The following is a 57,671-nucleotide window of genomic DNA, read 5'->3' on the forward strand; positions in this document are numbered from 1 at the left end:
GGTCCGTAAAACACACAATTTTAGTCAAAATGATACAGAAAAGCACTGTCATCTTACAATAAAGTTTTTTCCGTTTGTGTATGCATTGATTCCTGTCTAAAAATCCTACCATCCATTGTTTTTAGCTCCCTATCAATTATCGGTTCAAAGTTCATCTGATCGAGAATATCTCGTTTAAGATCTACTCCGGGTGCAATTTCCTTTAATACTAGCCCTTTGGGAGTCAAACAAAATACGGCACGCTCCGTTACATACAGAACTTCTTTAGTATTTTTTATTGCATTATTACCGCTAAACGTGATTTGGTTAACATGGTATGTGAATTTTTTAATTGTTCCTTCACGATTAATGCTTATTTGACCATTTTCCATAGAAATTTCTAACCCGCCACCAGTAAAAGTAGTACAGAAAACCACTTTTTTCGCTGGTTGAGTAATGTCGATAAATCCACCACATCCTACGAACTTATTGCCAAATTGACTTACATTAACATTTCCACATTGGTCTATTTCGGCTGCTCCCATATAAGTGATATCCACTCCTGCTCCGTGGTAGAAATCAAAGAGATATTCATGGTCAATAATTGCTTCGGCATTTCGAGCAATGCCAAACGCATTGCCACCTACCGGAACCCCGCCGATGATACCAGATTCTAAAGTCAAAATGATATTCGAACGTACCTGTTCCTCGTGGGCAATCGATCCGATCACATCACCTGGAATACCAATTCCAATATTGACAACACTTCGAGTGTTTAATTCCATAAGTGCCCTTCTCCCGATGACCTTGCGAGCGCTTAACGGTAGTGTCTCCAAGCTGTTTGAAGGCGTCCTCAAATCTCCACTGAAAACAGGGTTATAAACGGAATTCGGCAACTGGCGATGTTCTGTTTCAACATTCTCGGCTATTACTGCACCATCGACTAGATAACCCGGCACCACAACATCTTTAGGATGAAGACTTTCTCTTTTAGCACGATATTTGACCTGGGCCAAAACCTGTCCTCCAAAAGCTTTTGCCGCCTGGGCAGCGGAGAGGAGTTCAAGCTTCACCGGCTCTTCCTCGGTAGTGATATTTCCGTTTTCATCAATTGTTGTTCCACGGATGAAAACGTAATCAAAGGGGATAGATTGATAAAACAAAAAGTCTTCACCATCTACTTTCATGATTTTGACCAAGTCTTCTTGTAATTTTGTTCTTTCATTAAATTTCCCTCCGTTAATTCGAGGATCGATAAACGTTCCCAAACCGATTGGAGAAATTTGGCCCGGTAATTTATTGGCCATGGTCCGTAATAGATGAGTCAATTGGCCTTGAGGAAAACAATAGCAATCAACTTTATTATTTTTAATCAATTTCTGAAGCTTAGGAGCCATCCCCCAATGTCCACCAATAACTCGGGTAATTAATCCATCTTCTGCAATGTATTCAATTCCGTTATACCTGTCAGATTGACCAGCTGTATGAAAAATAGTTAAATTACGTGGATGGCCTGTTTCTAGGAAACGATCTCTTATTCCTTGCAGGATTTTATCACATTGACCCATTCCTCCAAACCCCACTAATGCAATTGTGCTCCCATCCGCTATTTGATTGACTAGTTCTCCCGTTCTGAAATTTATATCCATAACCAAATCTCCCTCCATGGATAATATAGACCCAAACAGAAATGATTCTTTTTAAGATTCGATTAGGTTAATCCGTTCTTTTTCAAAAAATCTCTTTATATTCAATAAACTATCCTTAAACAATTCAGTTGGCATTGGTTTTAATTCGGGAGAAATATGTGGCTTAAAATCCATTTGAGATATAATATCCTTTTCTACATCTATGCCAGGAGCATATTCAATCAATTCTAATCCTTTAAAGCTTAACTGGAAAACGGCACGTTCCGTTACAAAATAAACCGGTTGTTCACGATTCCGAGCATATTCTCCACTAAAAGTGATTTGTCCAACGTGATTGATAAATTTCTTTTTAGTTCCTTCTTTTGTAATTTTTAACTCACCGTCATTGACATCCACTTCTAATCCCTTGGCAGTAAATGTACCCAAAAAGACAACCTTCTTGGCCGGTTGAGTAATATCAATAAATCCCCCACACCCAACAGCCTTAGTTCCAAACTTACTCACGTTAACGTTGCCATACTGATCAACTTCCGCAGCACCCATATAGGTGATATCTACACCCACACCATTGTAATAATCAAATTGATATGCATGTTCTATTATCGCATCTGCATTTTTTGTTATGCCAAAATCCATTCCACCTTCCGGAATACCACCAATCGCCCCTGATTCTACCGTTAGAAGGACATCATCTAATATGCCTTCTTCACTAGCCACAGGTCCAATGGTATCTCCCGGAATTCCTGTTCCTAAATTTACAGTTGCATCCGGATAAAGTTCCATCACCCCACGTCTTCCTATCACTTTCCGCAATGTCAGTGGTATTGGATTCAATGTACTAGCTGCTTCTTTAACACTTCCGGAATAAACCGGGTTAAAAAAGAAACTAGATGTTTGCCTATGGTCCGTTAATGGGTCTTCCGTTTGTACGACTGCATCTACATAGATGCCTGGTACTTCTACATTGCGCGAATTTAGCGTTCCTTTACGTGCAATATTTTTCACCTGTACGATTACTTTACCACCATAACGTTTAACTGCTTGAGCAACTGATAGCGCTTCAAGTTTAATAGCCTCATCTTCCATTGTGATATTACCGTATTCATCTGCCGTTGTTCCCCTGATAATTGCTATATCAATCGGAATCGAATGATAAAACATGTATTCTTCGCCTAGTATATTTACAATTTGCATTAAACTTCCAGATTGATAGGCTAATTCGTTCATTATTCCACCTTCAACTCGTGGATCTATAAATGTATTCAATCCCACCCTTGAAAAGCTTCCAGGTTTACCTGAGGCCATAGCTCTGAACAAATGTGCGAGTTGACCCTGCGGAATACAATGCGCTTCCACAGCGTTATTATTAATCAACTCTCCCCATTTGGGCGCCAATCCCCAGTGTGATCCAATGATACGCTTAACCAAGCCTTTATGAGCTAAATGTTGAATCCCACTCTCGCGATCGCTTTGGCCTGCAGAATGCATAAGGGTAATATCTTTAGGTAAACCCGTTTCTAAATACCTACGCTCTATCTCCTTTAAGATCGTTTCAGAAGCACCCATTAAAGTAAATCCAACCGTACATAACGTGGTTTCATTCGAGATCATATTTACGGCGGACTTAGTGGACAAAAGTTTATTTTTCATAAAACTTGTTCCTTTTCCCTATGATCGTAAAATCCTTTTCCTGTCTTATTACCTAATGTTCCCGCCTCTACCATCTTGACTAATAGCGGACATGGGCGATATTTAGAATCTTTAAACCCGTCATAAAGACCTTCCATTGTGGCCAATAAGGTCTCTAACCCAACGAAATCGGCGAGCTTTAGTGGTCCCATGGGGTGATTGGCTCCAATTTTCATTGCCGAATCAACATCTTCCGGTTTTACTCCTTCCATCACTAAATAAATTGCCTCATTGATCATGGGCACTAGCAGCCGATTCACAATAAATCCTGGAAAGTCTTTACATAATACAGCTTTTTTGCCAATTTTTTGTCCAAAAGTCTTTAGTGACTCAAATGTATTTTGTGAGGTGAGTAATCCTGGAATGACTTCTAATAAGCCCATTTTAGGTACTGGATAAAAAAAATGCGTACCGATTACCTTTTCCGGTCGACGTGTAACGGAAGCTAATGCCGAAATTGATAACGCGGAGGTATTAGAAGCCAAAAAAGCATCAGCATTGATTATCTCGTCTAGCTGACGAAAGATTTTTTTCTTTATCTCCATATTTTCTGGAACGGCCTCAATAACCAAATCAACGTCCTTAGCCTTTATCAATTCCTCATTAGTGATAATTCTTTCCATCGTATCTTCGATATGGTGCAATTCACAATAACCCTTTTCTACTTTTCGATTTAGCAAGTTTCGGATGGTTTTTATCCCTTTATCAAGTTGACCAGAAGACACATCTATCCATTTGACTGGATAACCCGCTTCCGCCACTGATTGTGTAATACCGGTTCCCATCAAACCTGCTCCAATAATGGCTACTTGTTGAATTTCCATCTTAAAACCCTCCATAGTAAATAAAATGTGCGGATAAATATAAGAGGACTTTCCAGATTCTTATATTTATCCGTTTATAATTCTGATTATGTTAAAGAATGAACCCTCCGCCCACATTTATGACTTCACCAGTTACATAAGAGGCTTGATCAGATGCAAGAAAAGCGATATAGTTGGCCACGTCTTCAGGCTTTCCTGCTCTACCCATTGGTATTTTTGACACCATTTTATCCCAGACCTTGTCTGGAATCCCCCTTGTCATATCAGTTTCAATAAATCCCGGACATATTGCATTACAAGTCACGTTGAACTTAGCTAGCTCCCGAGATGTTGTTTTACTCAACCCAACAACACCTGCTTTAGCAGCAGCATAATTACCCTGACCAATGTTCCCTTGCCAACTGGCTGACGAGATATTTATAATTCGGCCTGACTCTCTATCCTTCATATGATTAGCAGCAGGTTGAAGGCAATTAAATACTCCTGTAAGATTTACTTCTATCACACTATCCCATTGTTCAGGAGACATTTTATGAATCATAGCGTCTCGATTTATCCCTGCATTGTTAACTAAAATATCTAATTTCCCTTGAGTCTCAATGGAATTTTGAATCAGGTTTTTGGCTTCATCACGGTTTGCAACGTTAGCAACAAAACTATCTACTGAATATTCCTTTTCTTTTAATTCTGACACTGCTATTTCCAAACGCTCTGAATTTATATCGCTAAGAATAACATGGGCATTTAATGACGCAAGCTTTTCGGCAATACCATTTCCTAACCCTTGTGCAGATCCTGTTACAACAGCTACTTTATCCTCTAATGAAATCATACCTTCCCCTCCCATTTATAGATTATTTAATATTCTCAAAAATTGTAGCAATTCCTTGACCGCCGCCGATACACATGGTAACAATTGCTCTTGTCAATCCTCTGCGTTTCATATCATATAATGACTTGACCGTTAGTATTGTCCCAGTTCCTCCTAGTGGGTGTCCCAAAGCAATTGCCCCACCATTCGGATTGACCTTTTCTTCATCTATTCCAAGGTCTCTTATCACCGCAACAGCCTGAGCGGCGAACGCCTCATTCAATTCGACTAAATCTATATCATCCAGCGCCAGGTTAGATTTATGCAAAACTTTTGTTACCGCAGGGGCAGGGGCAAAACCCATAATTTCTGGCTCTAATCCTGCAACAGCTTGTTCCCGAACGTATGCAATTGGCTTCAACCCTAATTCCTCAGCCTTCTCTTGAGTCATAACGACTACAGCTGCAGCTCCTTGATTAATGCCTGCAGCATTTCCGGCTGTAACTGATCCACCATCCATAAATGCTGGCTTTAATTTACTTAACTTTTCTAAGCTAGTATGACGCGGATGCTCATCTTCATCGAAGAGAGTTATTTCCCCACGTTTTCCTTTCACTTCAACTGGCACGATCTCATCTTTAAAATAATCATTTTCGATCGCATCAATAGCTCTCTTCTGACTTCGCAGTGCAAAGCGATCCTGATCTTCACGATTAATTTCAAAACGTTCAGCTACCTTTTCAGCAGTTACACCCATGGCATAATTCCCGAATGGATCTGTTAAGGCAGTCGTTAACCCATCCTCCAATTGACTATGACCAAATTTGTATCCATACCTCGCCTTACGTACATAATATGGGAGTAAGTCCATGTTTTCCGTTCCCGCTGCTACTACAACCTCAGCATCTTCACTTTTAATGGATTGAACAGCAGAATTAATCGCCTGGAGTCCGGAACCGCATAACCGGTTTAAAGACAGTGCAGTTGTCGTGGAAGGAAGTCCGGCACGAAGCGCACACATCCGTGCAATGTAGGCATTTTCCGCAACTTGACCAACATTTCCTACAATCACTTCCTCAACCAGTTCAGGACTAACATTTGCTCTGTTTAAAGCTTCACGAATGGTGGTTGCACCAAGATCAGCTGCATGAACATCTTTTATCATTCCACCCATTGTTCCAATTGGAGTCCTCGCACCATCAACAATGACAATATCTTTCATGTAATTCTCCTTTTCTAAACGTTTAGATTTTTTTACAAAAAAATTCATTATTAATGTCAAACGGAAGCACCGCTAGACTTTCGAATAACAAGCTCCGGTTCCAATAGAAACCGTTGATTTTCCATACTTTCATCTTTGAGTAAACTCATTAACATGCTGGCTGCTTCTTTTCCCATTTCCTTGTTCTGCATATTAACAGAACTAAGATCAATTAAATCGCTAAACATGTTGTTATCAATACTAATCAGGGCAATTTCTTCGGGAATCCGAAGTCCTTTTTCCTGCAATGCTAAATAAACACCAAACGCCATTAGGTCGGATGAACAAAAAATAATTTCGGGAAGCGAACCATAATGAATCATTTTTTTAGCTTCTTCATATCCTCTTTGCTTTGAATAACTATCTGCCGATTTAGTCCATTTCTGTTCGACATTTAACCGGTTTTTGTCCATACCTTCATGAAAACCCATTAAGCGATCTCTAAAAGTGGAAAATTCTTGTGGTCCACTTAAAAAGGCGATTTCGGAATACCCCATCTGCTTTATGTGATCAACAACCTTGATAGCAGCTAATCTGTTGTTTGCCCCAATAAAGCATTCATGATCATATAATTCATCTGGCCTCCGATTAAGGAACACATAAGGAATGCCAAAAATGTTTAATTTGTTATAATAATGCTTTCTTTCTTTCAAAGAAGTTGCAATAACAACCCCATCAACTCTTTTTTCTAACAAGTTATTAATGTATTTCTCTTCTCTTTCTGAGCTATTTTCGGTATTACACAAAAATACTTCATAATTATTTTCCCATGCGACCTCTTCAAGTCCAGAAACAATTTCTGGATAATAAGGGTTTGTAATATCCCTTACAATTACCCCGATGGATGAGGTCTTAGCATTTTTTAGACTTCTTGCAATAGCATTCGGACGGTAACCCAAATCATTTATCGCCTCCAAGATCTTCTCTCGCGATTTCGGACTTACAACCGGAGAATTATTAATTACCGCGGAAACTGTAGCTACTGAAAATCCTGATTTTTTTGCAACATCGTTCATTGTTACCATATTATTCTCACCTTGTTTTTTTAACATTGTATCATTTCAGTATACTATATAAGAATCACCCTTTCACTAATGATGTTTTTTAATTATTCTAGAAACAAGTTAGGAAGAAATGTTACTATCTCAGGTATAAAAACCACCAAAATAAGTACTGAAATTACACAGCCAATATAGGGTGGCAAAAACGGAAGTAACTCCTTCATTTTTGCTCTGCCGATCCCCATTGTGATATTCAAAATAGGTCCAACAGGGGGTGTAACACCAGCAAATATCAGAGTAGCTACAATAACAAAGCCAAAATGAATAGGATCAAAACCAAACTGGGAAACAATTGGTCCTAAAAGCGGAGCGATGATTATCGTTGCCGCCAGGGTTTCGATAAACATTCCAATGAACAAAATGAAAGCAATAAGAAGCAATAAAATCAAGTATGGACTCTCAGTTAAACTTGCCAAAGTGTTAACTACCAATAATGGTATTTGGGTGTACGCAATTACCCAGCCCAAAATGGAAGCTCCCGCAACAATAAGGAGTACCATTGAGGTATTAGCAGCAGCGTCAGCGAAAATTTTCGGGATATCCCGTAAAGTAAATTCCTTGTAAATTAATAAGCCAACTACTAATGCATATACAACAGCGATAACCCCTGCTTCAGTCGCTGTGAAAATCCCGGTTACAATTCCACCAAGAATCAACAATGGCATCATCAAAGCCCAAAATGCTTCCTTCAACGACTTTATCACTACGTTAAAACGAGGCCTTCCTTCTTCCTTCAAATTATATTTTTTTCCGTACAAATAAGTAACCGTCATTAATCCAAGTCCCATTAACAGCCCTGGTATGATCCCGGCTAAAAAAAGTCGGCTGATAGAAACCTCCGTTATAACGGCATATAAAATCATAGTAAGGCTTGGAGGAATTATTGTTCCTAATGAGCCAGCACAAGCCTGAAGTGTTGCAGCCAACCCCGCCGGATACCTTTTTGTCTTCATTGCAGGAATCATGATGCTCCCCACAGCAGCAGTATCCGCAGCCGCAGATCCGGATATTCCTGCAATTATCACACTTGCACCCACACCAGACATACCTAACCCTCCACGAATATACCCTACAATGGAATATGCCAAATTAACCAGCCTTCTAGATATTCCACCAGTTTCCATCAACTGTCCAGCTAGCATGAAAAGCGGTATCGCTAATAGTGTAAAAGAATTGACACCGGTAAACATGCGTTGCACTACGAGAGACAATGATACGTCTGAATACGTAAATATACCTAGCAATGCTGCAGACCCCATAGAAAAGGCTATGGGAACGCCAATAACCAACATTAAAAGAAATACCCATGTAACTGTTACTATCATAAATTTTCAACCCTTTTTTCAGTTGGTTTAGTATGAGTACCGTTTTCATTTTTTCTGTTACCCATTAGTTGAATGTAGGTTTCCATTTGGGCAATAAGCATCCCTAGAGACCCAACAGGTATAGCTAAATAAATCCATCCCATTGGTATACGCAGAACTGAAGAATATTGATCCATACCAGATAAAACCATTTCAGTTCCAAGGATGATAACAACTCCGAGAAATGCAATTGATACGATATTACTCACAGTAAATATGAGCTTCCAAAATTGATCAGGTAAGTAGTCTAGGACAAGGTCGACATCTATATTCAATCCCCGCTTAATGGTGATATATCCGCCTAAGTAAATAAGCCAAATAAACAAAAATCTAGATATTTCTCCAGTCCAGGGAACGGCTACTCCTGTTGTTCGACCAACAACTTTTAAAAATACGATACAAACCAAAAGGATGAAAGTCATCACCGTCAAACCATGAATCAATTTTTGTAACAATTTCATATCCTTTATTTCTCCTTAGCTGCATCTTGAATTAATTTATACATTTTTTGCAGATCGTTTTCTTTAATATACTTTTTAACAGCAGGTTTGGCTGCTTTCTTAAAAGGTTCGATATTAATATCCAAGAATTCAACACCATGTTCTTTTAGGGCTTTGCGACTTTTTTTATCAAAATTTATTGAGTTTTTATTAAACCAATCCATGGTTTCGTTAATTGATTGTTTAATAATTTTTTGCACTTTATCTGGCAGATTGTTGTAAAAATTCTTACTAATATTTATCGTTTCGAATGTCAAATTGTGCCGAGTATCAACAAAATAATCTGCAACTTCCCATGCATTGATGCTTTTTAAGAATTCTGGGTTACTTTCCATTCCATCTACGGTACCCGTTTCCATCGCCGAGAATGCTTCACCTGTGGACAAACTTGCGGGTTGAACACCAAAACTCTTAAAGGTATTTACAATTATGGGCGACGGTAAAGTTCTAATTTTTGATCCCGAAAAATCTTGAAACGACTGTACTTTTTCGTTAAGAACAGTACTTCTATAAGAGAGTGGTTCAATACCCAACGTTATAAAATCGGTTTGTTCCGATATACCTTTTTTAAGGTTATCACCTAACGCTCCGCTCACTGCTGCCTTGGCGTGTTCTATACTTTTAAAAACATATGGAAGATCCAAAATTCCTATCTTTGGATAAAAGTTTGCTACAACCCCAGCATCCCCAAGACTCATATCCACCGTGCCCTGCTGTAAACCATCCAAAAGTGCTTTTTGGTCTCCAAGTTGTCCATTGGAATAGACTTTAACTTCCACTTTGCCATCTGATTTTTTCTCTACTAATTTCTCAAATCTTGAAACTTGTTTGCCAAGACTAAAAGAATCTTTCAGATGATATGCAAACCTAATAGTTATTTTTTCCTCACCGGATTGACTTACAGATGAGCTTGAACTCCCACAACCTGATGTAAACGTTAACAAAGAAAAAATCAAAAAACCTAAAAGTAACCCTTTAATTTTACTCATTGATTACATCCCCTTTCAGTCAAAGCATTTTTAAGAATGTGCCAACAGACTTCCTGCTCCCCTTTCTAATTTGGTTTTAATGAATCTAAACGTTTAGATTTCTTGATAAAGATTATATAATCGATAATGGAGTAAATCAACCCCTTTTTTCTAAAAATTTTAATTAAAATAAATTTTGTAACTTCATTTTTAACAGGAAATAATGATCCTTCGGTATTTGACACTTTATTTTAGCAGTTACACGGGTACTAAAAAAGACCGGCCAAACTTTAATGAGATGTTGAAATACCTTTGAGAAGGTGACACCGTTGTTGTTTATAAGTAAGAGCAAGCCTTTTTTTCTTTTGACCTATGTATTCCTCATATTGCTCTTCAAGATTTATTAATGCCTTCTCCCAGACTTCCTAATACGTTTGATGTTGGAATTCCCCTTCTTCCTCCAACATTCTCCTTCTAACTTGTTTTGTATCCATCAATACCCTCCAAATGAATGTTTATTTTATGATATGATGTATTCGGTTTCATTAAAAATGAATGTTTTATATCATTATTTATGATGGGAAAGAATGACGTGATGGATAGCCACGATTTAGATTTTCCGCACAATCGCAGAAGAAGGAAGTATTACAAAAGCTGCGAGCTCATTGAGCTATGTTCAATCGAACATAACGGGAAGATTAAAGAAGTTGGAATCAGAATTAAAAACTAAATTGTACACCTTACCTTTCCTCGTTCAAAAAATACTCCCTGACTTCCAACCAGTTATTCAATCTTGTATAACCAGTTTCATTAATATTGTGTATAGAAGTAAATATTATTCCCTCACCAACAAACCGCTTAAAGTGTCGGACATTATCATCAATCAGATAATCTGCTTTTATAACACTTTTATCCCCACAAAGAATACAAAGTTCATATCGTCCAAGAAATCAAAGTGCTCCTTTAACCATTCATACTTAGCATTAAAGGAAGTTGGAAACTCCATTGCCGCTGTAGTAATGAAAATTTCATAGTGTTCGCTTAATCCCTTTATCACTTTTTGGCTGTCTTCCATTACATCTAAGTCACGAAAGAAAGTCGGCTCGGTGATATAGCTATGAATCTCTTCAGCTAGATCTGGACGTTATTCTCTTAGCATTATTCCTTTTAATTCTTCCACTTTAATATCTTCATTAAATTTCTGATTGTATAGTGATAGATGCTTCGGTAAAAAGTCTCAGCCAACACTTCATCCATGTCGATTGCAATTCGCTTCAAACAAATCTCCCCCTTACCAGTCTAATCCCCCATCCATAATTTTCTTTAAAACATGCATCGGACTCGACTGGTCATCTATAATATAATCTTAATAAATCAAATTTTATACGTACGTAAAATAGTATTAGCGTTTATAATTGAACTAGATGTCTCGTTAATCATATCTTAAATAAATTAATAAATTAAAAATCTATCAAAAATACTGAGCATAGAATTAATACTTTTTGTCATCTGATTCGACAAGAGGTACGGTATTAATCCTGCCAATTATTTAATTTGCTATTCGCAAACCAACGGTTTATACTAAAAAAAGAATTTTTTACGTACGTAAAAAAATAGGCAGGTGTATATTATGGATACAGCTTTTAGCTATAACTTTCCCGCGTTAAGAGGAAAACAAGCAGAAAAAGAATATTTTGTCGTTATGTGTCCTTTACGTTTGATCCCTAAGATCTTTTTATTTGATGAGGAAGAACTCCCTCCAAAGCATAGGGCACAACGGATTCTTAACAAAAATCGAATACCTGAAATGACAAATTACATAATTGATAATCAAAAAGACTATGTTTTTTCATCATTAACAGCTTCTATTGACGGAGAGATAGAGTTTCAACCGTTTAGTAAGGAGCAATCTTGGAATGATCTTGGGAGGTTACTTGTGTCCTTAGATGCAAAATTTCTTATTAATGATGGACAGCATCGTCGCGCCGCCATTGAAGAAGCTTTGAAAATCTCCCCTGAACTGGGGGGTGAAACCATATCAGTAGTCTTCTTTCAAGATGAAGGTCTTAAGAATTCACAGCAAATTTTCTCGGATCTCAATAGACATGCGGTGAATACCACCTCCTCTATCGGAATTCTCTATGACCATCGTGATTGTTTAGCTCTATTAACTAAGGAAGTTGTGTCTGAAAATGAGCTGTTAGCAAGATATACAGATATGGAACGCGTGTCTTTATCAAAGAATTCTCCTAAATTAATGGCGCTTAACCATATTTTTAATACCAACCTTAAACTGCTTGGAAAATCCAAGGGTGATGTCGTTAATACGGATGATGAAAAATTTGTGAAAAGCTTTTGGAATACCTTATGTGATACCATAGTTGAATGGAAGATGGTATTAAATAAAGAACTAGCTCCCAAAGAACTTCGTATGAACTATATTGTTGGTCACGGAGTCTTTTTGGAAGCCGTTGGAATGATAGGAAAAGCGGCATACGAGCAGGAACCATCTCAATGGGAAAAGTACATCGATAACTTAGCGAACATCGATTGGGACCGTTCAAATACTAAAGACTGGGAAGGTCGTGCATTTAGTACGAATGGACGGATACAGAAGAATAACCTAACTATTCAATTAACAGCTAATCTCATTAAACAAAAATTGGGTCTTCCATTAACTGAAGCAGACAAAAAGGCCGAAAATAAATTAAAAGTTGGTGATAACAATGATTAATGGTGTTATAAGTGACATGTTAAACAAAGAACAACCTTTAGTTGATGAAGCTAAAGAACAAATAAAAGAAGTCTACAGAGAAGATGATCGCCCATGGGTGGTTGGCTACAGTGGTGGCAAAGACTCAACAGTAGTTTGTCAAATTGTATTTGAAGCATTAAGTGAACTTCCTAAAGAGCAGCTTCATAAGAAGGTATATATTATTTCTTCCGATACTCTTGTTGAAACACCACTTATCATACAATCAATTAATACAACTTTACATAGAATTCAGTCAGAAGCATTAAGACGTGATTTGCCAATTGAAACTCATAAAGTTAAGCCAGAACCAACCCAATCCTTTTGGGCTAATATCATTGGAAAAGGCTACCCTTCCCCCAATCAACAATTCAGATGGTGTACGGATCGAATGAAAATCGATCCGGCTAATCGCTTTGTTACTGATAAGGTATCAAAATTTGGAGAAGTCATTATGATATTAGGCGTACGTGATAATGAAAGTGCCACTCGTGCGAATGTCATGAAATCCCATACTGTTGAAGGTAAAAGATTAATGAAACACTCTTCTTTACCTAATGCATACGTCTTTGCACCGATCCGTAAATTCGAGTTAAATGATGTCTGGGACTATTTGCTGAACGATGAATCACCTTGGGGTGACGATAACCATGAATTGAATAAACTCTATCAAGACTCTAACAGTGGTGAATGTCCCCTTGTCGTAGACAAAACGGTTAAGGAGAGCGCCGGGTCTTGTGGTAATAGTCGTTTTGGTTGTTGGGTATGTACGGTAGTTAATGAAGATAAAGCTTTAAACGGTTTTATCGAAAGTGGCGAAGACTGGATGCGTCCTCTTCTGGAATTCAGAAATTGGTTAACTAATATTCGCGATATGAGAGATAAACGAGCAAAATATCGAATGAATGGTCAAATCTATCATAATGAAGTTCGAGTTGAGCAAATAGAAGATAAAAAGTTTGTTATTCTTCCTAAAAAAGGTGGAAGACCGCGCCAAGTACTTCCATTTCATACCTTTGACGTTGTTGAAGAAGATGACTTAAGTCGCTATTTGAAGGATAACGGAGTTGACTTAAGTGCTTCGATTGACCACAAAATATTAATTATGAAAAACAATGGTAAGTATGCTCAACTTGGTCTTGGACCTTTTACTATGGATACACGGAAAGAAATACTAAAACAACTCTTAATTACACAGAGAGATTTAGAACACCCAGATGACTCTAATTTTGAACTTATAAAAGAGGAAGAGTTACGAATTATCCGCCGCTACTGGTTGGAGAACGGTGATTGGGAAGATAGCCTACCTAAGCTATACAAAGAAGTCATGGGATATGACCTTGATTGGGAATACGATGATCAACCATTATTTGATCAAGAGCAGCTTACCGATCTTGAGATTTTGTGTAAACAAAAAGACATCGATATTAAGTTGCTTAAAAAGTTAGTTGGTATAGAGAAAGACTATGCAGGTTATAAAGTCAAACGCGGGTTAAATGAAGAATTAGAAAAAGCTCTCACCCAAGATTACTTACACGTATAGTGAAGGGTTTGTGAATTATGTTATTAAAACAAATGACGTTAGAAAACTTTGGAGCCTATCGTGGAACAAAAAAGATTGATTTAAAAATTAATTCCTCTCAACGAAATACCATACTTATAGGGGGTGAGAACGGTTCAGGAAAAACAACACTCTTAAATGGCATCAAAATTGGTTTATTTGGTTCGTATGCTTATGGTTTTAAAACTGAAAGTAGCCTTTATTTAAATAAGATTGAAAGCTTCCTTAATACACAGGCCATAAAAAACGAAGAAAACCATTTTAGAGTAGTGTTGGAATTTAGTGAGGTAGAAAATTATAAGAAGACGGAGTATATTTTCTACAGATCATGGTATTTAAAAAATAGCAAAATAAAAGAAGAACTTGATATATATAAGGATAACCGTTTCCTTAATCAATCAGAAAAAGAAATCTATCAATCAAAATTACGGGAGTCCATGCCTCCACAGCTTTTTGACCTTTGTCTTTTTGATGGTGAGGAAATTTCAAGAATTATAAGTGATAATTTATTATCAACTTACCTAAAAAAACTTTCAAAGGTGATTTTTAACCTTAATCTATTTGAAAGTCTTGAAAATGACCTAGAGAGTTTGATTAAGAATAAACGAAAAGACGGGGCCTTATCTGAGCAAAACAAGCAAATTGTTGAATTGAAATATCTAATTGATAATCATCAAAACGAGATTCATGATCTTGAAAACAGTCTTAGCGAACAACAGAGCGAACTTAGTCATTGTCAAGATAAATTACAAGAACTACAAAAAGATTTTGAAATGCATGGTGGCCTATATAAAGAGCAGCGTGACCAACTTGTTGAGGAAGTTAACAAGATCGAAAATGAACGAAAAGCGGTAAATACCGAGGTAAAAGAATATGTTGCCACAGTCTTTCCATTTTATATGAATAAAGACTTGTTAGATAGTACAGTACAACAAATGGAAGCGGAAAATACCCAACAAATTTTTGACCAGATGTCTAACCATTTAAATGAAGAGAAGTTGAATAAAGTTCTCAATGAATTGCCTGTTTCTAGCAACGAAGGTCTTGCTCTACAGTTAAAAGACACCCTGCTTAAACATATTAGACCCGAACTTGAACAGTCCTTACATCATGCTTCTTTTGCTCAAAGAAGTCAGGTGAGTCAAATGGTTGAATCAGTTAACAGACAAGAAGCTTCTCATTATGCCGATCTCTTAAAACAAAATCAGAAACAACTAAAAAGAGCTCAGGAGATTAGAAAGAAGATTAATATCCATGATAAAACCAATGATTTTACACAGATGATTCAACAGATAGAGCAGCTTAAGATGCAAATCTCAACTTTAGAACAAAAGATTGATGATACACAGAACCGCATTTATGAACAATCAGCTGACAAAGACCTGGTAGAACAACAACTAGAAGAAAAACAAAAAGAAAGACATCAATCCCATAAACAACTAAACGCCTTTGCATTATCACAAGATATTGTTGAACTTAGTCAGGAATTCCGTAAAGTTCAGCAACAGAAGAAACTGCAAGAAGTTGAATCTGAAGCTATTCGCATGCTTAAACAGTTGATGCGAAAAAGTAATTACATTACATCTATAAAAATTGAACCTGTGGATTTTGACATAACACTATATGATATAAATCAAGAATTAATAAAAATGGGTAACCTTTCGGCTGGTGAAAAAGAGATTTTATTACTTTCTTTGATTTGGGCAATGTTCAAATCTTCTGGACGTCGCGTCCCATTTATTTTCGACACATTGCTAGGACGCTTAGATCAAACACATAAATCAAGCGTGTTATCCGAATTAATCCCGTCTTGCGGTGAACAGGTACTTATTCTTTCAACTGATACTGAAATTGATCAAGAACATTATAAGACTTTGAAGCCCTATCTAGCCCATGAATATACTCTTAATTTTGATTCTGTTAGTCAAGAAGTCAATATTGAATCTGAATATTTTATGGAAAAAAGTGGGGTGAGTATGTGAACTTCCGTCTAAAAACATCCAAACATACAGGCGAAAGACTGAAAACATTGCATTCATCGACCAACCTGACGCCAAATATTTTGGCCCGTTTGGCAGTCTCCTTTTCATTACGTCTGGAAAATGTACCAGAAGATGAATCAGAGTCTTCAGGACTAGAATTTAATCGAAATACACTTACTGGTGAGCACGATTACCTATATAAAGCTTTGATCACTCAGCACGCTAACCGTGAAGTCACAGATGAAGAATATTTTCCTTCTTTTTTTAAAGCACATCTTGAAAGAGGTATTACTATTTTAGATAATGAGTATCGGCATGCGGGCAATGCAGACCGATTCTTTCAAAACTTATTAAACTCATAAAAAAGGAGTATGGTGATGGTTTTATACCTTGATAACAGTGCAACAACTCAAGTACTGCCAGAAGTGAAAGATGCCATGCTCCCTTACCTTTTTGAGGAGTTTGGTAATCCATCGAGTAAATTCTATTCTTTAGCTGAAAACGCTAAAAATGTCGTCAAGGAATCCAGAGATGCCGTAGCTCAACTGTTAGGTTGCACCTCTAAGGAAGTCATTTTCACAAGTGGTGCAACCGAAAGCAATAATATGATCATCAAAGGCGTTGCCGATTACTATAGTGAAGAACGTGGTAACCATATCGTTACGACAAAGACGGAACACCCTGCTGTACTAGAGACATGTAAGTATTTAGAGAATAAGGGATTTAGAGTAACTTATTTAGATGTTGACCAATATGGACGTATAAATATAAAGGATATTGAAGACATCATAAAAAATGATCCACCTTTATTAATTTCAATTATTTGGGGTAACAATGAAGTTGGTTCTTTAAATCCAATTACAGAAATCGCGACACTTTGTGAAGAGAATGATATCTTCTTTCATACCGACGCTACACAAGTTATAGGAAAAGTTGATTTTAATCTTGATGATTTAAGGGGGGTCCGTTTTTTATCGTGTTCATCTCATAAGGTACATGGTCCAAAAGGCATCGGGACAGCTGTAATCCGGCGTGATGAGCTAGATATCCCAACGAAAATTACCCCGCTTCTCCACGGTGGTTCCCAGGAGGATGGATACCGCAGTGGAACACTTGCTGTTCATAACATTGTTGGCTTCGGTAAAGCAGCTAAACTTACCAATGATAATTTACCAAATAATATAGAAAGACTTGGTGAACTTGAAAATGAATTAACCAACATTCTTAATAAAAAGTTCGGCCACAACATCGTTTTTAATCATGACTACAAGGATAAAATACCCGGAATTTTAAGTGTCAACTTTAAAGGAGTTAATAACGAACTCCTTATGAAAAACTTAGCCCCGTATGTTGCAGTCTCAACAGGTTCTGCCTGTAGTTCCGGAAAACCTAGTCACGTTCTAGAAGCTATGGGCTACAGTATAGATGAAATTAGATCAACTATAAGACTCTCTTTATCCCCAACAACTACAAAAGAAGAATTAAAAGTGTTTAACCAATTATAGGACAGCCCAGTACCAAAAGGTACTGGGCTTTTAAAATGATAACATATCAGCAATTTGATCAATTTCTCGTTCTTGGTCAGGCTTATGATTTTGCATTTCCATAATAAAATCAAAGTAATTTTGGGCAGAGAACTTCTTATGTTCCATAATTTTATCATAGACAATTTGTAAACCACCCGCCGCATATTCTTCAAAGATACCTATCTTTTGATCAAAAGTTTCATCATCACCCATTAATATACTTGGATTTTGAGTATCTCCAAGAGCGATAGCGTTTATTACCGTTTCATCTGTGTCAAGATTAAATACACTCCATGCTATGCCTTCCAAAGATTCTTCAAAGGAAATTCTGGTATTATTTAAATATCCAATAATTCCTGCCAACATAAAAATATCTTTGTAAGAGTTAAATATACCAAATTCGTTCTTATCTGTAAGGGCTTTATATGTTTCTTCCTGATTTTTGGGTCTTCTAATTCTTCGGCGTGCCAAGTTATTTAACCTCCTTTACTTCAGTAAATTCATAAGGGCGTTCTTTATTATAACGTGGATCATTATAAGCCAATTGATATTCTTTACCGATAAGGTCACCCATTTGGTCGGCAACTTCTCGTTGCCACTGAGAAGTTGAAACAATGACAATGACTTGATCAGCTAGATGATAAATACCTTTGGCAACACGTTCCTGATGGTCTGAATCTAAAGCACCAAACGGCGAATCCATAACAAGTGGATATATACCACCCTCATCAAATGCTGATTTATTTTCCTTATTGTAAGTTTCACGAGCTATATCAACAATAGCTCCAATAAATGATAAACTTGTAATTTGACGCTCGCCCTGTGACATGGCTACGGAATTGTCGTTTTCATTAACAACATTCAGCTCATACGTATCAGATAACTTAACCTGATAATCCTTTCTTAAGAATTGTGAATATACCTTCGCTATACGTTCCTGCAATTGCTCTTTCACATTGCTTTCGCGTATACTAAGAATATCTTTCATTGCACTCATAACATCTTCGCAAGTTTTCATCCGAACCTGAGCAACTTTCGACTTACTAGCAATGGCATTAAGCTTCTTTTGTTCTTGTCTATTTTCAAGTATCTTGTTTTCAATTTCTGTGACCTTTCCTTCAATTGCACCTATTTTACGATCTATGTCTCGCTTTTGGTCACGTAAATTTTTCCTTTTGTTTTCAAGGTCAACAATTTCTTCAGAATTCTTGTCAGTTAATTGGGCACTAATCTCTTCAATTTCATCGTTTAATTTCTTAAGCTCATTTTGCTTTTGAAGTTCCGTTTGTTTTAGATTTTGCAGTTCTTTAAATAAATTTCGACGACGTTCATGTATCACCGTGGAATACTGTTTAAATTCATCAATGCTATTCTCCACTTGGTTAGTGGTTGTTAGCGACTTAAGTTTCTTTAGATGCTCAATATGCGATGAACCCTCTTCAAGTGTGTCACCACAAATACATTGATTATTTTCTATTAGTTTGTCAATAAAGTTTGCCTTAATTCCACTTACTCTATTGTTATTATCCGAATTATTTAAGGCTGAATGAGCAGATTCTAGAAGCGGTACAGTAAAGGCAAGATGACCTAACTTACTTATCTGGTTATTTAAATCTTTTTTAATCTGTTGAAGTTCTCCGGATATATTATCTTTTTCATCTCTTTTTTGTTCTCTTTGTTCTTGAAGATGTTTCGCTTCCTCAATTTGAGTTAGGCGCTCTTCGACTTTCCTTATTTGTTGATCAATCGTTTCGAGATTCTTTTCTTGCCAGCTTTTCTTTTTATGTTCTTCTTGTTTTTCATTTTCTAATTTTTCATGCTCTGCCATAATTTGTTTGGTTTCCGGATCACCATATTCTTGCATCTCACTTCTAAATCTTTTTCGGGCTTCATCAGTGTGAGTTATTGAACGCTCTAAAATTTCTAATCCCATCATATTTTTAATGGCTTTTTTTATATCTTCAGACCCGTCATCTTTTGATAAATTATCAATCCGTTCCCCGTCAAAAAAGAAGTAAGAACGTAAATCTTTAGGCAAAATTTGATTTATTTCAAATGAAGGATTTTCTATGGTTTCAGATTGCCCTTCTTCTGTTTGATACTCTAAAGAAACATTTGGTTCGTAATAATGGACATTACTTTCTTCATCGATTTTTTTAACAACTATACACCGTTTTAAAGTATATTTTTTATTATTATTCTGGAATTTCAATGTTACAGATGCTTCAATTTCTTCACCAGGGTCTTTTGCCTCGATCGAATGATCATTACAAATTTTCTCTGAGTTAGGTAAATTAAGGTCACCGTATAAACACCAAAGAAAAGCGTGCAACAGTGCCGTTTTACCCGAACCATTTTCTCCGTGTATAACAGTTACATTGCGTGTTGTCGATTGAGAGAAATTGATCGTTTGTTTTTGATAATATTGGCGGAAATTTTGCAATGTTATAGATTCAAGTAGCATTATTCACCCACCCTCTCTTTTACAATATCAACAATCTGACTTATAATATTTGTCCCCTGTAAGGTTTCGCGGTGAAGTAAAGATTTTTCTGCTTCGAGAACCTCTCTTAAAATTTGCGTATTCTCTTTGGGCATCTCTTTTAAGATCGCATGAACTTCTTCCTTTTCATCACTCATGCTTCATTCCTCCTAAAAGTCAAGTAAATTATAGGCTTCTTTTATCTCATCTAATTCTTTATGGGCTAATGGACCATTGATAGCCAGATTGGCAAACTCCGTAAACCGTGTAAGTTCTCTTTTTACCAAGTTACGTTCAATATTAAAGACGGTCGGTTCTAAATCATTTATCTCTTTTAAGTGTCTCGGCAAAACAATAAAATCATGAATATAGGAGAATTCTTTACTTTTATGTTTTCTTAACACACGACCACGACGCTGAATGAATTCACGTGGATTAGTACTACTCGAAATAATATAAGCATTCTGTGTAGCTGGGACGTCCACACCTTCATCTAAGCATTTGATTGCCACCAATGCTTGCAGATCACCATCAGCGAATCTTTCTAAGAGCTTCTTCCGATCTTCATTGTTTTCATTGGCTGTAAAACTATGAACCTTCATATCTAAATCATATCCAAGTAATTTAATCACTCGTTCAATTTGCTTATCACCGTCAACTCTACTGTCACCACAATAAACAATATTATATTTAGATTGTGTTTGATTTTTCATTAACTCATTGAGTTTTACAATCTTATTCCTAGCACCGCTGAGAATCCTTGCTCGCTTGATTAACAATTGTTCTTTTGTCTTTGATTCCTCATCCGATAATTTACCGTTATCACTTACCATAAACTTAACAAGTTTTCTTGTTATAGAGTAGTATTCCTCGCTTTCATCTTCATCGAGATAAACAATATGGGGATAGTAAAAGTACTCCGTGAGAAAACGTCCAATTGCTTTTTTAAGACCAAATTCATAGACGACTTCTCCTCCAAAGTAACCAATTAACTCTTGGGTTCCTTGGTCATCATACCAACGATTCGGCGTCGCGGACAATGCTAAACGATAGGGAATGGCGTCCAATAATTTCTCACGTCTTTTTTTCGCTCCTAAATGGTGGGCCTCATCAGCCACAAACACAACATCCTGATTTAATTTTTTTAACACGTATTGCATTCGTTGAAGAGAAAACGTGTCATTGGTTGTAATTACACAAAAATGGTCTGTGATTCCCGCGTTAAACGATGAAATATGATTTCCAAGTTCCTCATCCCAACTTTCCCCTCCATAAGCAACAATAGGTGACATATTAAATTCTTTAATTTCATCGACCCATTGATTAACTAGGTGGGTATATGGACAAACAATGATAACACCCAATCTTTTGGTATACTCATATAATTTTGATATAGCTGTAAGTGCTGTGATTGTTTTCCCTGTTCCTGTAGCCATTTCTAACATACCTTGGCATTTATTACGAAACCAGCTACGGATAGCCTCCTGTTGATATTCCCGAACATTGATATATTCAGGAATATGTGGATAATGTTCTCGCCCATAATCCTCTTTTTTTTCATTAACTTCTTGTTTATCTGTAGATGGATTGTTGGATTTATAAGAGTTTTTCTTATATGTTAATAACTTTTCCTCTACTGCAGTGGGAAAGTCAATCACATCTAGAAACCCGTTAGCGTCTTCCCACAAGTTATTAAATGCTTCCTCTTTTCCAGCTACTCTTTGTTCATCTCTAGGATCCCATGAGCAGAACACATCAATTGATTCAAAGTTATTGACAAAACCGCCTTCAGTTTCATTTGAAGATCCAGAAAAGGCTATTTTATTCCCTTCATAATCTTCCATTATACCCAATTTCTCATGGTAAAGACCTAAGGCAGTTCGATCTTTTAACACCGCAATTTTAATATCAAGTTGACTGTTACTGACAAGCCATGCTAAATAGTTAAGCCGCTCTTGATCCACCAAATTTGAGGGCTCATCTAACTGTTTCAAAAGTGACTGTTCAATAACCTCCTCTCTGAATTTATAACCTAATTCAATGGCTTCAATGTCATCCTTATCTAGATAAGGGGATGCAATTAACTGCATTTGACCGCCGCGATCAATTAACTCGGAAAGTCCTTTAGCAGCAAGAGTTAAAGAACTGCTTGTAAAATATCCTACTGCGCGTCTATATGTTATCGTTTTGGAAAGAACAGGAATATAAAAATCATTAATCATACTTCCCGTCTCTCCGCTTGTACGATAATGATACGATAATTCAAGATTACGGAATGACATAATTGACCCCTTCTTATAACCCTAAAAGTTCCTTGATTTTGTCAGTATCTTCATTAATCGTGTTTTTATTTCCTAGATTATCAACTAGAAAAAGCAAATAATTATCCAAGTCATCTATTGTACTTAATTCTTTTATCATTAAATCAATGCCATATACTAAGCATTTACGTATGGTCTTATTAAATTCAGAGTTATCATCGAAATTTTTGTTCAACTTTTGAATCAAACAGTGTTTAATTATTACCAAATGGTTATCTGGGCATAAGGTCGGAAGTGGAATTTCACGTCCATTACTGTTATCTTCAGCTTCAGGTGGCTCACTGTCAAAATGGAACACCCCTTTGGATAATGCAATACGTAACACAGTTGGACGATGTTCGATCCCCATATGACCCATTAGCACATTTACTTGGTCATCCGATGAAGCCGGAATTTTTATACTCGTTGCCAATTTATCGTCGTCCTTCCTTATTAAATTTGAAATAACCTTCTTGAATGGCTGTGCATTTCGTCCCCTCATCATATTCCAAACGGTATGAGCTTTGAACATGTTCCATCATTGATTTGTTAAACTCTTCATTGACTTCCGTATCTGTTGATAAAATAATCACTTGATCACTTAACTGTGGAAAGAAATGTTCAACGAGATTTTTTCTATGAATACTATCCAACCGCCCGAGAGGCGTATCAATAATATACGGAAGGTCAATTGCCGCATTCTTTGTCAACGCCCATATAAGTGATAGGGCAATTATTTGTTTTTCCCCCGCTGATCGATTCTGCAGTTGGACCAATGTTCCATTATGATTGTAAATGTTAATTGAATAGGTTTGTATATCAAATTCAATTTTTGAAAAGTCATCTGTCTTTCTTAACAATTTGTGAATAATCTTTTCAAAGTCCTCTTTTATACAGCGGGCTTTAAACGTTGTTACCTGATCAACAAACTTATTTCCGGCATCCCAAACTTTTTTGACGAGGTCCAATTGAGTATCTAAGTCACTATTATTATTCAGTTGTTTACGCTTCTCGTTGTATTGATGATTCAAACGCTCTAATTCGGATTTTTCCTTATTAAGTTTGGAATGCGAAGACCGGATCCAAAGTGAATATTCCCCCATCGTTTTTGTAATTTGTTCAATTTGATTGTCCTCTTCTCTGTAGTCTTCGGCCTCCGGAGCATGATCTAATTCTGTATTTAGCTTTTCTATTTCCTGTTCATAATTTTGCTTCTCCTCAATTAGGCCATGCACATTAAGGTTATTTGAGTTTACCGATTCAATCGTTTTTTTATCTTTCTCATTTAAATCATGTAATAACTCTACAGGTGCCGGTTCTTCGTAGTTTTGAATATTATTTAGGTCTGCCCAAACTTTTTTACCATGTTGATATAAGAGATCTTTTTGTTTGTTATTCAATCCAATTTTGTCCATTTCACCAAACATATTTTCCATAAATTCATCAAACTGTTGAAAATTTAACGTCATACGTTGTTTTTTCATTTTGTATTCAAACTCTTGTTTTATTCTTTTCTGAACCTCCTCAATGATTGGCATAATAATTAAGATAGGCAGCGATTCTTTAGCATAAGATTCAAGTTTTTTATCAGCTTGCTTAAGTTTTTCTTCAAACCTAGTAATCTTTTTACTAATTGAACTTTTTGTGTTATAGTAATTATCTATTTTCTTCTGCTTGACTTTCTTAAGTCTTTCCTGCTCTTCAACTCCGGCTTTATATTTATTTTGTAAAGTGCTTATTTTTTTCTTTATCTGTTGAATGTCATCTTCTAATTCCTCTTTCTGTTTTGCTATTTTCTGAATTTCCTCTGAAGATACTTGTCGATTATACTCCCTTTCCAAGTGCATTTTTGCCTCGTTAATATCTTTAACCGATTTCTTATAAAACTCTAAAGCTATAATTTTTTGAATGGATTTCTTTAAAGTATTATCTTCTTGTTTATCGACCATTTCCTGAATTTTTTCACCATCAAATAAGAAAAAAGACGATACATCATAAGGAATATTTTTATTAACAAAGTCTTGTATATCGGATTCAGTTAGACGCACATGTTTATTTGAACCACTCATACTTCTTTCCATCATAGAGAAATTTTGATTGGAATCATAATAAAGTGTTGCAGAAATTGTATAGAAAACCCCGTTAGTTTCAATTGTTAAGCTTAACGTTGCCGTGTTGCCATTGTTATGATAATGATAATTATTTAAAGTCCCATTCATACTTTTTTTAAATTCACTTTCAGTTAAATTTCCCTTACCATACAAAATAATTTGGACAGCGGTTAAAATACTTGTTTTACCCGTACCATTAAGCCCTCCAACCAAAACAATACTGGAATCCGCCTCACTTTCCTTTCCAAAATAAACCGTTTGTTGTCCGGAAAATACACGGAAATTTTCTAACGCAAGCTTTACGAAACGCATTAGACCTCACCTTTTTCTGCCCAAAATCGAATATCGTTCAAAATTTCTTGAATAACTGCTTTTTGCTTTGATTGATTAGTATAGTAATAATCGGCTTCTGATAAGAATATATTTTTTAAGATTTGCGGATTAATGCCTGCTTCTTTACAAACTTTTTGCAAGATGATTTCTTCATCCAGTGTCATTCGCATAAAAAAACTCCCTCATTAGGCTTTGCTTTACAAATTTTATATAAAGTCCGTCTATTTTATACTACCATAGACTCATTTTAGCTCAAATTGATAATTGTAATTAAAAATTTATTTCACTAACTTAATAGTAACAAAAAAGCTGACCTTAAATGTGGCCAGCTGATTTGGATTCACCATATTTTAATTCCACCTGAAATGGTAAAACAAAATTGTTACCAGAATACAGGTATCACTATATTTAAAATTAATTGTTTAGCAAGCTAGGCGCCGTCAATCGCTCTGATAAAGAAGCAATATTCACAATGATTGGTGTAGAATGTGAGAGCTCGCCATTTTCCTTCTTAACAGGACCATTCACAATACATTGTCCTTTTTTTAATCCTGATAACTCTGCTTCCCACTTCTTTTTTTCATTTTTATCATTTGAAATGCTGCTAGCTATACTCGATACTTCTTGTTCAGGAGGTGCAAAGTAAACCTTCTGTGAAGAATTCTGTAATCTAGCAAGCTCATCTAACTCTAACTGTGATTTAAGGAATTGAGTCGCATACCAACCTGACCAGCCAAATTTTCTCCCTTCAGTTAAAATCTTGGCAGACGGAGAATTCTCTGTATGGTCTAAGTTTTGAGCTTCATCCATAACAACATTTATAGGATTATTCTTATCGCCAAACCGGACCGAATAGTTCCATAGGTCCCAAAGAATAAATTCGGTAATCATCAGTTGAACATCTCGAGGATATCCCGTTAGTTGGATAATATATACATCTCCAACACTTTTAATAATTTCATCCCAATTAATTGTATTTTCATGATTAAACGGATTACGATCAATTAAAGGCCTAATCTGCGACAAGGTAGTCTTAGCATAACTTGAGTTATTTGCCTCAAGCTCATCTCTTAACTTTGTTAAGCTCATGGAATCACCATATTTCTCAAGGCCCGACAAAGTTGTCTCATAAATAGCATTTAATTGTTGGATCCCCAAACTCTTGTAGACAGCAGCAAAGACACTTTTGATACGTTCGGCCACATCAGTGTTTGACTCAGGAAGTGTTATACCTCCAATATCTCTATGATTCTTTTTAAATGGATTAATCGGGAATTGTTCATTAAATACTACTGTTTGTTTTAATTGGTGATCCAAGTAATCTGTAAATTCTTGCTCAAGTTGATTCGGTAAAAAACCTTCAGTATAATCAATCACAATACTCGGTAATTGCCGTTTAGAAAGCTCTAATAATAAACATTGCATAAAGTAGGTTTTACCTTGACCGGACTTACCAGAGATTAAAAGATGCCTATTTGCCAACCCTTTATTTCCATACTCCCAGTAAATATTTCTGTTAGAATTGGCCGCTTTTCCGATGAGGACCCTTTGATTTTCTAAATTTTCCTTACCAGCCACTTCTTTTTCTGTTTCGTGTTTTGCATCTTCTTCATTACTTATTGTATCATTTTTCAAGATTTTATCTTCATCAGAATTTAGCCTAGTCTTATAACTCTCTGAGTCACCAGTAGGCACAATTTCACTGTTATATTGATTTGCTAATAAAACTTCCTTTACAAAATCACTATCACGAACATGAATCCATTGTTTTAGCTCATCCACTGGTTTTATCAAACCATTATAACCATCCTGTTCAGATAAATCCATGACCGTAATGTCTTCATCGATTGTGACACTACGATAAATGGCATCTTTCCTAAATGAAAGAATTGCCCCTTTACCAATAATGGGTTCCAAATCAAATGAAACGTTATATTGATCTTTTAATAATCGCTCAGTTATCGTTTCTGATAGTTGATAGTCTTTGTTCTTCCATATATCATTTTGTTCAAGTTTTTGAGCATGAGAAATTAATAATTGTACAAAGAAATTGCGATAAAAATGGCTAGCAAATGGTGTATCACTATTTTTTAGTAAGGCATTTTTTAGTAATTGCTGGGTTTTAGACACCTGATCCTTTGCCTTGTTCAGGACATCACTGTAATTATTGCCGACTTTAACTTCTATGGGATAGAAATGGACCTTTATTTGATCATTAATAAGCTCTAATCCGATTAATAGCAAATCATCACTGTGGCTACCTCTAACTCCTAGATTCTTAGCTGTGAATATACCATCTGATTTATTTAAACTAACAGCACCAGCAACACGAAGAATTTCCTCCAATGAAATTGGAACCCATCTAATATTAGGATGATCAAAATAAGCCAAAGAGAACTTAATTGCTGAAATAATACTTAATTTTTCTCTGGAATAGTGTCCTTTACTTCCAATGATTCTGAGTAACCATTCCCCATTAAAAGTGTTAAAAGCTTTAACGGTGTTTTTAACATGTTCATCAGAGGGATCAACATCCTTTCTCTTCAAGAAGTCCTTAATAACGGAATAATACTGCTGAGACTTATCTGTTACAGTAATTGCATCGAATCTGCTCGATGAAGAATATTGGTCGCTGTAATGAATAATCACCAAATTTTTTCTGTACTTATTGAAAAATTCTAAGTCAATGTTCGGGTCAACAAAGGTTACCCAATAAGAAGAAGCAAAGATTCTATTAAGTGTATCTTCATCAGCAGTTGTTGTTCTTGCAAAAATTGCTTCATCCTTACGATAAGAATCATTTCCACCATTTCTTAAATTAGCGACTAATTCATTAGTAAAATAAGCAGTTTGAGTTAATAAATTATTTTCTTCAACTGCAAAGGCCTTTACGCCAAATCCACTGCGGTAGTTTTCCTGCCCTTTTACGGCAGGTACTGATGAATACAGACCTTCAATTGACATACCTGTAAACATATCTGTCATCGGCTGAACTGCATAGTTCTCTCGCGCATGCATCTTATAAAAGGATATATGAGCGTATTTATATCCGTTTTCTGCATTTTGTTTATAGAAGAACAAATTCTCACGGATATAACGAAGTAAGTCCTGAGCATCATAATCCTTATCTTTAGTTTTTAAGCGAATACTAAAATATTCTTCAATAAGTGTTGGAGAGTCAGTTCTTGAAAAAAGATCAAATGAGCTATCTGTGATATCGTCATTATAGAGTGCAATTTCAATTGGGACCAAATTTTCAGGTCCATTTTTGTTTATTTGCGTTAACATCCACCTTATAATGCCTTTTAAAACTTCTTGATCATTTACAATATTTATCACATTAATCATTAGAGGTGCAGTTGCACCTTTTATGAATAAATAGTCAAAGTGATCTTTAAACTGTGTCATTTTATCCTCAACAATATTAGCCAAATATTGATTAGCGTCAGTTACTGAAATCTGTTTAACTGGCTTGAATTTAAGCCATTCTGGAGCAGCCGATTCTGAATCTGCTTTGTAAAGTTGATCATAGTCATTATATATATAAGGAACTAATGCATTTGGCTGTAATCGACTAAGCAAGCTATTGTCGACTTCTTCATTTGACAGCATTTCATTGGTTTTCATTTGAAAAGCGATTATAAGAGGATGAAAGGGCGTAAAATAGACTTCATTATTTGATAATATGGTTCCTAGTTTAAATAAGTCGCGGCCCTTTTTACCAGCAGCTATACCACTTTGAAAAGATTTAATTTCTTCTATAAATGCTTTGACAAAATCTTTAGCTCTCGCTTCTAATTCCTTGCTAAAATAACAGAGACTTGGAATTTGAACATGATTCCTATTTTTAAAATAGCTTACATATTTATAGTAGGCTGCTTCTAACCTACTACTTAAAGCGATTGGTTCATCCATTAGCTGATCAGATTCTAGTCTTGCACATTTAATATTTCTTTCTAACCATTCTAACTCCCATTCAAAATGTTGCCGATATTCGGGATGCAGGTAAAATTCTCTGTTTCCAAAAACCAAACGGTTATGCTTCCATTCAAAATCTTTTTCGCTTTCTCTTTTAAGTTTCCATATTCTTTGCCCAGTTATTGGTGTAGACTCTGGAATTTCATTTTTTAATAGTAATGGGATCGTTGTACTTGATGTTTGCATATTAATTAACAATTGCTCTTCTTCATTAAAAGCCTCAGGCTGTGGATTTAATGACACATTTTGATCATCTACTATCTTAATAGTGTCATTGTCTTTTTCAACATCGATCGTTGTTTGACTTGATCCACTACCAAAAACCAATTGTTCGCCACCGTATTGAAACTCAATTAATTCTTGATTAGGAGAGACAATATATTTTGTTTTACAAGCTTCAAGAGTGTCAGGTTGGATTGGGAGTACAACAATATTAAATTCTGCTCCCAAAGATGCTTTTTTATCATGTTTATAGTTAGCCTTAACAAATGTTGGTTTGTTTTTCTCCACTTTAATCTCAAAGTTAAGGTTTTTTTGGCCAACTTTGCATTCAAGATTACTTTTAAATTTACTCTTTACCGTCATAAACTTATTAGATAAACTTTTGATATTGCCACCTTGAATTAAAAAAGACGCTTGAATGTTAACAAAGTCATTTTGCTCAGGATTGAAAATAATTACATGACGTTTCCTATTTCCAGTTGACGTTTCTTTCTCAGGTTTATCCCAATAATCTAACCGATCTTTAACTTTAACGTCTTTTAATTCAATTTTTGTTTTCTTGTTTAATTTTTGGTGTTCTTCATGGTAGCGATGTACCTCAGAAAAACTTAAGTCTTCCCATCCTTCTTCGCTAAGTTTGGATACCCCAATTGGAGAAAACCTTTTTTCCAGTTCGTCCTCACCAAGTCCAAAATCATGAATCTTTTTTACGTAATTAAAAAGTTCTTGATTTAAAGCCAAACGTTCTTTTAATTTGTGGCCTGTATACGTATGCAAATCATTGTCTTTAAATAATGAAAAATTCTTATAGTCATGATCTTCTATTGAGCCTTTTGCTAGGATAGTAAATAAGTCTTCAAGTTCAAAGAATGTAATTTGTTGATACAATTGATCTTGTTTCAAACTATCAAGATTGTTCAACAATATTTTTTGTTCAGTTCGATCAAGTGTACTATTTTCAATTTCATTCTTAAGATGATTAAACAAATAATTAGGATGTAGTGGCATGCCTTCTTTTTGTAGATCACTACTGCCACCCTGTATTGAATCAAGTTGTTCAGAAACAATACTTAATAATGCAGTATTTTTCCATTTCCCTTCTTGATCTCCTACTAAATTCCTCAAGGTTACAAGAAAATCCGGTTTGACCAAGTCAGAGGTATGAGCTACTACAAGCTTAACGTCATTAATTTCAATACTAAACGTTCGATATTCTTGACCAAGTTGATGTTGATAAATAAATTCTTTAGTTATACTTCTCGTAGAAAGTGCTTGTACTAGTTTGTAGACATCATCTTTATTGTCGAGTTGTAGGTAAAAACGGTCACCCATATTAATTTTTTGCTCTTGGAAAAAGCCTAAAATTAAATCTGATATATAATTATAGAATTGGCTTGACATACTGTGCATCACCACTATCACTTTTTTTGTCAATAATATTTAAAGAATCTAATAGATTAATAATTTCTTTTTTCGAATGCAAATCAAAGGCAAGGCCTCTATTATTAAATTCCTCAAATAGTTTATTTAATGGAATCCGTTGGTCTTTAACACACACGGCTGTTAAAAGTAGCAAAAAATCGTGGTTGGCATTTAAAACATAACCAATGCCTCCACCTCTGTTCTTTAAAAATTCATTCGCTCCAATGTCTAAGATATTCTTTCCGAATTTATCACAGGCTTGTTTATTCATCCCCTGTTGTAAACACTCGTGTAAGTTTTTAAAAGCATCTTCTAAACTTTTGGGTTCTTCTTTCAATTCAACATTAGCCCAAACACAATATTTATGAATCCATACTCTAAGCTCGTCAAAAAATTGTTGCCGCTGACCATTTTCTTCTAATAGATCTAATAATTCTCTATAGTTCATAAAAGAATTTTCATTATTAAAGGAGTTATAACTAAGATGTGACATAGTATGGATGTGAACAAAGAGCTTTTGAGTGTTATCTTTGATTACTCTAAAACCTTCAAGGTCACTTGCTGCCTTTCTCCTTTTACTAATTGTTTCCCATTCCAAAGCAAAGTAAAAGGGATCTATATAATTATAGTCAGCTGCTTCAAACCGCTCAAACTTAAATAATAATTGACAGACATACATAAACATATAATAATGTGTAAGCAATGAGAAAGTCTTTAAAAAGTAGTCTCTATGCCTACTTAGATACTCCAAATCTTCTTTGAAGTAGTGTGCAATTGGTGATATTAAAGAACTATAAGTTGTTTGATTTTTATTTCTTACTTCTAATCCATCAAGATGCTCCAAAACAAGTTCTGTTAAAAGATCATCAGAATGTTTATTGTCAAAAACTTCTTTGATTTCACGATCATTTCCTACTAGCGCATCGTAAATAAAACTCGCATATTTAGTAAATTCCGATTGATGTGTCTTATTTAGTTTAATGTAATTGAATAAATGCGGGTGCATAGGTTTTATTTCATTTTCATTGTTAAAAAGATACTCATTAATAAATCGTTTTAGATCAAACGATGCAGATGAATCCGTAGTTTCAACTTGGTCAGTGAGTTGTTGAATTAATTGCTCTTCTAACTGGGCTTCTTGCGATTTTTTAAGTTGCACATCGTTAATTAATCGTACAAGTTCTCCCGCAATTTCATTAAAATTCCCCCTTATATTTTTTGTTCTTCTAGTTGTGAATGGAAGTATGTCTCCAATTTTCCCTGTATCATGTTTCTTCTGTAACAGTTTTTCCAGTTCATCAATATTAAGTAGACCTGTCGTCAAAACTTACACCCTCTCAAAAACAAACGTATCAAAATCATCCCTTCTGAGCTTATAAAATCGTTGCTCTTTAGGTATATGAATCATTAATTCTTCTTTTTTGCTACCGAATTTCATTATTTTTTCAATGAATTCCACGAATTTAATCGCGTCTTCTTCATCTTTCTTGTTAGGACAATAACCATTCAGTACTTTAGTGAGCAACTTATATAATGTAAAATCAATTTCAATATATAAAGTATTTTCTTTATCGCCATCATGGTAACCAACAACTATGGTTGGCTTAAAAGATTCAATGACATCCTTCTTATTAAATTCCAAGTGATCTATTGATGGCTTGATATTTAGTGTTTGAGCTAGCCGGAACTTTTCTATTGATTTATTAATGTAAATATAATTGTTGTCAGGACTCCCTTTCCACTCATAAATAGCTTGTTTAAATCGCTCATAGAACTCACGAATTTTTATCTTTTCACCCGAATTAAAGTAATATAAGTACATCATATAATCTTTAAAAGATTGATCGATAATTTTGGATGAAAAGTTATCATTTGTTAAATAAACTAGTCTAACTAAAGACTTAAGAAAGTCATCAAAGACCTGCGGAGAAAGTCCTTCATCTTTATTCAAAAAGGGAGCCAAACTTTTTCTAGCATGATCAGACTGTACATAATTTGTAACGATATCTTCCCAGTTATCCATAGTATTTAGCTTTATTACAATTTCATCAATATGCTCTGACCTTGTGTGAATAGGATCAAGCTTACTGATAGAACTTAAAATGGAAGAGCGTTCGCCTTTTTTAAAAAGAAGACTTGGAACAGAGTATTGAATGAGCTCAATATCAGTCAGTGTTTCATCATACACACCTTCATCCGGTATTAGGATATTAGCAATAAAGTTAAGAAATGCTCTTGCAGAAACAACTAATTTATCTTTTACGACTGTTTGTATGACCAAATTAATAATTTGCTTTTGAACAAAATGATCTTGCAGAAATTCATAATTTTTATGGATAATTGTTTGAATCCCCTTATTATAATCCTCTTTATAGGCTGCATAGAAAGGGTTATCCACATTTTTATCAAACACTTTCCTCATAAGAGCATTAAAAAAATTTGATTGTGGCCCAGTATTTGTGAGTTCATAAGTGTGATAATCACCAAAGCTTAGCAGGTCAAAACAATCTTGACTGTACGTTGTAGTAATTTTTTGCGTAAAAAGTTCACTTTTTTCAACAAAGTTAATTAGGTTAGTAAAGGTGTGTTTCTTATGATTACGATTAATGAAATTATGCAAAACACCCATATTAATCGCAAGAATGGCTTTCTTATTTGACTTATTGAGCTGTTCATCAGAAAATTCTTTAAGATTTTCCTCAAGAGTCTCCATGGCATCCTTCTCTGGGGAAAAACTTTCAGTTGCATCATTAAAAATTGTGTATTCTTCAAGTAATTGCGATTTATTTTCCCTTAGATAGGATAATAGATGTGATTTCCCGTCACCTACGCTTCCACATAAAAGAATGAGAGTAGGTTTGTTGTTTCCGTGATTTTTTTGCAATAAATCTTCTAAGTCCCTTTGAACTTTACGTTCCACATGAATGTATTTTTTAAAACTACTAAATTCATGAATATTTTCAACCGCTTCCAGAGAAGAATCTTGAAGTCTTCTTAACTCTCTTATTAAGTAACTTTCGTTTCCATCAAGGTCCTTTATAATAACTGATTCTTCCTCCGTTGATATGCCTTCAGGTTCGGATATTTGACCTGTAGTTACATCTGCTTCTTGGCTAGCCATCTCTTCTCTTATTTGCTTTTTAACTATATCTCGTATATCATCTATATTATTAGACTTGGGCTTTGGATGGTCATAAGGAGGGATTTTCAACTCTTCCAATGAATAAACTTCATAAAACCATAGGGCTATTTGATACATAACTTTATGTAGTTTAAAGGCTTCTCTCATGTCATTAAAGTTGCCATTATGGGCAGCCTTATTCCCTATTAACCTAATTTGATCTAGATTCTGTTGTACTTCCTTAGTAATGTATCCATTTCTTGAAAGAAATGATATCCTTTCATATAAAGTTGAGATATGAGATAAATTGATTTGTTCATTCTTAAATACTTCATTGATTAGTTCTTCAGAAAACATTCTTGCTTTTACTATAGAACTAGCTGGGTCTTCAAACATTAATTCGTCCATTTTCTTAGCACTTAAGGCCGCGTTTCCTGCAAGTCCTTCTAAGAAACTCAAAAAATATTTGTGTTCGTACATAAATTTCATCCTTAAACAAATGATATAACAATTATTGTTATTATTAATATAAATTTTATATAATTGTAACACATGTGACATATATAAATCATGACACTAACTTATGTTAATATATGTAATTTGAGTGAATAATAAGTGTATAAACTTAATAATTAATTTTATACATGTTTTAACACTTTCCCTACTCCAACTGTTTCAAGCTTTTCCCGGATTAGAATCATGTCCACAAACTTTTGGGTACCTTCCAGTACGTCCAGCCAGTTCTTCCACCGTGTCCTCATTGTTCTCACTTACTAAGTATTCCTGGCACTTCTTCCAGCAGTTTTTATACAATTCGACCGTATACGCTTCATCATTAAGGATCGTTGTTCGGTATGTACTGCCACTATTTGCAATAATCTCCGGTATACGGTATCTGACTAATTTATTATATGTTGGATGCTATTACTCCTTAGGGGACTTCAGTTTATAATTCTATCGTACCATAATTGAAAAAAAATAACTGACCGAAAATGTGGTCAGCTGTAAATTCCCGTCATTTATAACAACAAACCTTGATCATGAAAGTGCTCGATTAATTTATCCAATGTGTACTCACTCTTTAATTTAAACTCGCTGTTTTGATTAGATCTTAATTCTTTTTCCCCAATAGGCTTCCTGCCTCGGTTTCGTTATGATCCAATCAATTGGAACAACGTATTCACAGTTCTCTTGATCATCAAAGTAACGGTTCGGGTTTTCAGCCTTAAACGTCATCTTAGATAATTTAACTTTACATATGCTTCTTTCATCGGACTAACAAAAATATTTGAATGGACTATCTAACCAATAAAGACAGTCTCGATCTTGCTGATTACATAAACTGCTTAGCCACTTGAATAATTTCATCTTTATATTTCAAAACATCTTCCACACTATCAATCCTATATTGGCTTTTATTGGTATCATTAAGTTGAATATACTTATTGTTTGAATTTAAACCTAGCCTACAGACCCACCTGCGAATATTATCATCAAGTAAAACATTAAAATAGCTTCGATTATCACGATAATATAAGCGCTCGGTATCAACATGTTCTTTGAGCAACATTTTTATGTGTACATAGCCTTCTATTTCTTCTTCTGTGGTCACAATCTCAGGCTCTGTTTGCTCATTGTCAACTTCTTGCTCGGTTGTAGCAGCGGCCTCTTCTTGTGCCTGTTCATTTTCAATAGTATTACTTGTAGAATTCAAAGCTTGTTGAAGCTTGTCATTAACCTTCTCACTGACAAATTGATTTAATGAATTCTTAACGGTTTCTCTAAAATTATCCACAACTTTTTTTGTTTTTAACCCTTGGTATATATCAGCAAGAATGAATTTAATAAATTCGTCGGATGGATCAGACCATTGACTAGCAATAAATTGTTTAATCTCACTAGAATACTTTAATTCTGATGCGGTATTCAAAACATGATCAACATCGAAGCCACTTTTCTTGAATTTTTCTAGCTCTTGGATCTTTGTATCTCGTAAATCTAGCATGTCAAATACGAAAAACGGTTTTTTATCCATTTTATTAGCTTCTTCTAAATCAGTATAAAACTTATATTGAACACCATTCGTCAGTATGGCAAATTTGGCTTTTGTTGTGCCGAAGTATCTATACAACTGGGAATCATGTTTGTCTAGCTTTTCATTAATCGCCTTCGCCTCTATCAGAATAACTGGCTCTCCACCTTGTTTGATGGCGTAGTCAATCTTTTCCCCTTTCTTTATTCCAACATCGGCAACAAACTCAGGTACCACTTCCTCGGGATTAAACACATCATAACCGAGTAATTGTATAAACGGCATGATTGTTGATGTTTTTGTTGCCTCTTCTGTTTCAATACTGTCTTTCAAATTGTCTATTTTCTTAGCTAAGCCTTTAATCTGTTGATAAAATTCATCCATTAAAATCATCCTTCCATTTAGGAAATTTTGTCTGTTATTTATTATACGGCATAATAACTTCAATTTAAAATATATTTAATTTTATGACACAATATAACTTAAGTCATATAGCTAAAAGGATGATCAAGAAGCTCAATTAAAATCCTTATATCTTCTTTCATAAACTATCTATTCTACCTACCGCAAATGCCCCAGTATCTGCGACATCCTTAAGTTCATCAATGCATTTTGTGTAATCTTCATTAATCAACAATGCAACGATTCAATGGCTTCTAATTCCCCAGTCACATAGCCTTTCGGGACATAAGGTGACCAAAACATGTAAACTCGATTTGGAAAATCCCGAAGTAATGTATGCGCATACTCCTGTTGCACTTCATGCTTCTGTTACTTAAGAAATCGTCTATGTGTAAAATAGTTCTCGAGCCTATTTGATGGAAAAAAAGAGAAGGTACTCTATCATAAATGTACGCTATGCCGGCGAATACATTTAGAAAAAGGCCTTCTCATGAAAAAATTATATCAGACATGTGAGTCAATTTCATAAATGCTTATATTCATCATTGATCCGAACACTCGAACGGTCTAATGGATTAATGTTTGTCAATTCAGCGCGTTAACATCGTTGATTGAAACGGCAGGCGGCGACTCCTGCGGGAATAGCATGAGTCTTGAGACCCCGCAATGCGAAGCATGAGGAGGCTCAAGCCATGCCCGCGGAAAGCGTCCGCCTAGAGTGGAAATCAACAGGCCAAGCACACTTACACATGTTTGGGTTTTCTGCTTTAGTCTTGAATGATGAATTTGACTCCAGACATATACGAAATAATAAAGGATACCGAGCATTTTATTGTATATGTAATGCAAAACATTATTTTTTGTTGTATAATTCAACATAGAAGCAGAGAAACTGAATAATATTAAGAAAGACCGTCCCATGCTGATACATGGAACGGTCCCATAGACCGAACCCCATCAAGAGGGGTAAGGTAGCATCAAGGAAAATAACCTCTCAGCGCCTACCTAAACGCATATGAGGGGTTAATCTTTTGTAAAATTAATCGACTAAAACTCCCATAACAGATCTTTAAACCTTTCGCTTCACCTCATCCAATGTTCTCCCATTCACATCCTTCCACTCAACCCAACCATTGCTCGACCTTTTCAAAATACAATCAGCCGCCATAGAAGGTGAGTTGAACAAGTAGTCGGTTTGAAAAATATATTTATTATCCCTTTGGATAACCACACCGTCATCGATCATCTGTTCAATCCGTGCCATATGATGAGTAAAACGCTGCTTAAAGCTTTCCACAGGTTCTAAGACCATCCCCGAGCCTTCGAAAACGACAAAACCATCATACGTTAACTCCCCTTTGGCAGTAATGCCACTACTTTTACAATAGAACACGCTGTGATCATCTGCTTGAGCGTCATCTGAATTCTCATCTCTTAATGGTTCAAAGACCGGATAACCAAGCGTCGATAGCAGAAGTTTCATTGTGCCAAAAATATCAAAGAGATCCGCTTGTCGCCATTCCGGAACAAATGACTGCGTGGGTATCGTCTGATCCACAAAGAATCTTTTTGCTTCCCTTACTTGATGATAAGCGTGATTTTCAAGGAATTTAACGTCTGTTTAGTGAATTGGTTTTGCTTATTATTTGTCACGATAACAACAGCTGTTGTCCAAAAGTCTTTGCTTTTATGATGCTGTTTGAGCCGTTCTGAACATCTATAGTATTATAAGAGGACGTAACAATTCCGAAATAGGATACCCAGATATTTTGTAACTTAGTGTTTCAATAATATTGTGGATGATCTCGTTCGAAAGTAAAACATTCGCTCTCAGCATTTGACTGAGAGCGAACGTCGCTTGAGCTCATTTTGTAACAGTTCAATAAAATCATCATCAAGCTCTAATTGCTTAGCTTGATAAAATGAATCCATTAAAAGTTCATCAGATAGGCGATTTAATCCTCTCATGTTGATCATCCCTACTAAAATTTATGATCCATCATTGTTAGATAGTCAATATTATATCAAAACTGCAAGCTTTACGCCTTCCGTAAAGCTATTCTAGAATGCCTCTCATACCGATCCGATTAAATGTTGTAAATTCTTATCGAGGATGTGCCAAGGTATTCCATTATGAAGATAGCAATGATTTTAGTCGTTGTTGGCTAATGCACTACGGTCCGCTTGTTGTGGCGGCTTCTCAAGCCACCCTTTTCTAATCATTATATTCGCGCCGTCTTCAGCGTATTTGCCGATCTCAGCCATTAATCGTGAATATTTTGCCGCTAAGTCTCGTCGCATCGACGTGGCCATAGCTGTTCCATAATAACCCATGCCTATCGCAATTAAAGCCGTCGTCTGAAACATCATTAGCTTATCAGAAAAAGGGGCCTGAGTGGACGTTGTGACTTCATAATCCCAAGTCATCGGTGCTTGGAGGTCATCCGATCGTAAAGCGGAATTGAATATTTCAACGTGTTTGGCGGCAATCTCTTTACCACGGACCATGTATTTGCCTACTTCTTTGGATAGAGCGACTTGACTAAAACCCATCATAGTTGCCCTTCCTAAGGCATTTCTTTGGGCATTATCAAATAAGTTTGCAATTTCTACCGATAGTAAGGGGCGTTGTGTTCCCCACCATCCCCTAAGATATTGTTGAGAATCAGCAAACGTGACTTGGTCTTGATAGGGAATATTCGGTGAACGGGTGTAAAGCCCTTTCGACAACAACACCTCATTTGCCATTCTATGTAATTCAAGCACATCCCTCATACATTGCGAAAAATAGGCATGAATGTCTTGGCGGGCAGCTAATGCCACAGACATGCTGTAAGAATTCATGGCTAATTTAGCCGATTGCTGGACATAAGCCAAGATAAATGTATCCGAATAGAGACGTGGCGCGGTAACATTAACATCATCATCCGTAAACCCTTGTGGAACAGCATTTCCTTCAGCCTCAAATATCGCTGTTAGTTGCTCAAGGTGGGTTTGAGCTAACTGGAGCGCATAGTCCAAAACTGAGCGAATCTCGTCATCATCAACATGGTTTAAAAAGTACCGTAATAGGCATCTCATCATCGTATCGTTTTGGTAAGCGGACCATATTTGTGAGAGTTCGGCCGACGTCAATTGAATGTTCTGTTCGTTGAGCATTGTGGTGTATACCTCCATACAAAATCTAATATGGCGTTAATATTAGTCAATCTTACCTTTCCCGGCCATTAACTTTCGTATTCGCTAATTTATGAAGGGGCAAAATACATTAATCAAAAGGGGCTGGGACAAAATGAAGGCTGGTGCTTTCATAAGAGTCAGATTAAGATTAAATCCTGTTCAACTCTACCATTGTTACTTATGAAAGCCTTTATCTAACGGACATCCATCACCCTCATCAATAACCGCTATCTCAAAATATCGCATTCATGGATTAAGCGCAAAAAAACCCCTGCGATAACAAGGGTTTTTTTGAACGTTTCGGGTACAAATCCGACAAAACAAATATGATATGAAATTACTTTGCAGACGAGTCAATTTCATAAATGCTTATATTCATCATTGATTCGAATAACCCAACGGTCTGATGGATTAATGTTTGTCAATTCAGCGGGTTAACATCGTTGATTGGAACGGCAGGCGGCGACTCCTGCGGGAATAGCATGAGTCTTGAGACCCCGCAATGCGAAGCATGAGGAGGCTCAAGCCATGCCCGCGGAAAGCGTCCGCCTAGAGTGGAAATCAACAGGCCAAGCACACTTACACATGTTTGGGTTTTCTGCTTTAGTTTTAAATTATGAAATTGATTCAGGCAATACTTTATTGTAGATTTTAATGATATCGTCTTTAACTGCTTTTCTAGGATTAGTTAAAGCAGTCGTATCGTTCATGGCATCCTCAGCGAGTTGTTCGACTTTGTCTTCCGTAAAATCGACCCCTAAGTAACTGAATGATTCTGGAATGTCTAGAGAACTTAAGAAATCCCTCACAAGCGGCATTAAGCTGCCTGCTGCTTTCGATTCACTTTCTAACACAAGTTTAGGGTCAAACATACGAGCGACGTCAGCGTATTTCTTCGGATTGGCTGGAAGATTATGGTCCAAAATAGACGGAAGAATAATCGCATTCGCAAGACCATGTGGGACACCATATCGAGCCGACATTGGATGGGATAGCGAGTGGACTAGACCAAGTCCAGATAAGCTAAAGGCCATACCAGCAAGTGTACTAGCTAAATGGACTTGTGCCCGTGCTTCTACATTAGCGGCATGTGCGTATGTTTGTGGGAGATGATCCATAACCATACGAATGGCCTGCAGGGCAATCCCATCGGTAAATGGATTTGCCGGTAGCGATACATAAGCCTCAATCGCATGAACAAGGGTATCACTGCCAGTTGCTGCCACATGTTGTCTAGGAAGCCCAAGCGTCAAAGTTGGGTCAACAAATACCGTTTTCGGAATAATATTTGGAGATACTAAGACTAATTTTCTTCCTGCTTCCGCATCGGTAATCACGCTGACACGTGTGACCTCCGAACCTGTACCAATAGTCGTTGGAATGGCAAATAAAGGTGGTAACTTGTCCTCAATAGGTTTGCGACCAGCGGTATAGTCCAATACAAACCCAGAATGTGTGGCGCCAACGGCTAATGCTTTTGCAAAATCGATGGCACTGCCGCCGCCAATCATGACAATCATGTCAGCTGCTTCTTTCTCATACATTTCGACGCCAGCCATAACCGAATCGGCTGTGGGGTTAGGTTGAACGTCAGAGAAAACATAGTAATCAATTCCTGCTTCAGCTAAAGGATTTGTAACGTTATCAACGACTCCTGAATCAATAAGTCCCTTATCCGTAACGATAAATACCTTTTTCCCATTCACTTGTTTGACACTATTTGCTAATTCCTGTTGCACAATATTTAATCCAAATTTCAAATCTGCTTGAATCCCTAGATTAAATGGCTGGTTTTGCAGTCCCATTATAAACACTCCCCTGTGTTAAGTAGTCAGATAGAACTGGCTATATACTTATTAAGTCTTAAAGTCTATTAGCAATATATGATATTTTAATTGGCCTGATGATAAACAGCTTTTTCATGCGAAAATGCTTTGAAACCGTAGACACCGTGATAAGAGCCTATACCACTTGTATTAACGCCGCCGAATGGCAAATTCAATTCCCTGAATTGAACCAAAACATCATTAACTGCCGCGCCGCCTGATGTCGTATAATTTAATACTTTATCAATTACATTTTGGTTGGAACTAAAGATGTACGTAGCAAGGGGTTTATCTCGTTCGGTAATGTAATCAATCACATCATCCAATTGGTCATAGTTAAGCATTGGCAAAATAGGAGCGAAAATTTCCTCCTGCATGATCTTCATGTCTGGAGTAACATTCTTTAACACTGTTGGATGAACCGTGCGATCCTCTTTGTCAAACTCACCGCCGAAAATGGCTTCTGCCCCTTTACTAATGGCATCATCATATAACGCTTTAATGCGGTTGAAATTGCGTTCATTGACGATTTGTGTGAATTTATTTTTATCTAGCACACCGTCTGACGAAAATCCACTTTGGACAACTGACTGCAACGCATTTGCAAACGCTTCTTGTTGATCTTCTTTGATAAATAAGTAATCTGGTGCAATGCAAGTTTGTCCAGCATTAGCAAATTTACCTATACCGATTTTCTTAGCAGCGTCGATCAAATCATATCCGTCATCAATGATTGTTGGGCTTTTTCCACCCAGTTCAAGTGTCACTGAGGCAAGATGCTTGGCAGCTGCTGTCATTACAATTTTTCCGACTCTAGTACTTCCAGTGAAGAAAATATGATCAAATGGTTGCTCTAGCAACTCAGTAGCTACATCGACATCCCCTTCAAAACTAGCGACTTCCTTCTCATCAAAGGCTTCGCGAATAATCTTTGCAGCCATTTTCTCCGTATTCTCCGTCATATCAGACAATTTAACGATTGCAGTATTTCCCGCTGAAATGGCAGCTGCAAGTGGTACCATCGTAAGCATGAACGGATAATTCCATGGTCCAAGCACCAAACAAACGCCTTTTGGTTCATAGATCAATTGCCCATGGGCTTCCGAATTTAACGAAGAAGCAACTTCTTTGGGTGCCATCCACTCATCGAGATGCTCTATATTATCTTTAATAGAATTCACTGTTCCAGCGATTTCAGCTGATTGAACTTCCTTATGGGGCTTTCGTACATCTTGTTGAATCGCCTCAATAATCTCTTCCTCATGTGCTTGTATAACTTCTAAGAAACGGTTAAGTTTTGCCTTTCGTTCTTCTGCGGTTGTCGCACGCATCTTTCTTTGGTGCGCTTTTTGTAATTTGAATACACGTTGTATTTCTTCTTGAGTCTGTTTATCCATGATTGCTTCTTCCCCCTCGCAGTGAGATAATAATTCTATGACGAACTGTGACGAAATCGTTACGTTTTTCATCACTGATTTAATTCTAGACCTAAATATATGCTTTAAAAAAGACAATGAAAGATGATATGTACGTTATCGTATATTTGCATAAAAAATGTTCATTCAGCCGTAAGCAAAAAAAGTGTGATAACGCTAGGGGGTACCATTCGTGTCACGAATCAATGACATTGATTCTAATTCAACGACTTCTAAATTGAAGGATGCTCTAATGTCTTTATTAGTTAATAAGGACATTCGCCAGATAACAACGAAGGAGGTAGCGAAACTGGCCCATGTGAGTCGTGGCGCACTTTACGTTCACTATGATGATAAATACGACCTTTTCAACGAAATTGTCGAAGAGATGCAAGAAGGCATCCGTCAAGCCATTTACCATTCATTCAAAGATAAAGAATATATTAACTTTAACCATATAGATTTGCAGGTTCATCCGATCCTATCTTATGTGAGTGAACATAAACACTTTTTCAAAACAATGATGGATCGCAGCAAAGAGCCGTTTGTCAATTTCCACCAGTTCTTCACCCAGGTCTATAACGAAGATGGCATTTTGGCTCCTGCAAAAGTCAACCTTTCACCGGCGCAACGAGATTTATATGGGCATTACCGTGCTTTGTATAATTACGCCATTATATGGTATTGGATGCAGGATGGTATGACGTCTTCCCCAGAAGTCGTCACCCAACAACTTTTGCAATTAATCCGTCAGAAACGTTTTTATTGGATTTTCGGTCATGCCGTGGATCTGAATCCATATTATCTTGACACGGCGCACGTCGACCGCCGTGTTATCCGTACCAGACAGGCTTTACAGGAAGCCATGATTGAATTAACAATAGAGAAGAAAAACTATTCTGCTGTTACAATATCGGACATTGCCCGTCGAAGTAATATCCGCCGGGCAACTTTTTATGATCATTATTCGGATAAAGAAGCCCTATTAAAAGCCATCATTCATCAATCATGTATTGACCTGATTCATTTTTTCACGGTGGAAACAAATCTTAAGGAAATCACTGTTGAACAATCGGAAGAGGCTCTTATACGTTTGTTTGCCTACCTTTCAAAACACCGGTCAATTGTTCATTTCATTAATGCTGACTATGGGATCCCTGATCCGATACCAGAAATGCTCAATTGTTTAAGCGAATTTTATCTGAGACAAGACATGACTATTACTGCTGGCAAGAAGATATATGCTTACTATATATCGGGGTTGATCGTCGGGTTAATCCTATACCGGTTGATCGACGGAACAGAACACGACCCCGAGTTTTTGGCGAAGGAATTTGTTGAGTTCTTGGATTTGAAGAAATATCGAGTGGTTTTGTAGTCATTTCACACAAAAAGTGTGCGGTCGAGTCATGTCATGTCGATAACCGCACACTTTTTTGGTTATTCTCGATGGGAACCAGGACGCAGTTTTCCTCATCCTCTCTCTTATTTTACAGATCATGCTTTAGCTTTTATTCACTACTTACTTTTGCCGATCCCGTTTGTTCATGGTTGCCTTTACCCCATAAATTCTCTAACTGTTCTAGTGATCGACCTTTGGTTTCAGGAACCATCTTCCATACAAAGATCGCGGAAATGACACTCATGAGACCATAGAACCCATAAGTTAATCCCCCACTAAAGTCAATCATCGCAGGATAGGTTGATGAGATAAAGAAGTTGGCTGCCCATTGAGCGGCAACGGCAATGGCCATCGCTTGTCCTCGGATTTTGTTAGGAAATATTTCTGATAGTAATACCCAACATATGGGTCCCCAAGACATCATAAAGCAAGCTGTGTAAAAAATGATAAACACTAATGTCCATATGCCAAAAATTTCATTTTGAGCTAATAGGGCAACACCAAACATGCCAATCGCCATACCGATAGAACCTATCATTAGAAGCGGTTTTCGTCCCCATTTATCGACCGTTTGAATCGCGATAATTGTGAACCCGACATTGACAACACCCATTATAATCGTTTGCAGCATCGAGGCACTTTCACCTGCACCCATACTTTCAAAAATACGCGGCGCATAATATAGGGCGACGTTAATACCAATAAATTGTTGGAATACAGAAAGCAGAATCCCCACAATAATGACCGTTTTGCCAAAGGACAACAACTTTCCAGTCGATGCCTTTGCATTCAATGATGCGCGAATATCGGACAAAACTTCTTTTGCTTGATCTTTGGAACCATTAATTTTCGATAAAATATTAAAGGCTTGATCTTCTTTGTTTTTAGAGGCCAAGAACCTTGGTGTTTCAGGCACATAAAATAATAATCCAAAAAATAATAGTGCAGGTAGTGCCTCCGAAGCAAACATGAATCTCCAACCCACATCATGAATCCAAGCGGTTGGTTGTCCATTGGCAATACTCCAGTTAACGAAATAAACAACTAATTGTCCAAATATAACAGCGAATTGATACCATGAAACTAATCGACCTCGAATGCCTTGAGGCGCAATCTCACCAATATAGGTTGGCGACGTTGCCGATGCGATACCAACCCCTATACCACCTAGAATTCTGTATAGGTTAAACATGATCAATAATCCTACGGATGGTTCATTGAACTCAAAAAACAAGAACTCTGGGTAGGCTGATCCTAAAGCAGAAAGAAGAAATAAACCAGCAGCGATCATTAACGAATTTTTTCTCCCAAAACGATTAGAAAAGAATCCAGATATTAGACCACCAATAATACAACCAATTAATGCACTCGAAACCGTCAATCCATGAACAAAAGACCCTAGCCCTAAACCATCAATTAAGTAAAGCTCCACTGACTGCTCGGCACCCGATATAACAGCTGTATCATAGCCAAATAACAACCCGCCTAAGGTTGCAATCAAAGCAATAAAAACCACATATGAAGACTTATTTCTGGTTTTCATAAAAATGTGTAAGAGCTAAAACAAATAATTTTGTCAGGCCCTCACTCTATCCCCCTTTTTATTTCAATCGATAATATTGAAGCGCTTTCGAATGGCGGCCTAATTATGAATAACGAAGTCCATAGACAATGAGGCCATTATGTCCATTCTTTTATATCATTCGAATTTTCAGGTATTTTTCAATAAAAATGTAACCCCTTCCATAACAGCACGTCCATCTTATGCGACCGATCCATTCCTCACCTCTCTCTCAAGTCATTATTTCAATGAACAAAACTTTATTTACCCTTTAAACTAAGTTTACTTCCTAAATGGAAGCGTTGTCAATAGTTTTAACACCCCATTGACGGTCGGTATGAATGGAGAATGATAAATCCAATATGAAAATGTTCGTTAGTTGTAGATGTAAGCGAAGTTTTACTATATGGGGCCAAACACAAAAAAAGCTCCCTTATAAGGTAAACAGATTTTATTATCTCATCTGTCTAACTTATGGGGAGCCTATTATTGCTTAGTTAACCCATTGATAACAATTCATTATTCGCCTTGAGGGAATAGGCGCTGAACCATGTTATTGATCTCTTCCCCAAGCCCTTCTACAGGCTTACCTTGTTGCAATTTATCACCATAATTCTCGACTCGATCTACGAAATCCGGATTGGTTGATACGTAAACATTGTCAATATCACCGTCGACGGATTTAACTTGTTTCGAAATGCTCTGTTTAATGTCTTGGTTTAAACCGTTATTCTCATCCTTAAGGACAGCTGCAACATAGGCGTTGTCATCCGTAACGATGACATTAGCTCTTCTGATTTTGTCTAAATTCGTGATTTGTTCCGCAGCTTTATCGGCAATCTCAAACCGATTGTTATCCTCATCTCCATTGTTCATATCGTTATTCACGCCATTGTCGTTATTGGCATTTTTGTTGTTATTAACATTATCATTATTGTTGTCATTACCATTATCCGGGTCATACTTTACATTCTCTGTATTCGCGCCGTTATCATTACCGGCATTCTCATCATCATTTGCGTTACAACCCACAAGGGGCAGAACAAGCGCGACTAAAAGGATGAGTAATTTGCCTGGGCTTATCCATTGCTTAATCATCATAAAACCTCCTAATGTTTTACCTATAGAATGAACGGAATGGGTTAAACATATTCAGGAAAAATGATTTAAATCAGGATAATTTTATGTCGTTATTTAAATAAGCCCTGCAATGACTTTTGTTTGTTAGGCGGCAAGCTAGAAAGGACCTCAATAACTGCGTTAATGGGATTATTTAATCTTGATCTTCCACATCAACTAAGAAGACCTTATCCTCAAATCCCCCATATTTTAATGCTTTACCTATCCTAACTGTTTCCAGCTTGTCTGGATCAGCATTATGTACATAGGATAGCGCTTGAACAACTTCCATGATATCTGCCAGTTCTTCAAGTGCCTCCCCATGGTTCACGCTCTCTAGGTACTCTTGCACTTCTTCCTTTAGTTTCTTCTGCAGTTCGGCCTGATATCCTCTTTCATTCAGCGTTGTTGTCAGACATGTATTGCCGTTATTTATAATGATCTCCGGTATACGGTCTCTGATTAACTTATTATAAGTTGGCATCTTGTCACTCCTTAGCCGTTGCTTCACGATGATTTTCATAATGCTATCGTACCATAATTTTAAACAAACAGCTGACCGAATATGGGATATCTATAACTCCTATGATTCTTGACAAACGCTTGATCATGTTTTTGAGTCAAATCGATCTTCAAGGAATTCAAAAATAAGGTATTTGTCCCTTACGAGTTAGGGACTTTTGTCATCATATGTACTAAGGTTTGTAAAAAACGTATGATGAGGATGATTAAAGATGAGTCCGAAGCTTAAGAAATTTGCGGATCCGCTGCCAATCATGGAAACATTGAAGCCCAAAGGAAAAAATAAGAAAGGTCCTTATTACGAGGTGACAATGGAGGCGTTCAAACAAAAATTGCATCGGGATTTGAAACCGACCCGCCTATGGGGCTTTGAACGCAGTTACCCTGGACCGACGATTGAAGTGATGCAGGGTGAACCGATACAGGTCAAATGGATGAATAACCTTCCTGATAAGCATTTTCTTCCGGTTGACCGTTCGATACATGGCGTAGCAGGCGCTCCAGAGGTACGGACAGTCACCCATTTACATGGGAGTGAGACCCAATCGGAAAGTGACGGCTATCCAGAAGCCTGGTTCACCAAAGGTTATGAACAGACGGGTCCCTTTTTTAAACGCAAAGTCTATGAGTACCCCAATCGACAACGCGGGGCAACATTATGGTACCATGACCACGCTATGGGAATCACAAGGTTAAACAACTATGCAGGGCTTGCCGGGATGTATATCATTCGAGATCGGCATGAAAAATCATTGAATTTGCCTAAGGCAGAGTATGAAATGCCGCTTGTGATCCAAGACCGAACGTTTAATGAAGACGGATCCCTTTTTTACCCGCGACAACCAGATGATCCATCCGCTAATCTCCCTGACCCGTCGATTCAGCCATTCTTTAATGGAGACACCCTTTTAGTTAACGGGAAAGTGTGGCCGTATTTGGAAGTTGAACCTCGAAAATATCGCTTTCGTTTACTGAATGCGTCGAATACGCGAAGCTATGAACTTTACTTGGATTCGGGGCAGCCTTTTTATCAAATCGGAACGGACGGAGGACTTTTGCGAAAGCCCGTCAAGGTTGAAAAATTAGCGCTAGAACCGGCGGAACGCGCTGATTTGATTATTGATTTTTCAAAATATGATGGCGATACAATATTATTGAAAAATGATCTGGGACCCGATGCTGATCCAAATGATGAAACGGATGATGTTATGCAATTCAAAGTCCGTTTGCCGCTTTCAAAAAAAGATACAAGTCATATTCCCTCTGAATTGTCGGAGATCCGATCACTGAAAGGCAATGAAGTCAAGGCGATTCGCAACCTCAAACTCGTCGGTTCAACAGATGAATTCGGACGTCCAGTGCTGCTCTTAAATAACAAGAGGTGGGATGCCCCTGTGACCGAAAAACCTTATTTAGGCTCCACCGAAATTTGGTCGTTGATGAATATCACAGGATTCGCTCACCCGATTCACATTCATTTGATTCAGTTTCAAATTTTAGATCGCCGTCCGTTTGATTTGGATACCTATAACACGAACGGCAAAATCGAATTCACAGGTCCGGCAGTACCGCCAAAAGCGAACGAAAAAGGATGGAAAGACACCGTCGCAGCTCCATCTGGACAAATCACCCGCTTAATCGTTCGATTCGCCCCCTTCGCTGGATATTATGTATGGCATTGTCACATTCTTGAACATGAAGACTATGACATGATGCGCCCATATACTGTTGAAGACCCTAAAAGAAATGACAAACAAGAATAATCAACCACGACTGATACCCGGCATCCAGTTTGAAAGGTCTTGAGCGTCTTCTATTTTGTTTAAGGGGGCTGGGACAAATCATAAGATATGAAAGCAAGTTCTAAGCGTCGTCAAAATACGTAGACGCCCGCGGCAAGCGAAGGATTTTGACGAAGCGATGACAGGAATGACGATTGTCAACAAATCATCCGAACTGATTAATAAACAAGTTCGGATGAACGCTTTAATTGTCCTCCCTGTTAATGGTGTGCAACAAGAAAATTGTTTTGTTTGAGTTATGCGCATGTAAATAAATTTAGGAAAGAAGGACCAAGAAAAATATCCGATTTTGTCGAATACACACGTCTTGGTTTCAATAAAGAATACCTGATAAGGAAAAGTTAGTCATTCCCCTCATTCTATGCTCCTATGAGGTCCTATCTACCTCTTCTAGACCCTCATTGGCTCTCTTTACAATCCTTAACCGTCTATTAATAATGACCATCTATAATAAGAGCTGATTCAAATAATAGATTGTTGAAGGGAGTCCGATAACATGTCTGAGAAAAAAAGCATCGATGAATTGGTTCAAAAATTAAATGAGGAAACCTTGCAGAACAACATCGATAGACGAGGATTTCTTCAAGGGACAGGCAAAATTGCTAGTCTTTCTCTAGGATTAGTTCTTGCGCAATCCATGGGAGGACTTCAAGTTGAAGCAGCGCCTAAATTCAAAAGCTATCCGTTCTCACTAGGGGTGGCTTCCGGTGATCCTCTTTCGCACAGTATCGTTCTATGGACAAGATTAGCTCCCGAACCTCTCAATGGAGGGGGCATGCCTATGCATCCCGTTCCCGTGAAATGGGACATTGCAAAGGATCAACATTTCCGTCACATTGTTCAGCATGGTACAGAAATTGCAACGCCTGAACTCGCCCATTCTGTGCACGTGGAGGTTGACGGGTTGCAGCCCGACACGGTCTATTTCTATCGTTTTAAAGCAGGCCATGAACACAGCCAAGTCGGAAAAACGAAAACCCTTCCTGCGAGCAACGCCAATGTGTCCAGTCTTACCTTCGCCTTCGCGTCCTGTCAGCAATATGAACACGGCTACTATACAGCCTACAAACATATGGCCAAAGAAGACCTTGATCTGGTTCTTCATCTTGGTGACTATATTTATGAATATGGTCCAAATGAATATGTCGCTAGTACAGGCAATGTCAGAAGCCACAACAGCCCAGAAATCCAGTCGCTTGAGGATTACCGCAATCGCCATGCCCAATACCGTTCTGATGAACATCTGCAGTCCGCTCATGCAGCTTTCCCATGGGTAGTGACCTGGGATGATCATGAAGTCGAGAACAATTATGCCGATACGATTCCGGAAAATGGACAGTCAGTTGAAGCCTTTGTCAAACGGCGTGCCGCAGCCTATCAAGCGTATTACGAACATATGCCCCTTCGTCAATCATCTATGCCTCATGGTGCTGATATGAAGTTATATCGCAGCTTCTCTTATGGGAACTTGGCCAACTTCTTCGTCTTGGATACGCGGCAATACCGCTCAGACCAGGCGAATGGCGATCAGAGTTCCCCACAAACACCCGAGTCATTGGATCCCTCTCGTACCCTTTTAGGACAAGAACAAGAGCATTGGTTACTTGATAACTTTGACCATTCGAAAACCAATTGGAATGTCATGGCCCAGCAAATATTTTTTGCAAAACGAAACTATGGGCCAAGTCCGGATGAGCCATTATTCAGTATGGATGGCTGGGATGGTTATATGCCTGCCCGAGACCGTATTATGGACTTTGTTAACAATAGAAATATGAACAATCTCATCGTACTAACAGGGGATGTTCATGCCAATTGGGCATCCAATTTGATCGAGAACTTTGGTCACCCGAACTCCCGCGTGTTCGGTGCTGAGTTTGTTGGAACATCGATCACATCAGGTGGAGATGGGGCCAATAAACGTGCAGATACCGACCGGATTTTAAATCAGAACGAGCATATCAAATTCTTTAACGATTTTCGCGGCTATGTCCGCTGCCGAGTAACCCCGACACAATGGCAAACCGACTATCGCGTCGTCCCCTTTGTGTCAACACCAGGTGCAGACATTTCTACAAGAGCATCCTTTGTCTATAAAAAAGATCAGACAGGCTTAGAAGAAATATCAACAACAATCGTCCCCCAAGGGAAGCAACAATCAAATGAAGTTGAGCAAGATCGTCTTCATGCTCATGAACGTGCCCATCAAAGGCAAATGAATAACAGTGATAAAAAAGTATCAAACTAGAAGGTTATTTTAGGTAGAAAGGAATGACGTGTCCATGCTCACAAATATCGGTATTCCAGGATTGATTTTAGTCCTTGTCATTGCCCTCATTATTTTTGGTCCATCTAAACTTCCAGAAATCGGCCGGGCATTTGGCAAAACGTTAACGGAGTTTAAAAGTGCGACCAATGACTTAATATCAGGACATCATCATGAAAAAAAAGAGGACGAGTCCAACGTCACTTCTTTGAAGAAAGAACAGGATCGTTCAGCAGAGTAGTTATGAGTAGACGGGGAAACCCGTCTACCTCTCTTTTAAAATATAAGGAGGGTCATTTCATGGAAAACAAGACTTCACAAATGATCGATCATTTAGAAGAACTTCGCAATAGAATGATCATGACCATACTGGCATTTTTGGGATTTGTTGTCGGAGGACTTATATTTGTTAATCCCATTTATCAATGGCTTATAAGAGATCTTGATATGAAACTCGCTGTTCTTGGACCCAGTGATATCCTGTGGGTTTATCTGATGATCGCAACAATCATTGCCCTAGCTGCAACCATTCCAATAGCAGCTTTTCAAGTCTGGAGATTTATTGCCCCTGCATTGACTCGAGAAGAAAGTAAAGTGACATTAAAATTTATCCCTGCATTATTTTTTCTATTTATATTTGGAATCGCCTTTGGTTACTTTCTATTGTTTCCCATTTTGCTGGATTTTTTGACCTCCCTTTCTGAAGGACAATTTAACCTCATGTTTACTGTGGATAAATACTTCCGATTTATGATCACCCTAACACTGCCTTTTGGACTATTATTTGAGATGCCTTTGGTTGTCCTCTTTTTAACAAGATTAGACATTTTAAATCCAATGAGACTGAGAAAAGCCAGAAAGATGTCCTATTTTGTACTAATTATTGTATCGGTGCTAATCACGCCACCTGATTTTCTTTCGGATATCCTTGTCATCATTCCCTTGTTAGTTTTGTATGAAATTAGTGTCACCTTATCTAATGTTGTGTATAAAAAACAGTTAAAACGGAGGGAAGCCCTGAGCAAGACAGCTGCTTGATCGTGTGGATGGATCGCATTAAGCAGAAATTATGTTATGGTTATGTCATCAGCGAATCATAAAGGGGGCATCATCATGCAAACCATCGATGGAAGCTATATTTACGAGTTTTCAAGTGCAAACAAACCTATCAACTCAGTTAAATTAAATGAAACCTTTTCAATCAAAACGCTTGATTGTTACGGGGGACAACTGAAAAGCGAAAGCGATTTAAGAGCAGACTTCCCGAACTTGAAAATTAATCCAGCAACGGGTCCTATTTATATTGAAAACATTGAAAAAGGCGACACCATCTCTATTGACATTAAGCGTATAGAATTGAATGACCAAGGAGTCATGGCAACTGGACCCGACACCGGCATACTCGGGGATTATATTACCGAATCACAAACGAAAATTCTCCCAATAACAGATGGATGTGCCCTTTTAAATAACCAGATTAAAATACCTATTAATAAAATGATCGGCGTCATTGGAGTGGCTCCGGAAGATCATGCGATCCCTTGCTCCACACCAGACATACATGGAGGCAACATGGATACAAAAGATATAACTGAAGGATCTACGTTGCATTTACCCGTCTTTCATGAAGGGGGTTTGTTAGCTTTAGGTGACTTGCATGCAGCGATGGGTGATGGTGAACTTGATGGAACAGGTATCGAAATCGGAGGAGAAGTCACACTTCAAATTAAAAAGAACGACAACTTCAAACTCAAAACCCCTATCGTCGAAACAGATACTCATTTTATGGTTATTGCTAGCGCAGAAGCTTTTAATGATGCTGTAAGACAAGGTATGCTCAATGCGATTTCCTTATTACAACACAAACATCAAATAGCATTTGCAGATGCGTATCGTTTATTAAGTGCCAAAGGTGATCTAAGAATCAGCCAACTTGTCAATCCGAAGGTCACTGTTAGAATGGCTCTACCCAAAACCGTTCTAGTAAATTTGTGAGATTTTCTAGGGAGGGAACTTTCGAATCTTTTTAGACATGATCATCACCACTCCTTAAAGAATGTGTTAACATGTCAATAGGTCCCCCTTTAAGGGGGAGACTCACTAATGGTGCAATAACCACCCGATTGCTTGCCAGGCTCAGGGGTGGTTATTCCTTTGTTTTATCGGACAGGATCACGGTAATATCTTTGTCCCCCCTCTTTCAAATTCCTCGTCACCCCTTCCGCAAATCCTCCAGCGTATAAAACGTCCCGCGCCAAACGATCCCGCCTTGTCGATAAGTCAAATACGTTGCTCTAAGTATCGTATAAATAAAAATCATTGCTGTTAGAGGAAATACAAGAAAATGGATGCTGCTGAGCGTCGTCATTTTTGTGATCACAAGCTGATAGACCACAAATATCAAGACAATAATGACGAGACTATACCATCGCATGATGGGTGTTCCAAACAGAAGCAAGACAAACGGCAAGCATTGGGACATCGCAACCCCCACAGCAGCTAGAACAACCATCGATATCCGGTAGAACAATCCTGCGAAAGCATTTTTTTCAAGCCCTTGAATCGCTGCAGGTAAGGTGTCATACCATGTGACCTTAATTAAATGTAAGGCCGTTGCTAGACGTTGTCTGAAACCGGCTTGCTTGATCTTAATGCCAAGTTGTAAATCATCATCGGGTCTTAAGGCAATACTTTTGTGCGTGCCGATGGCTTCATAGGCTTGTCTCGTCAGCATGTTAAAAGCCCCGATACCCGTCCCTTGCTTCGAACGTTCGCTATTGGCCATCCACGGTCGTTTAAAATAACTGAATCCGAATAAGAAAAAGGCGACGAAAGCCTTCAGCCAAAATCCTTCTGCCTTAAGATTCGGCGTGAGCGTAAGATGATCAATCTTATTCGCTGAAGCATATGAAATCGCCTTAGAGAACGCTTCTTTTTCATAAATCACGTCGGCATCAGTAAAAAGCAGCCGGTTGCCCTGTGCTTGTTGATATCCCCGAAACAGAGCATAATTTTTTCCGAGCCATCCTTGTGGCAAATAGTCGATATGGATGACCTGAAGGCGTGACTCGCCCCGTTCAAGTTTTGATAAAATCTTCGCTGTCATATCCGTTGACCGATCATTGACGACAATCCATTCGACGTTAGTGTATGTTTGCTGAAACTGACTCAACAGACTTTCTTCAATTTGCTGTTCCTCATTACGAGCGGCTACGATCACACTCAGTAACTCGTTGTTGTTAGATACCCTTTGTCTCTCAAGCGGCTTCATTTTTTTCATGCCGTAGAACCCGTCAACGATAACGATCATCCAAAACAAAATCATCACACTTAAAAAAATCTCCATAGATCATCACATCCCGCGGTCTGTATTTTGTTCATAGGCGTCGACAGAGGGAAATTATGACTTCAAACTATATAGACTGCACCCATCTTTTATTCATTGTTCCACCGTTTATTTTATCACACATACTTTTCCCGTTTGATTCAAACGTGGAACGAAAGGGTATAAGGATTACAACATGTCGGATATAAGATTCAAAATAGCCATTTTTAATTCACAAATCAGTCTAGCTGTGATAAAGTTTTGTACGGCATGATTTGACATAAAGAAAGGAGATTCGATGAAACAAGCAACACCAGTATTTATCATTTCAGTGATTCTTTCCGTTATTTTTGTTTTATGGGGCGCGATTGCTCCTGACAACTTGGAATCGATCTCTACAAGTGTGCAAGGCTTTTTGCAGACGGAGTTCGGTTGGTTTTATCTCATTGCAGCAAGTGTGTTTTTGATATTCATCATCTACCTTGCTTTTTCAAAATACGGAAAAATTAAATTAGGCAAAGATGATGAAGAACCGGAATATAGTACCATCAGTTGGTTCGCTATGTTGTTCAGCGCTGGCATGGGGATCGGCCTTGTATTTTGGGGAGTAGCCGAACCCGTTTCCCACTTTTTCAACCCGCCTTATGGGGATGGACAGACTGAAGAAGCAGCCAAGAGCGCCTTGCGTTTCTCATTTTTCCATTGGGGACTGCACCCATGGGGTATTTATGCGTTAATTGCATTAAGCCTCGCCTATTTCAAGTTTCGTAAGGATGCACCCGGAACGATCAGCGCGACATTCTATCCGCTGCTTGGAGAAAAAGTCAAAGGTCCTATCGGAAAAGTGATTGATGTCATTGCTGTGTTTGCTACGGTCTTTGGCGTTGCAACATCGCTCGGACTAGGTGCAGTGCAAATCAATGGCGGTATTTCATACTTAAATGACGCTATTCCAAATAGCATTGGCACACAGCTTATTATTATTGCAGCTGTGACGGTGTTATTTATGCTGTCAGCCGCATCAGGCCTTGGGCGAGGGATCAAATGGTTAAGTAATACCAATATTGTGATCGCTCTCTTACTTATGTTGTTTTTACTGTTTCTTGGACCCACAAATTTCTTAATGAATCTATTCACGTCCACATTGGGTGGCTATATAGAGAATCTGCCTTCAATGAGTTTGCGACTGTCACCGTTCAGTGATGAAAACAGCAGCTGGATTCAAAGTTGGACCATTTTCTACTGGGCTTGGTGGATTGCCTGGGCACCATTTGTCGGTACATTTATTGCTCGTGTGTCCCGCGGCCGGACGATCCGTGAATTCATCATTGGTGTTCTCGCCGTGCCGACGGTTTTCTGTGCTCTATGGTTTGCGATTTTCGGTGGATCAGGTATACACATGGAAATGTTTAAGGATGCTAATATTTGGCAAGCTATGGGAGAAGGTGACAATGTGGAAGTAGCTTTGTTTGCTGCTTTAAGTCATCTGCCGCTTAGTTCGATTGTATCCATTTTGGCCATTCTCTTAATCAGTTCATTTTTCATTACTTCCGCGGACTCAGCAACATTTGTGCTTGGAATGCAAACAACGAATGGCATGCTCAACCCGCCCAACTCAGTTAAATTCACTTGGGGAATTATCCAGGCAGCATCAGCGGCCGTCTTATTATCGTCAGGTGGTCTTAATGGTTTGCGAACAGCATCCATTGTATCTGCTTTCCCGTTTGTGTTTATTTTAATACTCATGATGTTTTCGCTGCACAAAGCGCTGCGAAAGGAGAAACTAAAGCCGCAATCGAAGAGAAAGGCATCGTAAAGCCCACGAAGCAATCGTTCTAGACATGATTTAAGAATCGTATCATGTTTAAAGAAAAAGGGTAGTATACATCATAAAAGGTTAGGAGGATGGAACCATGAAACTATACAACGTCCGAAAGGGACAATTTGTCTATTTTAATAATGAATTGCATAGGGTTTATTCAGTCAAGCCCTTTTTCAAAAAGTCCATTCACCTCATTCGGCTAAAAGACTTAGAACAACACATAACTGAAGCAAAGTATATTGAACGCTATAAGCCGCAACATCTTGACAGCTTTATCTACAACCGCAAAAGGTATACGCTTCATAATGATAAAAGAGCTGATAAGGGCGATTATATTTTAATTATGAAGCCAACACCTGATTCACTTGACCACTATGCCCTGCACTCAATTGAAGAGGTTTCGGATGTGGAGCAATATGGGGTCATCAGTAATAAGTCCAACGGTATTAAGCATAATGAGTATTGGCTGTTGATGCCAGGACGTGAGGATGGTTCCAAACTCATTGATGTCCAAAACACAGAAGATATGGAAGATACGGACTTAGATGAAGAGGCCTCAGAGGCTGCCTTCCTTCCCGACCTGATGATTGGTGATGTGTATCAAAGGGTGAATGGTGATGTGAAAGCCATGGTTGTCGCCGTCCAAGGGGACACCGTGGTATTGGGCGGCGACTTGGAACTGACAAAGAAGGAGTTAGCTGACTCGGAAAAATGGAAATACATTTATAACCTTTTGGATCAATGATGGTTAACTTAAGAGAATATTAGATGTAGAAAATCCCGGCTTCAAGCTTCAAGAAGCCGGGATTTTCCTATTTCTTCAACATTCATCAGGCATCCCTCACTAGTCAGAGTGTTATTCATTTGTAAGGCTTCTAAGAGCTACAATACCCTGGTATGATTAATGACTTGCTGTTTTGACTGTTCAGAGCGATATAATTGTTCAAGTTCGCTTAAGGTGAGTTCGTACAATTGATGATTTGTCTTATACACACCTAAATGGAGCAGTCTGTCAATGTAGAATTGCTTCTTTTTCTCAATAGCCTCACGAAGTTGAGTACCCATCTGACTTCCCTTCTTTCTTCCGTGATATGTTGTGTC

General features: G+C 37.5%; 43 protein-coding genes and 2 pseudogenes. 14 read left to right on the plus strand and 31 right to left on the minus strand.

Annotated elements, in window-relative coordinates; all coding sequences use genetic code 11:
* Positions 1 to 53 precede the first annotated feature (53 nt).
* The 9 genes from B9Y89_RS17510 to B9Y89_RS17550 all read right to left on the minus strand — a co-directional run bounded on the left by B9Y89_RS17510 (position 54) and on the right by B9Y89_RS17550 (position 10,127).
* Positions 54 to 1,628 carry an acyl CoA:acetate/3-ketoacid CoA transferase gene (locus B9Y89_RS17510; RefSeq protein WP_085524468.1) on the minus strand — a complete coding sequence of 525 codons (1,575 nt, stop codon included), beginning with the start codon at positions 1,626 to 1,628 and terminating at the stop codon, positions 54 to 56.
* 51 nt (positions 1,629 to 1,679) lie between these two features.
* Entirely contained in the window at positions 1,680 to 3,278 is a 1,599-nt protein-coding gene (locus B9Y89_RS17515; RefSeq protein ID WP_085524469.1) for an acyl CoA:acetate/3-ketoacid CoA transferase, read from the minus strand.
* A complete protein-coding gene (locus B9Y89_RS17520) occupies positions 3,275 to 4,141 on the minus strand; it encodes a 3-hydroxyacyl-CoA dehydrogenase family protein (RefSeq protein WP_085524470.1) in 867 nt (288 codons plus the stop codon). Before B9Y89_RS17520 ends, B9Y89_RS17515 begins: the two co-directional genes overlap by 4 nt.
* A gap of 91 nt (positions 4,142 to 4,232) precedes the next feature.
* Positions 4,233 to 4,973: a 3-oxoacyl-ACP reductase FabG gene (gene fabG, locus B9Y89_RS17525; RefSeq protein WP_085524471.1), complete on the minus strand. Its 741-nt coding sequence runs from the start codon at positions 4,971 to 4,973 to the stop codon at positions 4,233 to 4,235.
* Between the two features lie 22 nt (positions 4,974 to 4,995).
* Positions 4,996 to 6,174, minus strand: coding sequence for a thiolase family protein (locus tag B9Y89_RS17530; RefSeq protein WP_085524472.1), 1,179 nt, complete (start codon positions 6,172 to 6,174; stop codon positions 4,996 to 4,998).
* A gap of 56 nt (positions 6,175 to 6,230) precedes the next feature.
* A complete protein-coding gene (locus B9Y89_RS17535; RefSeq protein ID WP_176222276.1) occupies positions 6,231 to 7,238 on the minus strand; it encodes a LacI family DNA-binding transcriptional regulator in 1,008 nt (335 codons plus the stop codon).
* An 83-nt stretch (positions 7,239 to 7,321) separates the two neighbouring features.
* Positions 7,322 to 8,599: a TRAP transporter large permease gene (locus B9Y89_RS17540; protein ID WP_085524474.1), complete on the minus strand. Its 1,278-nt coding sequence runs from the start codon at positions 8,597 to 8,599 to the stop codon at positions 7,322 to 7,324.
* Complete coding sequence (locus B9Y89_RS17545) at positions 8,596 to 9,099, minus strand: TRAP transporter small permease (RefSeq protein ID WP_085524475.1); 504 nt, start codon at positions 9,097 to 9,099, stop codon at positions 8,596 to 8,598. Before B9Y89_RS17545 ends, B9Y89_RS17540 begins: the two co-directional genes overlap by 4 nt.
* Before the next feature lie 5 nt (positions 9,100 to 9,104).
* On the minus strand, positions 9,105 to 10,127 hold the full coding sequence (locus tag B9Y89_RS17550) for a TRAP transporter substrate-binding protein (protein WP_085524476.1): 1,023 nt from the start codon (positions 10,125 to 10,127) through the stop codon (positions 9,105 to 9,107).
* A gap of 574 nt (positions 10,128 to 10,701) precedes the next feature.
* On the opposite strand from B9Y89_RS17550, the pseudogene B9Y89_RS19670 reads away from it, so the two are divergent.
* A pseudogene (locus B9Y89_RS19670) lies at positions 10,702 to 10,840 on the plus strand (LysR family transcriptional regulator); the annotation flags it as partial.
* 6 nt (positions 10,841 to 10,846) lie between these two features.
* On the opposite strand, the pseudogene B9Y89_RS17560 reads toward B9Y89_RS19670, so the two are convergent.
* Positions 10,847 to 11,363 (minus strand): annotated as a pseudogene (locus B9Y89_RS17560) (5' nucleotidase, NT5C type).
* Between the two features lie 373 nt (positions 11,364 to 11,736).
* On the opposite strand from B9Y89_RS17560, the gene dndB reads away from it, so the two are divergent.
* From dndB to B9Y89_RS17585, 5 genes are read left to right on the plus strand one after another with little or no spacing between them, the layout of a single operon-like run.
* Positions 11,737 to 12,840 (plus strand): DNA sulfur modification protein DndB, encoded by a 1,104-nt coding sequence (dndB, locus tag B9Y89_RS17565; RefSeq protein WP_085524477.1) that lies wholly within the window; start codon positions 11,737 to 11,739, stop codon positions 12,838 to 12,840.
* 16 nt (positions 12,841 to 12,856) lie between these two features.
* Entirely contained in the window at positions 12,857 to 14,401 is a 1,545-nt protein-coding gene (gene dndC, locus B9Y89_RS17570) for a DNA phosphorothioation system sulfurtransferase DndC (RefSeq protein ID WP_441351497.1), read from the plus strand.
* A gap of 17 nt (positions 14,402 to 14,418) precedes the next feature.
* Positions 14,419 to 16,401, plus strand: a complete 1,983-nt coding sequence (gene dndD / locus B9Y89_RS17575; protein ID WP_085524479.1) for a DNA sulfur modification protein DndD — start codon at positions 14,419 to 14,421, stop codon at positions 16,399 to 16,401.
* A complete protein-coding gene (gene dndE / locus B9Y89_RS17580) occupies positions 16,398 to 16,763 on the plus strand; it encodes a DNA sulfur modification protein DndE (protein WP_085524480.1) in 366 nt (121 codons plus the stop codon). The genes dndD (B9Y89_RS17575) and dndE overlap by 4 nt, the downstream gene beginning before the upstream one ends.
* Before the next feature lie 9 nt (positions 16,764 to 16,772).
* Positions 16,773 to 17,906 (plus strand): cysteine desulfurase family protein, encoded by a 1,134-nt coding sequence (locus B9Y89_RS17585; protein ID WP_085524481.1) that lies wholly within the window; start codon positions 16,773 to 16,775, stop codon positions 17,904 to 17,906.
* A gap of 30 nt (positions 17,907 to 17,936) precedes the next feature.
* Here B9Y89_RS17585 and B9Y89_RS17590 read toward each other — a convergent pair whose 3' ends face one another.
* The 16 genes from B9Y89_RS17590 to B9Y89_RS17670 all read right to left on the minus strand — a co-directional run bounded on the left by B9Y89_RS17590 (position 17,937) and on the right by B9Y89_RS17670 (position 42,733).
* Positions 17,937 to 18,398 carry a DNA phosphorothioation-associated protein 4 gene (locus B9Y89_RS17590; protein ID WP_085524482.1) on the minus strand — a complete coding sequence of 154 codons (462 nt, stop codon included), beginning with the start codon at positions 18,396 to 18,398 and terminating at the stop codon, positions 17,937 to 17,939.
* Between the two features lies 1 nt (position 18,399).
* On the minus strand, positions 18,400 to 20,391 hold the full coding sequence (locus B9Y89_RS17595; protein ID WP_085524483.1) for an AAA family ATPase: 1,992 nt from the start codon (positions 20,389 to 20,391) through the stop codon (positions 18,400 to 18,402).
* Complete coding sequence (locus B9Y89_RS19175; protein ID WP_176222277.1) at positions 20,391 to 20,567, minus strand: hypothetical protein; 177 nt, start codon at positions 20,565 to 20,567, stop codon at positions 20,391 to 20,393. Before B9Y89_RS19175 ends, B9Y89_RS17595 begins: the two co-directional genes overlap by 1 nt.
* 12 nt (positions 20,568 to 20,579) lie before the next feature.
* Positions 20,580 to 22,631: a DEAD/DEAH box helicase family protein gene (locus B9Y89_RS17600; protein WP_176222278.1), complete on the minus strand. Its 2,052-nt coding sequence runs from the start codon at positions 22,629 to 22,631 to the stop codon at positions 20,580 to 20,582.
* Positions 22,632 to 22,704: 73 nt separating this feature from the next.
* Positions 22,705 to 23,142, minus strand: a complete 438-nt coding sequence (locus B9Y89_RS17605) for a hypothetical protein (protein ID WP_085524485.1) — start codon at positions 23,140 to 23,142, stop codon at positions 22,705 to 22,707.
* Position 23,143: 1 nt separating this feature from the next.
* A complete protein-coding gene (gene dndD / locus B9Y89_RS17610; RefSeq protein ID WP_085524486.1) occupies positions 23,144 to 25,132 on the minus strand; it encodes a DNA sulfur modification protein DndD in 1,989 nt (662 codons plus the stop codon).
* Positions 25,132 to 25,323, minus strand: coding sequence for a hypothetical protein (locus B9Y89_RS17615; protein WP_085524487.1), 192 nt, complete (start codon positions 25,321 to 25,323; stop codon positions 25,132 to 25,134). The genes dndD (B9Y89_RS17610) and B9Y89_RS17615 overlap by 1 nt, the downstream gene beginning before the upstream one ends.
* A 244-nt stretch (positions 25,324 to 25,567) precedes the next feature.
* Positions 25,568 to 30,754 carry a DNA phosphorothioation-dependent restriction protein DptH gene (gene dptH / locus B9Y89_RS17620; protein ID WP_085524488.1) on the minus strand — a complete coding sequence of 1,729 codons (5,187 nt, stop codon included), beginning with the start codon at positions 30,752 to 30,754 and terminating at the stop codon, positions 25,568 to 25,570.
* A complete protein-coding gene (gene dptG, locus B9Y89_RS17625; protein ID WP_085524489.1) occupies positions 30,735 to 32,099 on the minus strand; it encodes a DNA phosphorothioation-dependent restriction protein DptG in 1,365 nt (454 codons plus the stop codon). Before dptG ends, dptH begins: the two co-directional genes overlap by 20 nt.
* Positions 32,100 to 32,102: 3 nt before the next feature.
* Positions 32,103 to 34,376 carry a DNA phosphorothioation-dependent restriction protein DptF gene (gene dptF / locus B9Y89_RS17630; RefSeq protein ID WP_085524490.1) on the minus strand — a complete coding sequence of 758 codons (2,274 nt, stop codon included), beginning with the start codon at positions 34,374 to 34,376 and terminating at the stop codon, positions 32,103 to 32,105.
* Between the two features lie 853 nt (positions 34,377 to 35,229).
* Entirely contained in the window at positions 35,230 to 36,312 is a 1,083-nt protein-coding gene (locus B9Y89_RS17635; protein WP_085524491.1) for a type I restriction endonuclease, read from the minus strand.
* Positions 36,313 to 37,399: 1,087 nt separating this feature from the next.
* Positions 37,400 to 37,888, minus strand: coding sequence for a DUF4357 domain-containing protein (locus B9Y89_RS17650; protein WP_085524493.1), 489 nt, complete (start codon positions 37,886 to 37,888; stop codon positions 37,400 to 37,402).
* Positions 37,889 to 38,160: 272 nt separating this feature from the next.
* The gene (locus B9Y89_RS17655) at positions 38,161 to 38,298 is read right to left on the minus strand and encodes a sporulation histidine kinase inhibitor Sda (protein ID WP_085524494.1); all 138 of its coding nucleotides are present in this window, start codon (positions 38,296 to 38,298) and stop codon (positions 38,161 to 38,163) included.
* Between the two features lie 183 nt (positions 38,299 to 38,481).
* On the minus strand, positions 38,482 to 39,489 hold the full coding sequence (locus tag B9Y89_RS17660) for a DUF3231 family protein (protein WP_085524495.1): 1,008 nt from the start codon (positions 39,487 to 39,489) through the stop codon (positions 38,482 to 38,484).
* A gap of 635 nt (positions 39,490 to 40,124) precedes the next feature.
* Positions 40,125 to 41,315 carry an iron-containing alcohol dehydrogenase family protein gene (locus B9Y89_RS17665; protein ID WP_085524496.1) on the minus strand — a complete coding sequence of 397 codons (1,191 nt, stop codon included), beginning with the start codon at positions 41,313 to 41,315 and terminating at the stop codon, positions 40,125 to 40,127.
* An 86-nt stretch (positions 41,316 to 41,401) separates the two neighbouring features.
* Positions 41,402 to 42,733, minus strand: coding sequence for an aldehyde dehydrogenase family protein (locus tag B9Y89_RS17670; protein WP_085524497.1), 1,332 nt, complete (start codon positions 42,731 to 42,733; stop codon positions 41,402 to 41,404).
* Positions 42,734 to 42,944: 211 nt separating this feature from the next.
* Between B9Y89_RS17670 and B9Y89_RS17675 the strand changes: the two genes are divergently transcribed.
* A complete protein-coding gene (locus B9Y89_RS17675) occupies positions 42,945 to 44,129 on the plus strand; it encodes a TetR/AcrR family transcriptional regulator (RefSeq protein ID WP_254901287.1) in 1,185 nt (394 codons plus the stop codon).
* Positions 44,130 to 44,262: 133 nt separating this feature from the next.
* Here the strand turns inward: B9Y89_RS17675 and xylE are convergent, their stop codons facing one another.
* The 3 genes from xylE to B9Y89_RS17690 all read right to left on the minus strand — a co-directional run bounded on the left by xylE (position 44,263) and on the right by B9Y89_RS17690 (position 47,317).
* Complete coding sequence (gene xylE, locus B9Y89_RS17680) at positions 44,263 to 45,696, minus strand: D-xylose transporter XylE (RefSeq protein WP_085524498.1); 1,434 nt, start codon at positions 45,694 to 45,696, stop codon at positions 44,263 to 44,265.
* Positions 45,697 to 46,233: 537 nt separating this feature from the next.
* Complete coding sequence (locus B9Y89_RS17685) at positions 46,234 to 46,812, minus strand: YhcN/YlaJ family sporulation lipoprotein (protein ID WP_085524499.1); 579 nt, start codon at positions 46,810 to 46,812, stop codon at positions 46,234 to 46,236.
* Between the two features lie 175 nt (positions 46,813 to 46,987).
* Positions 46,988 to 47,317: a nucleoside triphosphate pyrophosphohydrolase gene (locus tag B9Y89_RS17690; RefSeq protein WP_085524500.1), complete on the minus strand. Its 330-nt coding sequence runs from the start codon at positions 47,315 to 47,317 to the stop codon at positions 46,988 to 46,990.
* Positions 47,318 to 47,567: 250 nt separating this feature from the next.
* Between B9Y89_RS17690 and B9Y89_RS17695 the strand changes: the two genes are divergently transcribed.
* The 5 genes from B9Y89_RS17695 (at position 47,568) to B9Y89_RS17715 (ending at position 53,418) form a co-directional block, all read left to right on the plus strand.
* Positions 47,568 to 49,118, plus strand: a complete 1,551-nt coding sequence (locus B9Y89_RS17695; protein ID WP_085524501.1) for a multicopper oxidase family protein — start codon at positions 47,568 to 47,570, stop codon at positions 49,116 to 49,118.
* Between the two features lie 535 nt (positions 49,119 to 49,653).
* On the plus strand, positions 49,654 to 51,405 hold the full coding sequence (locus B9Y89_RS17700) for an alkaline phosphatase D family protein (protein WP_085524502.1): 1,752 nt from the start codon (positions 49,654 to 49,656) through the stop codon (positions 51,403 to 51,405).
* A 34-nt stretch (positions 51,406 to 51,439) separates the two neighbouring features.
* A complete protein-coding gene (locus tag B9Y89_RS17705) occupies positions 51,440 to 51,664 on the plus strand; it encodes a twin-arginine translocase TatA/TatE family subunit (protein WP_085524503.1) in 225 nt (74 codons plus the stop codon).
* A 59-nt stretch (positions 51,665 to 51,723) separates the two neighbouring features.
* Positions 51,724 to 52,461, plus strand: coding sequence for a twin-arginine translocase subunit TatC (gene tatC, locus B9Y89_RS17710; protein ID WP_085524504.1), 738 nt, complete (start codon positions 51,724 to 51,726; stop codon positions 52,459 to 52,461).
* Positions 52,462 to 52,536: 75 nt separating this feature from the next.
* Positions 52,537 to 53,418: an acetamidase/formamidase family protein gene (locus tag B9Y89_RS17715; RefSeq protein WP_085524505.1), complete on the plus strand. Its 882-nt coding sequence runs from the start codon at positions 52,537 to 52,539 to the stop codon at positions 53,416 to 53,418.
* A gap of 217 nt (positions 53,419 to 53,635) precedes the next feature.
* Here the strand turns inward: B9Y89_RS17715 and B9Y89_RS17720 are convergent, their stop codons facing one another.
* A complete protein-coding gene (locus tag B9Y89_RS17720; protein ID WP_085524506.1) occupies positions 53,636 to 54,769 on the minus strand; it encodes a glycosyltransferase family 2 protein in 1,134 nt (377 codons plus the stop codon).
* A gap of 277 nt (positions 54,770 to 55,046) precedes the next feature.
* Between B9Y89_RS17720 and B9Y89_RS17725 the strand changes: the two genes are divergently transcribed.
* The gene (locus B9Y89_RS17725) at positions 55,047 to 56,564 is read left to right on the plus strand and encodes a glycine betaine uptake BCCT transporter (protein ID WP_085524507.1); all 1,518 of its coding nucleotides are present in this window, start codon (positions 55,047 to 55,049) and stop codon (positions 56,562 to 56,564) included.
* A 97-nt stretch (positions 56,565 to 56,661) separates the two neighbouring features.
* Positions 56,662 to 57,315, plus strand: a complete 654-nt coding sequence (locus B9Y89_RS17730; protein ID WP_085524508.1) for a hypothetical protein — start codon at positions 56,662 to 56,664, stop codon at positions 57,313 to 57,315.
* Positions 57,316 to 57,452: 137 nt separating this feature from the next.
* On the opposite strand, the gene B9Y89_RS17735 is transcribed toward B9Y89_RS17730, so the two are convergent.
* The gene (locus tag B9Y89_RS17735) at positions 57,453 to 57,635 is read right to left on the minus strand and encodes a Fur-regulated basic protein FbpA (RefSeq protein ID WP_085524509.1); all 183 of its coding nucleotides are present in this window, start codon (positions 57,633 to 57,635) and stop codon (positions 57,453 to 57,455) included.
* Positions 57,636 to 57,671: the final 36 nt, after the last annotated feature.

The organism is Tuberibacillus sp. Marseille-P3662 (assembly GCF_900178005.1).
Classification (GTDB): Bacteria; Bacillota; Bacilli; order Bacillales; family Sporolactobacillaceae; genus Marseille-P3662.

Coding starts and splice junctions, on each gene's coding strand:
- B9Y89_RS17510 (WP_085524468.1), bottom strand. CDS start 1,628: ATGGATATAAATTTCAGAACGGGAGAACTAGTCAATCAAATAGCGGAT.
- B9Y89_RS17515 (WP_085524469.1), bottom strand. CDS start 3,278: ATGAAAAATAAACTTTTGTCCACTAAGTCCGCCGTAAATATGATCTCG.
- B9Y89_RS17520 (WP_085524470.1), bottom strand. CDS start 4,141: ATGGAAATTCAACAAGTAGCCATTATTGGAGCAGGTTTGATGGGAACC.
- fabG (WP_085524471.1), bottom strand. CDS start 4,973: ATGATTTCATTAGAGGATAAAGTAGCTGTTGTAACAGGATCTGCACAA.
- B9Y89_RS17530 (WP_085524472.1), bottom strand. CDS start 6,174: ATGAAAGATATTGTCATTGTTGATGGTGCGAGGACTCCAATTGGAACA.
- B9Y89_RS17535 (WP_176222276.1), bottom strand. CDS start 7,238: ATGGTAACAATGAACGATGTTGCAAAAAAATCAGGATTTTCAGTAGCT.
- B9Y89_RS17540 (WP_085524474.1), bottom strand. CDS start 8,599: ATGATAGTAACAGTTACATGGGTATTTCTTTTAATGTTGGTTATTGGC.
- B9Y89_RS17545 (WP_085524475.1), bottom strand. CDS start 9,099: ATGAAATTGTTACAAAAATTGATTCATGGTTTGACGGTGATGACTTTC.
- B9Y89_RS17550 (WP_085524476.1), bottom strand. CDS start 10,127: ATGAGTAAAATTAAAGGGTTACTTTTAGGTTTTTTGATTTTTTCTTTG.
- dndB (WP_085524477.1), top strand. CDS start 11,737: ATGGATACAGCTTTTAGCTATAACTTTCCCGCGTTAAGAGGAAAACAA.
- dndC (WP_441351497.1), top strand. CDS start 12,857: ATGTTAAACAAAGAACAACCTTTAGTTGATGAAGCTAAAGAACAAATA.
- dndD (WP_085524479.1), top strand. CDS start 14,419: ATGTTATTAAAACAAATGACGTTAGAAAACTTTGGAGCCTATCGTGGA.
- B9Y89_RS17585 (WP_085524481.1), top strand. CDS start 16,773: ATGGTGATGGTTTTATACCTTGATAACAGTGCAACAACTCAAGTACTG.
- B9Y89_RS17595 (WP_085524483.1), bottom strand. CDS start 20,391: ATGCTACTTGAATCTATAACATTGCAAAATTTCCGCCAATATTATCAA.
- B9Y89_RS19175 (WP_176222277.1), bottom strand. CDS start 20,567: ATGAGTGATGAAAAGGAAGAAGTTCATGCGATCTTAAAAGAGATGCCC.
- B9Y89_RS17600 (WP_176222278.1), bottom strand. CDS start 22,631: ATGATTAATGATTTTTATATTCCTGTTCTTTCCAAAACGATAACATAT.
- dndD (WP_085524486.1), bottom strand. CDS start 25,132: ATGCGTTTCGTAAAGCTTGCGTTAGAAAATTTCCGTGTATTTTCCGGA.
- B9Y89_RS17615 (WP_085524487.1), bottom strand. CDS start 25,323: ATGCGAATGACACTGGATGAAGAAATCATCTTGCAAAAAGTTTGTAAA.
- dptH (WP_085524488.1), bottom strand. CDS start 30,754: ATGTCAAGCCAATTCTATAATTATATATCAGATTTAATTTTAGGCTTT.
- dptF (WP_085524490.1), bottom strand. CDS start 34,376: ATGTACGAACACAAATATTTTTTGAGTTTCTTAGAAGGACTTGCAGGA.
- B9Y89_RS17635 (WP_085524491.1), bottom strand. CDS start 36,312: ATGGATGAATTTTATCAACAGATTAAAGGCTTAGCTAAGAAAATAGAC.
- B9Y89_RS17655 (WP_085524494.1), bottom strand. CDS start 38,298: ATGAGAGGATTAAATCGCCTATCTGATGAACTTTTAATGGATTCATTT.
- B9Y89_RS17660 (WP_085524495.1), bottom strand. CDS start 39,489: ATGCTCAACGAACAGAACATTCAATTGACGTCGGCCGAACTCTCACAA.
- B9Y89_RS17665 (WP_085524496.1), bottom strand. CDS start 41,315: ATGGGACTGCAAAACCAGCCATTTAATCTAGGGATTCAAGCAGATTTG.
- B9Y89_RS17670 (WP_085524497.1), bottom strand. CDS start 42,733: ATGGATAAACAGACTCAAGAAGAAATACAACGTGTATTCAAATTACAA.
- xylE (WP_085524498.1), bottom strand. CDS start 45,696: ATGAAAACCAGAAATAAGTCTTCATATGTGGTTTTTATTGCTTTGATT.
- B9Y89_RS17685 (WP_085524499.1), bottom strand. CDS start 46,812: ATGATTAAGCAATGGATAAGCCCAGGCAAATTACTCATCCTTTTAGTC.
- B9Y89_RS17690 (WP_085524500.1), bottom strand. CDS start 47,317: ATGCCAACTTATAATAAGTTAATCAGAGACCGTATACCGGAGATCATT.
- B9Y89_RS17695 (WP_085524501.1), top strand. CDS start 47,568: ATGAGTCCGAAGCTTAAGAAATTTGCGGATCCGCTGCCAATCATGGAA.
- B9Y89_RS17700 (WP_085524502.1), top strand. CDS start 49,654: ATGTCTGAGAAAAAAAGCATCGATGAATTGGTTCAAAAATTAAATGAG.
- B9Y89_RS17705 (WP_085524503.1), top strand. CDS start 51,440: ATGCTCACAAATATCGGTATTCCAGGATTGATTTTAGTCCTTGTCATT.
- tatC (WP_085524504.1), top strand. CDS start 51,724: ATGGAAAACAAGACTTCACAAATGATCGATCATTTAGAAGAACTTCGC.
- B9Y89_RS17715 (WP_085524505.1), top strand. CDS start 52,537: ATGCAAACCATCGATGGAAGCTATATTTACGAGTTTTCAAGTGCAAAC.
- B9Y89_RS17720 (WP_085524506.1), bottom strand. CDS start 54,769: ATGGAGATTTTTTTAAGTGTGATGATTTTGTTTTGGATGATCGTTATC.
- B9Y89_RS17725 (WP_085524507.1), top strand. CDS start 55,047: ATGAAACAAGCAACACCAGTATTTATCATTTCAGTGATTCTTTCCGTT.
- B9Y89_RS17730 (WP_085524508.1), top strand. CDS start 56,662: ATGAAACTATACAACGTCCGAAAGGGACAATTTGTCTATTTTAATAAT.
- B9Y89_RS17735 (WP_085524509.1), bottom strand. CDS start 57,635: ATGGGTACTCAACTTCGTGAGGCTATTGAGAAAAAGAAGCAATTCTAC.